Genomic DNA, 57,671 nt, shown 5'->3' with positions numbered 1-57,671 from the left:
CGACAGCCCCGAATCCCGCAGCAGGCCTTTGGCTTGCTGGATGCGCACCTTCGTCAAATAATCGGTGAACGTCACTTTCATTTCCCGTTTGAACAGCTGGCTCAGATAGTTCGCGTTCATGAAGAACCGTTTCGAGATGCTTTGGATGGAAATGTCGGTGCGGTACTGCTCGTGGATATATTTGACGATTTCCTTGAGATTGGCGTGCTCGGTCTTGTTCTCCTCCCGAATCGGAGAGGAACCGCCGGCATCGCGCAGCAGCTCGGCCAGGCTCCCGATCATCGCGTCGAAGCTGCGATAGAGATGGAAGAGCTGCTCCTTGCTGAAAATATAATCGTCCTCCGGCGAATTCGTCCGTCCGTTGGAGGCGTGGAAGTAGACGATGTTGTAAATTTTGAGCGCATGCTGGATGCGCAGGCAGCCTTTGTTCGCCGGCAGCAGCATGTCTCCCAGCAACGTTAGCAGCAGGACGGCGTTCTTCTTCGCGATGGCCAGCTCCACGCCGCGGACGAGCGCATTCGCCTTCTCGTCTCCCGAAGCGCCGTCTTCGCGTTCTTCGAAGCAGTCGTTGCGGCCGTAAATGAAGAAATCCCACGCCCTCGCGGTCGCTTGCTCGATCGTACGGATCATCGCGCTCATCTCTCGTTCCGAGCGGACGATGCCGATGCCGAGGATGCCCTCGGGAACCGATGTCCCCAGGAAGTCCGTCAGCCCGCCGCCGTCCGGCGCTTGCGCGAAGTACCCGCAGCGCGCGCCTCCCAGATGGAAACCGATCGTCCTCGTTCCTGCGGGGAACGTCAGCCGCCCTTTGCCGACGGCAACGACGACATGAACCGTCTCCGCGAGCAGCCCCGCATCGGCCAAGATCTGCTGAAAGGCGGCCCGCGACGTCGCGGTCGGCTGGTCGTCCATCAGTTCGAGCAGGTGGCTTTCGCGCTTTTGCTTGATTTCGCCGATGGTTTTGGCCGCGGTCCGCAGCAGCGTCTCGATCTCGTAGTCGTCGAACGGCTTCAGGCAATAACCGAGCACGCCGTAATTCAGCGACTTCTGGACATAGGCGAATTCGGCGTAGCCGCTGATGACGACGATTTGAATATCCGGGTCCAGCGTCTTGATATTCTTGATGAGCTCAAGGCCCGACATGCCCGGCATGCGGATATCGGTGAACACGATATGCGGCTTCAACTCCTCGACCAGTTGAAGCGCTTTCGTGCCGTTGCCCGCTTTACCCGCGACGCTGAAGCCCGACTTGCTCCAGTCCACGCCGGCCTCCAAGCTTTTGATCACCAAGTTCTCGTCATCCACTAGCAGCACTTTGTACATCGCCGTTCCCTCCAGGTAGTCGAATGTCGCCAGGCATTTTGAGCGTAATCGCGGTTCCCGAGCCGGCTTCGCTCTCGAACGTCAATCCGTATCCCGAACCGTACGTCAGCCGCAGCCGATTGTTCACGTTCTGCAGTCCGATGCTGCCGCCCCGGGATAGGTCGTGGCCGGCCTGGCTCAGCGAGGACGGCTTCTCGAGCAGCTGATGCTGAATGTCCCGCAGCAGATCGGCCTCCACGCCGATGCCGTCGTCCTCGATCCGAATGACGAGCGCGGACTCGTGGTCATGGGCGACGCGGCCGCTGATCGTCAGCAGGCCCTTGGTCGTCTTCGGCTCCAGGCCGTGGAAGATGGCGTTCTCCACGAGCGGCTGCAGAATCATCTTCATGACCGGCGCCCGGAGCGCTTCCTCCGTGAAATCGTACCGGACGTCGAATCTTCCCTCGAATCGGATCAATTGCAGGAATACGTAGGATTTGACCGCGTTCAATTCCTGGTCGAGCGTGACGTAGCCGGAGCCCTTGATGCTGTAGTGGAACAGCTTGCCGAGCGCCTTGGTCATAGCCACGATCTGAGGGGCTTCGACCTCGAGCGCGACGCCTTTGATCGATTCCAGCGTGTTGTACAGGAAATGGGGATTGATCTGGCTGCGCAAATACGCGCTGGCGGCCTTCTCCTTCTCGATCTCCGCTTCGAGCAGGTGAGTGGTTGTCTCGACGAGCTTATGGGTCAGGGCATCGATCTCGCCCAGCATCCCGTTCAGCTTCTCGGCGACGACCTCCATCTCGACGTTGCCTTCAAGCTGCAGCGTCATTTTGAGATCCTTGATCCGGCCGGATTTGATGCCGTTAATGAACTTCACGAGAATTTGGATCGGGTACAGGATGTTGTTGATGATCACGGAGAACGGAATCGCCATCAAGACCAGCGCAAGAATCACGATCAGAATGCTGCGGGTTCGAACGGCGCTGAGCTCCGCCAGCAGCGCTTCCTCGGGCACGAAGCTGAGCATGGAAGCCTGGATGGGCTCTAGCTTCTGAATCTGGATTGCTCCTTTGACACCGCCGACGTAATCCGTCCGCTTCTGCTCGCCGTGCGGATCGCTGCTCATCGCGCGAAAGCTTCTTTCGATATCGGGCGAATGGGTGTCCGGGAATACTTTGCCGTAACGGTCGATCAGGAAGAAGCCGACGCCCGGCTCGGCGTTCGTCTTGTCGATGTCGAAGAACATGGCATCCACGTTGGCGATGACCGCGATATAGCCGATCTGGCTGCCGCCTTCGACGCCGCCGATATCGATCGCGTAGATATTCTGGGCGAACACCATGCTGTTCTGCAGATTGCTGCTGTAGCTGAATTTCTCCAAGCCGCTGACGAAGGAGGATTTGCTGCCAAGGATGCCGGCTTCCAGGCCCTGCACGTAGGAGATGCCGCCGTTCAGGCTGTACTTCGTGCCGTTTGCCCCGATCAGGACGATGTCCTCGATGCCTTTGCGGCCGGCTTTGAGCGAGATGATCTTGCGGTCCAGCTCCTTGCTCATCTCGTACGAGAGACTCGAATCGTTCTGGACCAGAAATTTTTGGACATAAGGGTCGAAGCCGAGATTCAGCATGATCTGGCCGATCTCGTCCGTCTTCTGCGAGAGGGAGAGCTGGAATTTGCGGATCGTCTCTTCCGAATATTGGTTGTTGTTGTGAATGACGATGCGGGAGGTCTGGGCGTAGAGCGAGTAGATGATGATGAGCATAATGACGAGCATGCCGCCGACTGCGATCATAATCTGAGTTTTAATGCGCAATTTCTTCAGCAGGATCATGCGGCAACACCTCTCTAGCGGGCAGGAATTATAACGGTTCGGTGCGTTCAAGTCTATGTAGGGTGATTATATCATCTTTCTTTTCGGTTGGATCGCTTCTGCGCGCAGTCCTAATCTGCGTCCATGTTTTCCTAACGGGGAGACATACTTTGGGCGCCGCAAATTCCCTATACTCACACTTGTAAAGCGATTACCGACTATAGGGGGAATGGAATGTGAATAAGAAAAGCAGAGCATTCGCAACCGTTTTGATGTCCACGATGCTGACGGTCACGGCATTGGCGGGCTGCGGCTCGTCGAACGACAAGGACAATGCGCCGGCAAACGGAGCAGCCAATTCGAACGCGACGAATAACGCGGCAGGCACGAACGATGCATCCGCGAACGATGCATCCGCGAATGACGCCGGTACCGGGAACGCGACGACCGCCAAGCTGTCGGGCAAAGTCACCTTCTGGTCGATGTGGAGCAATTCCGAGCCGCAGGCGAAAGTCATCGACGAGGCCGTGGCGGATTTCGAAGCCGTCAATCCGGACGTGGACGTGGAGGTGAAATATAACGGACGCGACATTAACAAGCTGATCAAGCCGGCGCTCGAGAGCGGCGAGTCGATCGATATTTTCGAACAGGATCCCGGCTCGGCGTTGTCCAACCTGAAGGACCATGTGCTTAAGCTCGACGACCTGCTCGAGCAGTCGGCAATCGGCAGCGACGGCAAGACGGTGAAGGAATCGATCATTCCGTCCCTGCTCGACTGGGTCAAGTCGCTCGCCGTGCCTGCGGGGTTGGACGACGGATACTATGCGATTCCGCAACAACCGTACGCCGTACTGTTCTTCTATAATAAGGAAATATTCGCCAAAGCAGGCATCACGTCAGCGCCGAAAACATGGGATGAATTCCTCGCGGACTGCGAGCTGCTGAAACAGTCCGGCGTCGAGCCGATCACGTTCGACGACGCGTACCGCGACCTCTTCATGGGCGGCTACTTCGGCAGCGCGATGGGCAGCGATTGGACGGACGGCCTCGTCAAGGATAAGACGGGCGACCTGTGGAAGGATCCGATCGTGACGCAATTCGCGAACGACATGAAGACGCTGCAGGACAAAGGCTATCTCTCCAAGAAAATCGCGGGCAACAAATATCCGGCAGGACAACAGGATCTGGCGCTCGGCAAAGCGGCGATGTACCTGAACGGCACGTGGCTGCCGAACGAGATCGCGGCGACGGCCGGTCCGGACTTCCAATGGGGCTCGTTCCAATTCCCCGACGTTCCGAACGGCAACGGCAAAGGCGGCGTGCAAGGATTGTCCTTCGGCGCGCAAGGCTTGTTGATCAACAAGGACAGCAAGAACATCCCTGCGGCGTTCGAACTGATGAAATACCTGGTTGGCGCGAAAGCGCAGGAAGGCATGGCGACCAAAGCCGTCGCGATCCCGGCAACCGTCGGCACGGCTTGGCCGGCACAACTCGCCGATGCGGAGACGGCGTTCCAGAACGCGAAGACGAACATGCCTTGGGGCTTCGGTATCGACAACGGCGGCGACTTCTCGACGGGGACGGTCATTCCGGTGTTCATGGATCTCGTGACCGGCAAGCTCGCTCCGGACGCCTACGTGAACAAAATGGCGGCGGAAGCGAAGAAATTCTATTCCGGCAAATAACGGATTCGGTTCGGGCGCGGCGGCTAGGACGAGCGCCGCGCCCGACAATCCGATTCGCGTCGTCGCAACGTCTTGGAATCGTACCCGGAGGTGTCGCCATGAGAATGAACAAATCGATTATCGCGCTATTTCTATTGCCGGCCGTCATCATCTATCTCGTTATTTTTCTATATCCGACTTTACGAACGCTGGCGATGAGCTTCTACGACATTCCTTCGCTCTCGAGCAAAATAGGCGAATGGAAATACGTCGGCCTGGTCAACTATCGCGACTTAATGCATAGCTCTTATTTCGTGTCTTCAATGAAGAACGTGCTCGGCATCTGGGCAATCGGCGGCGTGCTCATCTTCGCCTTTGCTTTTCTGTATGCGGTCATCCTCTCTTCGCGCATCCGCGGCACCCATTTCTGGCGCGCGGTCATTTTCCTGCCGAATACGGTGTCGGCCGTCGTCTTGTCGGTGGTCTGGCTGCAATATATTTTCAACTCCAGTTTCGGGTTGCTGACGACGCTTTTCAAACGTCTCGGCTTGACGGCATTGGCTGATATCCAGTGGACGGACAATCAGCATATTTACTTCTCGATGATCATCGCTTTCAGTTTCGGATCGATCGGCTATTTCATGCTTATTCTGAATGCCGGGATTAACCGGATTCCGGGCGATTATTACGAAGCCGCGACGCTCGAAGGCGCGAATCCGTGGATCAAATTCAGTCGAATTACGCTGCCGTTGCTGCGAGACGTGTTCCGTACGACGCTCGTGCTTTGGACCATCACGGCATTCAACTTCTTCGTCTGGTCGGCGACGTTCGGGCTGGACGATCCGCATACGGTGACGCCGGCGTTCTATATGTACCAGAAGGTGTTCGGCAGAGGCGACAACGTGTTCGTGGAGGATTCGTTCAACGTCGGATCGGGCGCAAGCGTCGGCATACTCATTACGCTCGCGACGCTCGTCGCTTCGGCTCTCATCAGCCGCCTGTTCCCGAAGGAAAAACTAGAATACTGAGGAGGTTGCATCATGCGAAGCGATACAGCGAAGAAGACGGGAAGCATGCTGCCGGCCTACATTCCGCTCTATGCGTGGCTGATCTTCTCGGTCATCTTGTTCGGATGGGTCATTCTGGCCTCGCTCAGCACGACGAGGGATATCTTCACGAATAAGCTGCTCGGCAGCGGCATTCACTGGTCGAACTACGCCGATCTTTTCGAAAATCAAGGGATGGGCCGATACTTCGCCAACAGCGTGGTGTATACGGTCGTGTCCTGCATCGGCATCATCGGGATCTCGGCGCCGGCGGCTTACATCATTGGCCGCGTCCGGTTCAGAGGCCGCGCTCTGGCCAGCGCGATGTTCATGTCGGCGCTCGCCATACCGAGCATTCTCATCACGATTCCGTTGTTCTCCGTGTTCGTGACGCTCAAGCTGACGGGTTCCATCGTGACCCTCATCATCGTTTATATTTGCACGAACGTGCCGTTCGGCGTGTTCTTCCTGACCGGCTTTTTCTCCTCCATCCCGATGGAGTTCGAAGAGTCGGCGTCGATGGACGGGGCCGGACCGATCCGGACGTTCGTCTCGATCATCCTGCCGGTGGCGCAGCCGGGCATCATTACAATGACGATCTTCAACTTCCTGGGGATATGGAACGAGTATTTTTATGCGCTTATCTTCGCGAATGACGCGCACTCGCGCACCTTGGCTTTGTCGCTGCAATCGATCGTTTACGGCTTCGCCAACACGGGCAATTACGGCGGCATCTTCGCGGCGTGCATGGTCGTGTTCCTGCCGAGCTTCATCGTGTACATGCTCGTGTCCAAGCGGATTATCGCGGGATTGACCGTCGGCGCGGTCAAGGGATAAGAGAAGAGGAGAGGAAACAGTCTATGAAAGTCACGATAGAGACATTGATGATCGAAGGAGCCGAATTGGAAGGCGAGAATCCGCTGCCGATGTTCCGGAATCGCAATCCGCACCGCGAAGCCGCGGACAACGGAAGCCTGACGGCCGAACGGATGAAGGGGATGGGCGAGAATGCCGGCGAGCGGTTCCTGCCGTATCGGATGCAGGATCGCTACTCGAGACGAAGGAGCATGATCGCGCTCAAGACGATCGTGCTGGAGAACGACGTGCTGCGTGCGGTCTTTCTTCCGGATTACGGCGGGAGGCTGTATTCCCTCAGGGACAAGCGGGCAGACAGGGAGATTCTCTATAAGAATCCCGTGCTCCAGCCGGCGAATCTGGCTATTCTGAATGCGTGGTTCTCCGGCGGGATCGAATGGAACATCGGCCATATCGGGCATACGTTCACGACGTGCTCGCCCGTTCATGCCGCCGCGATGACGGATGCCGAGGGGAACGAGTTTCTTCGCATCTACGAATACGAGCGCTGCAAGAATCTGTGCTGGCATATCGATTTCCATCTGCCGCCGGGTGCCGAGCAATTGCAAATCTACGTGCGGATCGTCAACGATAACGACCGGCCGGTTCCGATGTATTGGTGGACGAACATGGCCGTGGAGGAAACCGAGCGCGCCCGCGTGTTCGCTTCGACCGGCGACGTCATTTACATCGACCCCGCGAACCAAGGCTACGGCTTCGACCGGCTGCCCGTGCTGCCTTCCGTGCCCGGCGTCGATGTCTCTTATCCGCAGGGATTCCCGTACTCCAGCGAGTATTTCTTCCAAACGCCCGCACCCGAACGATCTCCATGGGAAGCGGTAGCCTACGAGGATGGCAGATTGTTCTATGAACGGTCCACTTCCAGACTCCGGTACCGCAAAATGTTCTGCTGGGGCAGTCATGCGGGAGGCAGACGCTGGTGCGACTTCCTGGCGAAGCCGGGCGAAGGCGACTATATCGAAGTGCAGGGCGGCATGGCGCCGACCCAGCTCCACGATATCGAGATGCCGGCGCATGCCGTCTGGGACTTCACGCAGCTCATCGGCATGAGCGACATGGAGACGGGGCAGGCGTACCAGGACAGCTGGGAGCAGGCCAACGCCTATATTGGCAGCCACATCGACGACAAGCTTAGCGACGAGCAGGTGTACGCCGTTCACGAACGGCTGCAGTCTTATTCGGCAACGGCCCCGAAGGCATCCTTGCATGCGGGGTCCGGATGGGGAGCGCTGGAACGGCTGCGGCGGGAGCATTTGGAAGGCCGGACGATGCCGGAAGGATTCGCGTTCTCCGAATCTACGCTCGGATCGGCTCAAACTCCGTGGCTGACGCTGCTGCGCGAAGGTTATCTGCCGGCGCATCCGGTCGATGAACCGCCGCCGTCCTGGATGGTGCAGGAGGAATGGCAGCGTCTGCTCGAAGCGAGTTTGCGGGAAGCGGGTACGGACGCAGGCGAGAATGCGGGTGGCGATCGGAGAACGTGGACCGCGCTGCTGCATCATGGGGTCATGCTCTTCGAGCAGGGCAGGGAGGACGAGGCGATCGCCGCTTGGGATGCCTCGCTGTACGCGCAGCCTTCCGCGTGGGCGTACCGGAATCTGGCGGAGGCCATGCGATTGCGGGAAGAACGGGACATTGCGCTGCTGTATATGGAGAAGGCCTACGGGATTTCGAACGGCTTTCCTGACAGGGCGTTCGCCGAGGAATACTTGAAGCTGCTGATTCAGGCCAAACAGTTCGAACGGGCCTGGCGCGTGTACGAATCGCTGCCGGCGGCATTCGCCGAGAGCGACCGCATTCGGATCATCGTGGGCGCGGTCGCCTTGGAGATGCACAACGACGCCTACATGGAGCGGCTGTTCGATACGGAGTTCGCCGTCATCCGCGAAGGCGAAGTGCTCATAATCGAGCTGTGGTATGGCTACAACGCCAAGAAGCTGGCTCGTGAAAGGAAGGTCGAGCTCACGCCGCAGCTGATCGAAGAAGCTGCCGAGCGATTCCCGCCGCCGAGAGCGATCGATTTCAGGATGATCGGCGGGTAAGAGGGGATTGCATGGCGATAAAAGCAAGCAAACGAAGTCCGGGCGCGAAGCGCTCGGGCTGTTTGCCATGGAGGGTGCTCGAACCCGCCGCACGGAAAGGGAAGAACTTTTGCTAGTTTTGACACGTTATTCCGCCGCGAAATAGGGTACACTAGTAAAATCAAAAACTAGCAAACTAGCAATACGCTCTAAAGGAAGTGAACGCAAGCAATGCCGGATTTGAATCTATCGGTCCCGGTCCGAACCGGGAGGCGAAGAACGACCCGGAGGCCATGGCTGCTAACGATGATGCTGCTGTCCTTGGCCGGGCTGTTCGTGCTTAACTCGCCCGCGAGGGAGCGTTTCTGGCCGGGCGATGAGACTCGGGATAACGTGCCGGCGCCGCCGGTGACGTCGCTGCATCCGGTAGTGGCCGCGAAGATGATGGAGTTGATCAAGCTGACGTCGAAGGCGGGCATCACGATTCTGATCACCGACGGCTTCCGCAGCAGCCTCGAGCAGGACGTCCTCTACGAGCAGGGACGGACGACCAAAGGGCAGGTCGTCACGAACGTGAAGGGCGGCGCCTCGTACCACAACTACGGTCTGGCGATCGATTTTGCGCTGCGTACCCCGAAAGGGGACGTGATCTGGGATATGAAGTACGACGGGAACCATAACGGCAAGGCGGACTGGCTGGAGGTTGCGGGCATGGCCAAGACGCTTGGCTTCGCCTGGGGCGGGGACTGGAAGAGCTTCAAGGACTATCCGCATTTGCAGATGGATTTCGGCTATTCGATCCGCGAGCTCCAACAGGGTAAGCAGCCGCCGAATGATGCAAGTCCGAAATAGGATGAACCCTTGAAATCCGTCGTCATCGCGGCGGGTTTCGCTGTGAACTGGGCAATTATGTAAATGACAAAAATTTCCTTTCATATTCCCGATTGACATACTGGGGTATAGCCGTATATAGTAAATTCATTGCTAAATAGAGAAGATAGGATAGGGAGGCAGAATCATCATGAAAATCAAACAACGCGCCGGTTTCGCGCTGGCACTCATTCTTGCGGTCGTACTCGTATTGTCCGCATGCGGCAAAAAAGAAGAAAATGCCAACAACGCGGCAGGTAACGCGGGCAATGCGCCGGCGAACAACGCGGCTGCGGGCGGAGACGCTTCGGTCGATTCGCTCAAAGGCAAGAAAATCGCCCTCATCATGCAATTCAACCAAGGCACGTTCTCGGCGCAATACGTCGACGGCGTGAAGAAACAAATCGAGAAATTCGGCGGTAAAGTAACGGTGCTGGCGTCGGACAACGATTTGAATAAAATGGTCACCAATCTCGACACGGCGGTCAACCAGAAGTACGACGGCATTCTGATCGACCACGGCAGCGCGGACGCGCTCACGAACGGCGTGAACAAAGCGCTCGCGGCTAAAATTCCGGTCGTGGCCTTCGACTCCGGCCTGTCCGTGGAAGGCGTCACGAGCCTGGCGCAGAACGATCAGCTGCTTGCCGAGAAGTCGCTAGAAGCGCTTGGCAAGGATGCCGGCGGCAAAGGCAACATCGTCAAGGTTTGGGTTGCGGGCTTCCCGCCGATGGAAACGCGTCAAATCACGTACGCGGACTTCCTGAAGAACAATCCGGATATTAAGGAAATCTCCCAATTCGGCGACGCGAATCAAGCGCAGCTCGACGCGCAGACGCGCATGGAAGCGGTGCTGAAGCAGTATCCGGAGAAAGGCAGCATCACGGCGGTATGGGCGGCTTGGGATGAATTCGCCAAAGGCGTAACGAACGCGATCAAACAAGCGGGACGTACGGAAATCAAAGTCTACGGCATCGACCTGAGCGACGAGGATCTGGCGATCATTCAAGATCCGACAAGCCCATGGGTAGCGTCCGCAGGCGCGGATCCTTCCTCGATCGGTCAAGTTCAAGTGCGTTACCTGTACCAAAAGCTGCACGGCGACACAACGGACGCAACGGTTCAAATCGAGCCGGTCTTCGTAAGCCGCGACGCGCTGCCGAAGGACAAGAAAATCACGACGGCGGAACTTGGCGAGTATGTAAAAGGCTGGGGTACGAGCGAGCAAGGCAACACGGACTACCTCAAAGCGCTGGAGCAATCCGTAGGCAAATAAGCAAACAAAGCAAGAACGAACGGCGCGGAGAAACCCGCGCCGTTTCCTATGTTTAGCGGTTGATATGGTTAGCCGGGTCGGCTAATGTTACACTGTATAAGTTGTTTAGCCCGTTAATCTTTTAAGATGCTCAACCAAGCAGCTGCTTAGTCATCCTAGCAGCTGAGGTTTTGTCGTTTATGAGTCTAGAAGCGTTAGCCGACTGTTGTGAAAAAGAGCGACCAAAGGTCGATATGGAGTCGGAAAAGCGTAAGCGTTCGCCTTTGTAGTCTAATTTCTACCTATAATCACTTAGCTGATCGAAGAAATTAGAACTACAACAGCGATTGGAGACCCATATCGACCGCAGGGAGCGACCTTTTCACCAAATTTATTCCAGCGAAGCGCGAAAGGGGAATCTTGATGGGACAGTCCGAACAGCCGCGTCTGCTGCAAATGAGCGGGATCGGCAAGTCGTTCGCGGGCGTAGCAGCGCTGAAGAACGTGGATTTCGAGCTGCGCGGCGGCGAGATTCACGCCTTGCTCGGCGCGAACGGCGCAGGCAAGAGCACGCTCATGAAAATTTTGTCCGGCGCGTACGAAGGCGACGAGGGAACGGTCGCGATCGACGGCGAGACGCTGCTCGTCCGATCGCCGGCAGACGCGAAGAAGAACGGCATCCACTGCGTCTATCAGGAAGTGGACACGTCGCTCGTGCAGCATCTGAGCGTGGCGGAGAATATCATGCTGGATCGCCTGGCTTCCTCGGCAAGCAGCGCGTGGATCGCATGGAGCAAGCTGAACGAAGAAGCGTCGCAGGTGCTGGGCAGGCTCGGCCTGCAGATTGACGTGCACCGCCCCGTCTCCGACCTGACGCTGGCCGAGAAGCAGCTGGTGCTGATCGCGCGGTTGTTCGCCCAGGAAGCGAAGTTCGTGATCCTGGACGAGCCGACGGCCCCGCTCAGCCTGGAGGAAGCGGATCGCCTGTTCGGCCTCATGGACGGTCTGAAGAAGGCAGGTATCGGCATCGTCTTCATCTCGCACCGGCTGCCGGAAGTCTTCCGCGTCAGCGACCGGATCACGGTCATGCGCGACGGGGGCGTCGTCATGAACGAGTCCGCGGACGCCACGAATGCCGGCGAGGTCATTCGGGCCATGCTCGGCAAGAGCTTCGAGGAGGAGTATCCGAAGCTGCCGGCCGTCATCGGCGGCCCGCTGCTGGAGACGAAGGGACTCGCTGCCGGACGGCGGGTCCGCGGCGTCGATCTGACCGTGAGCAGCGGCGAGATCGTGGCCGTCGTCGGGCTCGTCGGCGCAGGCAAGACGGAGCTGTCGCGTCTGCTCTTCGGCGCGGATGTCGCGGAGAGCGGGACGATTACGCTCGGCGGCAAGGGCATCCTTCCGCGTTCGCCGGCCGAAGCGGTGGAAGCGGGCATCGTGCTCGTTCCCGAAGAGCGCCGCAAGGAAGGCATTCTCGTGCGGGAGTCGGTGCTGCATAATTTGAGCCTTCCGATTCTGAAGTCGCTCAGCCGGCTCGGTTTTGTATCCGGCGCCAAGGAGAGACGGCTAGCCGCGGACACCATCGCGCGCCTCGGCATTAAGACGCATCGCGCCGATACGGCGACCGCTTTTCTCAGCGGCGGCAACCAACAGAAGGTCGCCATCGGCAAGTGGACGAGCACGGACGCGAAGGTGTTCGTGTTCGACGAACCGACGAAGGGCGTCGACGTCGGCGCGAAGCGCGATATTTTCCGGATCATCGGCGAGCTGGCGCAGCAAGGCAAGGGGATTCTGTATTTGACCTGCGAATTCGCGGAAGCGCTGGGCCTCGCGGATCGGATTCTCGTGCTGTGCGACGGGGAGATCGTCCGCTCGTTCGACCGAGGCGAGGCGACGCAGGAGGATTTGCTTTATTATGCGAGTGCGGGTAAGGAGGAATTGGCGTGAACAATCGGCTGCTGCAATTCTCGTTTAAATACGGGGCGATCCTATTCATCGGCATCGTTCTGCTGTTCTTTTCGCTCTACAATGAATATTTCCTGACGTACAACAACCTGGCGGATATCCTGCGCTCCATCTCCATCGTGACGTTCGTCGCGATCGGCGTGACGATCTCGCTGACGGTGGACGGCTTCGATCTATCCGTCGGCTCGACCGTCTCGCTGGCTACGGTGCTGTCGGCGACGATGATGGTATGGTACCAAATGCCGCTGGCGGTCGTCATTATCGTGCCGCTCGCGTTCGGCGCCATCGTGGGACTCATTAATGCTTTTCTGATCGTCAAGGTCCGGATACCGGATCTGCTGGCTACGCTTGCCGTCATGTACATCGTGAGCGGCGTGCATAAGACGTACACGAAAGGCTATTCCATCTACAGCAACATGCAGATGCAGGACGGCACCAAGGCGCCAGGAGCCATCTCCAAGGACTTCCTGTGGATCGGCCAAGGCAAGCTGCTCGGCGTACCGTTTCCGGTTATCCTGATGGTTATCGCGGTCATTGCGGCGCATCTGTTCTTCAAATACACGCGTCTCGGCAGACAGATGATCATGATGGGCGGCAACGAAGAAGCGGCCCGTTTGTCCGGCCTTCGCGTCAAGCGGGTGCGCACGATCGCGTACGTCGCGTCCGGCGTGCTTGCGGCCATCGGCGGTATCCTGTTCACGGCCCGCGTCGGCAACGGGCAAGTCGATGCCGGCGCGCCGATGCTCATGGAGGCCGTCGCGGCGGTGTTCGTCGGCTACTCCGTCTTCGGGGCGGGGCGTCCGAACATCATCGGCACGTTCATCGGGGCGATCCTGATCGGCGTGCTCGTCAACGGCATGACGATGATGAACGTCGAGTATTACACGACGGATATCATCAAAGGCGCGGTGCTCGTGCTTGCGCTGGCGGTGACGTTCATTCATTTGAACCGCAGGAAGAATTGAATGCAACAGTAGAGAAGCAGTCCGGATGTTAGATCCGGGCTGCTTTTTTTGTCGGACTAACGTTTGCAGTGGCTGGAAGAAAAATGGATTTCACTCTATAATGCTAGAGTGGTTGGAGGATGGCGACGGAGTGTTATGAAACTGGCGAGCAGCATGCAGAGGAGGGACGAACGATGAGCTTCTTTATTATCATTACTGCAGTAGTCTTGCTTATTATCATCAACAACCAATACATGATGGTGAAGCATCTGCGAGGAATCGAGAAGACGCTTCAGGAGATCAAGGAGCAAGGGGAGCGGCGGTAACTAAATCATCCCGTCGTGGGTTCGCGTGGTCGCCGTTCATCGTGATCCGGCTGCCTTGGTCCTGCCCGATTCAGACAACGCATGCAACTTTCGGCAGGCATTCTCGTCTAGCAAGCAAGGGGGCGAGACACAATGAATCATTGGCGAATGAAATCCGCAATCCTGGCGTCGGCGGCTGCCGTCATGCTGCTGGCCGGATGCGGCGAGCAGTCTTCAAACACGGGAGCCGTTCAAACCGGCACGGGGAATAGCCAAACGAACCAAACCAACCAAACGAACCAAGCGAACGCGCCGGCCAAGGAGCCTGCAGGTTCGGCTTCGAACGGCGGCGTCGTGCTGCCGAAGATCGAATTGCCCAAGCAATCCAATGCGGCTGCGGACATGATCGGATTGTTCGTGTACCAAGGCCGAATCTATACGCAGACGGATACGAAGCTCGCGGCGAAGGATGCCAAGGCGCTGCTCGGCGAGAAGGTCGGCCGGACGATCGGCAATATCGATGAGTGGAGCAGCCAGGACGCCTATGCGACGGAGCTGGCCTCGTCCATCGGGGAAGCGGATATTTATGCCGTGAAAGGCTATGACCCGGCGTTCAGGCTGATGTCGTACATGGAGCAGGACGGGGACGTCTGGACGGAGCTGTACGAATGTTTGAACGGCTTCACGGTGAACAGCGGCAAGGATCTCTTGGAACGCCTCCGATTGGATGGGAATCTGCAGTCCGCGCAATGGGAGACTTTCAACAGCTGGAACGAGTCGAAGCAGCAATTGCAGCCGCTTGCGCAGACCGATACGCTCACGGCATTCCTGGATGCCATGAACGACGCGAAGCCGATCGCATTCGACACCCTTTACAAGCAGGGGATCTACGACGACCCAAATCAGAAGTTCGTCTCGCTCACGTTGAAGGACCGTAGCGTCACGCGCCTGCGCCTATTCAAGGACGGGTATGTGAAGTACTCGGGCGCGCCGGTGTTCTTCCGGGTGGACGATGCCGCGTTTCAAGCGATGTGGCAAGCGATGGCCTGACGATCGCGGTATAGCCGCATTGACTTGCCTGGATAATCGAGCGTAGACGGAGCCTGCCGTAAGCCTGTTTTCGATTAGGCGATCGCGACATTCGCGACATGTAACCTGCAACATTCCGCCAAATGGTAGATTCTGGCCAAGCCTGCGCTATAATCGGGTTGTTAGCATCATCGATTATCCGAGGAGGAATGAACAGGTATGTTGAACGTTAAGCTAGGAATGCGGATTCCGCCCAAAATCGGCGCGGAGGGGATGGCCCAAACGGCGCAGTTGGCCGTGGACGCCGGGCTGGAGGTCTTGGATCTGCCGCGGCTCACGCCGGAATGGAAGGCGGCCCTGGGCGTGGCCGGTCTCGGCATCGGCTCGATCGACGCGCGGCATACGGCGCAGCTGCTGAGCCGCGACGAAGCGCGCCGCGCGGATGCGGTGGAAGCGACGAAGCGTGAAATGTCCGATATTGCGGCACTGGGAGGCCGCGTGCTGTTCATGTGTCTCGTGCCGGAGGATCACACGTTGCCGCGCAGCGAGGGCTTCGCGATCTGGAAGGATTCCTTCCCGGAAATCGTCAAGCATGCGGAACAGCAGGGCATCTATATCGCCATCGAGGGCTGGCCTGGACCGGCGCCGCATTATCCGACGCTCGGCTGCACGCCGGAGATGTGGCGGGCCATGTTCAACGCGATTCCGTCCAAGCATTTCGGCTTGAACTACGATCCTTCCCACTTGGTTCGTCTGGGCATCGATTATATTCGGGCGCTCGGCGAATTCGGCGAACGCATCAACCACTGCCACGGCAAGGACACGGAGATTCTTCACGACGAGCTGTACGAATGCGGCGTGCTGGAGTCGACCTTCGGCGCGAAATTCGGTTTCTCCGAGGGCTCCTGGCGTTACACGATCCCGGGCCACGGCGAAGTCGACTGGGGCAAGGTTGCCGTTCGGCTGGATCGCCTCGGTTATTCCGGCGCGGTCAGCATCGAACTCGAAGACCACCGTTTCTGGGGATCGCTTGCGGCGGAGAAACAAGGGATCGAGAAGGCGGCGCAGCACTTGGCGAAGTATTTTCAATAAACGGCATTCCGGTCCGCAAGCGGCATTCCGATTCGAATCGATCCGCAAAGCCCCAAGCTTGGGCATAAACCGAGCTTGGGGCGTTTATTTGCTTGCGAAGCCTTCGATAGCGAGCCGCTCCTCAGCGCTGCTACCTCGAGAATAATTCGGAATGTTGAAATATTAGGGCTGCGACGAGAACGAAATGAGGGATAACCCGTTCCGAAAGTAAAAATACTACACCAAAACTAAAGATAGTAACATTATGCAACGCCTCCGGCTTCAGTAAGATGATAGTAAGATAATCGTAATGTCAAAGTAAAAACACTACCGATGGGAGGTACGGCTGTATGCTGAAACTGATGATCGTCGACGATGAGCTTTGGATTCGGGAAGGCTTGAGGTGGACCGTCGATTGGACGGCGCACGGGATCGAATGGATCGGCGAAGCCGAGGATGGCTTGGCGGCGCTGGAGCTGCTGGAGAAGAATGTCCCGGACATCGTGATCTCGGACATTCGGATGCCGTCCATGGACGGCATGGAGCTCATGGAAGAGGTGAAGCGACGCGGCATCGAAACGAAGGTGATCCTGATCAGCGGCTTCAGCGATTTCTTCTATGCTCAGAAAGCCGTTAAGCTGGGCGCGTTCGATTATATTCTGAAGCCGATCGAAGAGCAGGTGCTGCTCGACATCGTCGACCGCTGCGCCGCGGAAATTGTGCAGCAGCGGCAGGCATCCGACCGCATGGAAGCGTTGACGGATCTCGTGCGGGAAAGCGTCCCGCTCGCCAAGCAAAAGCATTTGGAGCTGTGTTTGTCCCGCCCAACGGCCGTGCATGAACTGCAGCCGGTATGGAAGGCGCTCGGCATCGATTTGGACCCTGAGCGGCTCGTCGTCCTGTCGGCCGTCGTCCATGATTGGGGCGAACGGGGCTTGAACGAGAGCGGCTGCGCGTTGTTGCGCTATGCGCTGGGCAATCTGATGGAGGAGATTTTTGCCGAAGAGGGTCTGCGCGCATTGGCCTGCCCGTTGAACGAACATGAGATGGCCGACGCGGCGCTTATGGTGTCCTGCCGGACAAGGCCGGACCGGCTATCTCCAGCGGGGGGCAGCGACCGGATATTCGCAGGCGCGGATCGAGCCGTCAAGCGGGCGCAGCAAGTGCTCGGCATCCGAATCAGCATCGGCGTGAGCAGCCCAGGAGAACGAAACCAACTTTTTTTCGCGTTTAAGGAAGCGCTTACATATAATGCGCATTATTTCATTCACGGCGCTTGCCGCGTGTACGGGCCGACAGCGGAGGGATACCCGTCTGTCCAATCGCCGTTCGCGGCCTCGGGCGCGAAACGAACGGAGCCGGATGAAGCCGCCCAAGCCGCGGCCAAAGCGGAGGTGCTCGACACGGCTTGGTCCAACCGGATGGTACATGCGATGATGCTGATGGACGAGAAGCGGCTATCCTCCCTGTTGGACGAACAGACGAAGCTGCTGCGCGAATGGGTCAAGCAAAGCTCGGCGCTTGCCGTGCGCACGGAGATGAACCTGTACATCGGCCTGCTGTTGACCAAATGGCAGGAGCTTTGCAAAGGCAGGGAGCATTTCAAGCCCCTCGCGGTGACGCATCAAATGAAGCTCCAGCTGTACCGCTGCCCGCTGCGGGAGTGGAAGCAGACCGTCATGAACGCCTTTCTGGTAAAGAATCCGAGCTGTATCGGGCTTGGGCAAAAGCGCAGCATCGATAAAGCGCTGCGATACATCCACGACAACTTCCACCTCGGTATCAGCCTCAACAACGTAGCCGAAACCATCTACTTGAATCCCTCGTATTTCAGCAGAATGTTCCATGAAGAGGTCGGAGAGCCGCTGAGCAAGTATCTGATCCGCATTCGCATCTCGAAGGCGAAGGAACTGCTCGAACAGACATCCCTCAAGATTTACGAAATCGCCGATCTGGTCGGCTACAAGGATTTTCGGCATTTCGTCAAAACCTTCAAGGATTGGGAAGGGATGACCCCGGCCCAATACCGCAATTACGGCGCGTAGCAGAGAGGGGCGACCATGCTGACGTTCTTACGAAAATCCAACCTTGCTTCGGTCGGAGTCAAGGTATTCGGCTTCTATGCAGCCAGCATTCTCATTATCGTGACCGTCATGGGCTATCTATCGTACGGCAAATCGGCGGAAATCATCGAAACCAAGGTCGGCGGCATGGCGCTTCAGAACGTGCATCAACTGAGCAAACGGATCGACACGATCCTGGCGGGCTACGAGGACCGGTCGATGCTGGTCTTGGGCAACAAGGAGATCCAGAAGCAGCTAAGCGGCAAGTTCCGCAGCCAGCTGGAGCGAATCGACACGAACAATGCCAACACGGCTTTTCTCGCGAATCTCGTGAATTCGCGGAACGACATGCAAAATATTTATTTGCTGGGCGAGCGAGGCGCTTCCTTCCGTTATTCGCCGCGGGACTCCTTCCCGGTCTTTAACCCGTACTCGGCCGACTTCTCCAATACGACCTGGTATGACCGCATCCGCAAGGCGGACGGCGGCATCGTCTACTTCGGCATCGGGCCTTCGCTTATCCGGGGCGCGGAACCGAACGCCAAGCCCGTCTTTTCCTTCGGCCGCGCGGAGAGAGACATCGACAGCGGCGGCGAGATTATCGGCGTGCTGCTGTACGAGGTGGAAGCGGTGGAAATTACGGATCTGTTGTCGGAGATCGACTACGACGGGTCGGGCATGAACGTCTTGGTCGACAATGACGGGGGGATCGTCGGCGACAAGGACGGCCTGCTGGGGGCGACCCGCCTCGGTCTGCCTTTATCGAACGCCCGCCAAGGCCTGTTCGGCCGCACGATCGACGGGGAGAAGAAGCTGGTCGTCTACGATCGGCTCGAGACGGCGGATTGGACGCTGGTCGGCATGCTGCGCGGCGCGAATCTGATGAAGGAAGCGCGCGATATCCGGTGGTACATGCTAATGCTCGGACTTGCGTGCTTCACGATCGGCATCTTGCTGGCGGTCTTTATCGCCGCTTCGGTCCACCGGCCGCTTCATCGGATGATCCGCGCCATGCGCAGAGCAAAGAACGGCGATTTCGACGTGCGCATCGCGGACAAGCGCGAGGATGAATTCGGTTATCTGTTCATTCATTTCAATGGCATGGTGTCGCGTATCAAAGAGCTGATCAACGAGCTTTACGTGCAGAAGCTGCTGGAGCAGGGGCTGCAGCTGAAGATGCTGGGCTCGCAGATCAACGCGCATTTTCTGTACAATACGCTCGATTCCGTGCATTGGATCGCCCGCATTAACAAGGTGGACGACATCAGCACGATGGTATTCGGCTTGTCCAAGTATTTGCGCCTCAGCTTGAGCGAGGGCAGGGACGAGGTCGACGTCGACCAAATCGTGCAATTGATCGACAGCTACATCATGATTCAGAAAGTCCGTTACCGCGATAAGTTTGCCATGCATCTGCATGTGGAGGAGACGCTGGGCGAGTACAAGGTACTGAAATCCATCTTCCAGCCGATCGTGGAGAACGCCATATATCACGGATTGGAGAAGAAGCCGGGCAAAGGAAGGCTCGACGTCTCGTTCCATCGGGAGGGCGGCTGCCTGAAATTCGTCGTCGTCGACGACGGGAATGGCATGCAGCCAGACAGGCTGAGCGAGCTGCGGCAGCTGCTGCAAAGCGAGGCGGCCATCGAGGGAAGCCATTTTGCGCTCCGCAACATCAACGCCCAAATCCAAATCGCCTACGGTGCGCAGTATGGCATCGAGATCGACAGCAGCTGCGGGCTAGGCACCCGCGTCGAACTGACGATTCCGCTGATCAAGGGAGGCTCTGCCAGGCAAATCAGCTAATTCCGCCGCGGTATGCCGGAGATTACGGATAGCGCGAGGCAAAGGAGGAGGACTGGAATGTTCAAGACGGTGTGGATGCGCAAGAAGGCGGCCGTGCCGCTGTTGGCCGTGCTCGCGGCGGCCGTGCCGCTGCTGCACGCCTGCGGCAATGGCGCCGATAACGGGGCCGGGGCGGGCAGCGCGGCCAAGGAAGCCGGCGATCCGGTGACGATCAGCTTCTGGTTCCCGTGGGGCGGAGACTTCGAGAAGGAATTCCGCGACAACGTGGTCGATCCCTTCGAGAAAAGCAACCCCGATATCAAAGTCCGGATGAGCTTCGTGGAGAATTCGGACAATTCGCAGGCGTCCGACAAGCTGCTGACGGCCATTGCGGGCGGCAAAGCGCCGGACGTCGCGATGTTCGACCGTTTCCTCGTGGGCGAGTGGGCCGCGATGGACGCGCTGGAGGACTTGTCCGCGGAGGCCGAGTCGGACGGGATGGCAGACCTCTATTATCCCAACGTATGGTCGGAGACGCAGTACGAGGGGAAGACGTACGCGCTGCCTTGGAACGTGGACAGCCGCGCCATGTACTACAACAAATCCATGATGAAGGCAGCCGGCCTCGATCCCGATAAGCCGCCGAGAACGATCGCCGAGCTGGACGACATGGCGGAACGGATGTTCAAGCGCAACGGAAAGGGAGAATACGAGCAAGTGGGTTTCATCCCTTGGCAGTCGCAAGGTTTCTTGTATACGTACGGCTGGAATTTCGGCGGGGAGTGGGAGCGGGACGGGAAGCTGACGCTCGATGATCCGGCGATTCTGCAGGCGCTGCAGTGGATGCAGGGGTACGCCAAGAAATACGACGCCGCGAAGCTGGAACGTTTCTCCGACGAACTGAGACAGGCCGGTACGAATCCGTTCGTGTCCGGCAGGGTCGGATTCGCCATGGAAGGCAATTGGCTGCTCAACGGGATAGGTTCGGCACGCTTCGAATGGGGCGTGACGCCGATGCCCACGACGGACGGAAGCTCATCCGGGTCCTGGTCGGGGGGGTGGTCGTTCGTGATGCCCAAGGGCGCCGAGCATAGCGAGCAGGCATGGCGGTTCATGAAATTCATCGCCGGCAAAGAGGGATCGCTGCTGTGGGCAGGCCGCGCGGCCGCGGCGAAGTACGATCTGACCAGCATTCCGGAGGTGAACGAGCGGCTCGGTTTGGACGAGAAGAAGAATTTGCGCGTATTCGTCAAGCTGCTGGAGCACGCCCATATTCGTCCGGTGACGCCGGTCGGCGGCTTCATGTGGGACGAGCTCTACCGCGTGCAGCGATTGGCCGTCAGCCTGCAGGGGGAACCCAAGGCGCTGCTGAGCGAGATGAAGAAGAAGGTCGACGCGGAGCTGGCCAAGGTGAAGGCGAGATCGCCCGGAGGCGGAGGCTGAGCCCGCAGCCTTGGATAAGGCATTCACAGCGCGTTGAATTCATGGCATGAAGGAATCATTGCATTATGGAATCATAGCATGAAGGAATCGCGGCAATACGGATTCATGGCGTTAATATTCGCTGCGTGAAATGGTTTTGAAATAGAGGCTGCCCCGACGTCGTGGATGGTGACGACGCCGGGGCGGCCTTTGCTTTGCGTATCCGGCCGCATGAAATCGGGTCAAAATACTACACCAAACCTCAAGGCGCTCGCATTACCCCTGTCCGGGAATCCCTCTAAACTAGAAGGAGGTTGACCGATTCCCAATCGACCATATCGAGGAGGCTTGAAGGTGAACAAAAGAAGAAAGAGCATGCAGGCGAGACCGGAGAGGATTAAGATCTTTGCGGCCGTGCTCGCGCTGAGCGTGGTATTGACGGGCTGCGGAGGGTCGAACGGGGGCGGCGAATCGGATACGGCGGGCTCGAGCGGTAATGCCGACGCCGATGCCGGAGCGAACGCGAACAAGCCAGGTACGGGCAACGCAGCGGCTACGGGCGACAAGAACGCGAACAATGCGGCAGGCGACGATGCCGCCGCAAGCAGCGGGGAGAAGATCACGCTTACGTTATGGGGATGGAGCGGCAAGTTCCAGACGGATTTCACGAAGATCGTGCTCGGCGAATTCGAGAAAGAACACCCCAACATCAAAGTGAAATACATGCCCGATCAGGGCGGCAACGACAAGCTGACCACGTTGATCGCCGGCGGCACCCCGCCGGACGTGGCGATTTTGGACCGCTTCTTGGCCGGCGCCTGGGCGGCCAAAGGTTCCCTGGAGAGCTTGACGCCTTTCCTCGAGATGGACAGCGACATCAGCGGCAACGATTACTACCCGGCCGTCTGGGCGGAGGGAAACTACAATAACGAAGCGTACGCGATGCCGTTCGGAACGGACAACCGCGGGATGTATTACAACAAGACGCTGATGAAGGAAGCGGGCCTCGATCCGAACAAGCCGCCGACGACTATCGACGAGCTGGACAGCATGGCGGAGAAGATCTTCAAGAAATCGACCAGTGGCGGCTACGAACAGGTCGGTTTTATTCCTTGGATGGCCCAGAGCTATCTGTACACGCAAAGCTGGAACTTCGGCGGCGAGTGGACGAAGGACGGGGAATTGACGCCGAACGATCCGCAAATCGTGAAAACGCTCGAATGGATGACGGGTTACGCCAAGAAATACGACATGGCCAAAATCAACAAATTCAACGACGTCATGGGCAAGACCGGCATCAACCCGTTCTGGACGGGCAAGGTCGGCTTCATGGTCGACGGCAACTGGATCCTGAACGATCTGAAGAGCAACGCCAAGGTCAAGCCGACCTTCGAATGGAGCGTCGCGCCGATGCCTTCGGAGGACGGCTACCCGCAGACGACATGGGCCGGCGGCTGGTCCTTCGCCATGCCTAAGGGAGGCAAGCATCCGCAAGAAGCATGGGAGCTGCTTAAATTCATTACCGGTTACAAAGGCACGCTGCTCTGGGCCAAACGCGCGGACGCGGGCAACGATATCACGGCCATGCCGAAGGTCAACGAGGAAATCAAAATCGCGGACAATCCGCAGCTCAAAGTATTCCTGGACATGATGCCGAACGCTCATTTCCGTCCGGTTACCCCGGCCGGCCAGAAGATGTGGGACGAGACGTTCCGCGTGCAGGACCTCGCGTTGAACGGCAAGGGCGAACCTAAGAAACTGTTGGACGAAGTCAAGAAGAACGTGGACAGCGAGCTGAAGAAACTGCAGGCCAAATAGCGAACGGATTCGGAAGGGGGCGGGAAGCCGCACCCCTTTCCCGCGCGCGGCGCGGCCGAAACGAAACGATAAAGAGGTGAAGGGCTTGAATCGGCAGCGGAACAAGGCATGGAAACGGAAGCGGGCAGCGCTGGTCGCGATAGCCTGCTTGGTCCTCCTCGCGACCTTTGGCGACAACCCTCAATCCTACGCCAGCGAGCGATTGCGGGATCGCGCCCAGAATCAAGGGAATCTGCAGACGGACGCGGAGCAGCTGTCCATGGACGCCATCCTGCAGCCGACCTATGGCAAGACGCTGGCCGCCTATGAGGAGCAGGGCTATAAACCGGCGGATCAGCCGGACGACGCGTGGAACGCGAATCGATATTCGGCGTTCGGAGGCGCGAAGCCGCAGGCGAAGACGGTGGACGGGCAGGCCGGAGCGATGGTCTGGGACAAGGCGACGACGTGGCTGGAATGGACCGTGGACGTGCCGGCGGACGGCCTCTACAATTTGAACGCCCGCTATTATCCGCTGGCAGGGAAGCGGCTGCCGATCCAGCGCGAGCTGCTGATCGACGGGAAGAGTCCTTTCCGCGAAGCGCAGCGCATTTATTTCTATCGCAATTGGCTCGATCAAGGCGAAGTGCTCCTGAACAATCAAGGCGACGAGGTGCGCCCGAAGCAGATCGAGCGGCCCGTATGGATCGAACAGCCGATCAGCGACGGAAACGGGCTGTATCCGGAGCCTTTCCAGTTTTATTTCACGGCGGGCAAGCATACGATCCGCATGAATTTTCTGACCGAAGCGATGGCGGTAGACCGGATCTCGCTGACGTCGCCGAAGCAGCCGCCAAGCTACGGGGAGGTGCAGCAAGCGTACCTGGCGCAAGGCTTGGAGCCTGTTCTGGACGTCAGCGTCAAGGTGCAGGCGGAGAATAATCCGACCAAATCCGATCCGACGATCCGCAGGGAATCCAACGGCGATCCGCTCACGGAGCCGGCGGGAGACGGCAGGATCCGGCTGAACGCCTTCGGCGATTGGCGCTGGAGGAAGGGCGGCCAGAAAGCCTCTTGGACGTTCGAGGTGCCGAAGGAAGGGTTGTACAAAATCGGATTGAAATTCGGGCAATGGTGGGGCGACGGACTGCCGTCCTATCGCCAAATTCTAATCGACGGCGAGGTTCCGAACAAGGAAATGGAGCTCTATCCGTTCAGCTACTCGCGGAACTGGCGAATCGAGACGCTGCATCGGGATAACCCCAAGACGGGAGAGGCCGAGCCGCTGTTGATGCATCTGACGGCGGGCGAACACACGATTACGATGGTCGCCGAGGTCGGCCCGTATCAAGGCATCGTCGAAGCGTTGACGGAGGATACGCAGAAGCTGTCCGATCTCTATAGGCGCATCATCATGGTCACGGGGCCGACGCCGGATCCGAACTTCGAATACGAGCTGGGGAAGAAGGTGCCGGAACTCGTCGAGGACTTGAAGGCCATCGCCGACAATCTCCTCGTGCAGATGGACGCGCTGACGTCGATATCCGAGAAGGTTCCGAGCACGGTAAGCAGCCTGCGCATGATGAACCATACCTTCGAACGGATGGTCAAGAATCCCGATTCGATTCCGCGGCAGCTCTCGGAGCTCAGCAACAGCCAAACCAGCCTGAGCACGCTTTTGACGGGCCTTCAGAACGTACCGCTCGTGCTGGATTACCTGCTGATCAGCGCGCCGGACACGGATTATCCGAGCGTGAAGTCGAATATCTGGCAGAAGTCCGTCAGCACGCTGAAGAACTTCGCCGCTTCGTTCACGAAGGATTACACGGGCGTGGGCAGCGTCTACGGCGACGGCAAGGGCGCGGCTGCGAAGGAAGAAGGACCGGTGCTCGAAGTATGGGTATCCCGGGGCAAAGAGTGGGCGGAGATCATGAAGGAGATGGCCGAGGAGGATTTTACGCCGAAGACGGGCATTCGCATCAACGTGAATACGCTGCCCGCCGGCCAGTTGAACTCGGGGTCCGTCAATACGCTGCTGCTGGCGGCGAGCTCCGGCAAGGCGCCGGACGTGGCGACGGGCGTCGACGCGCATCTGCCGGTCGAGTTCGCGATCCGGGATGCCACCGTCGACTTGTCGAAGTTCCCGGATTACGAGGAAGTAAGCAAACGATTTCTTCCGGGCGCGCTCATTCCGTTCCGTTACAACGGCGGCAACTTCGCGCTCCCGGAGACGCAGGATTTCAACGTGCTCGTCTACCGCAAGGATATCCTGAAGGAGCTCGGCGTCAGCGTGCCGCAAACCTGGGAGGATACGTACGCGATGCTGCCGGTCCTGCAGCAGAACGGGATGCAGATGTATTATCCGATCTCGTCCCTCGGATTCATGCCGTTCCTCTATCAGAACGGCGGCGAATTCTATCAAGCGGACGGCAAGAAGTCGGGCTTGGATTCGCCGGAAGCCTTTCAAGCGTTCACCGAATGGACGGAGCTGTACACGAACTATAAATTCCCGGTGTCGGCCAATTTCTTCAACCGGTTCCGCACCGGGGAGATGCCAATCGGAATCGCGGATTATCTGACCTACGTGCTGCTGTCGACCGCGGCGCCCGAATTGGTGGGACGCTGGGGCGTCGCGCCGTCGCCGGGCCATGAGAAGGCGGACGGCACCATCGACCGCACGAGCGGCGGGAACGTCCAGTCCGTCGCGATCTTCAAGCAGTCGCAGCATCAGGAGGAAGCCTGGGAGTTTCTGAAATGGTGGACCAGCACGGAGAGCCAAGTGCAGTTCGGCCAGGAGCTGGAGGCGCTGCTCGGCGTCGAGGCGCGCTGGAACACGGCCAACGTCGAAGCTTTCACGCAGCTGCCGTGGCCGGAAGACGACTTGAAGGCGCTGACGGATCAATGGAAGTTCTACAAAGAGCAGCCGTACGTGCTCGGCGGCTACTTCACGGCGCGCAACATCGATAACGCATGGAACCGCGTCGTTCTGGGCGGGACGAATATACGGGAATCTCTCGAGCAGGGAATCAAGGACATTAACAAAGAGCTCGCAGCCAAGCAAAAGGAATTCGGGTTCTCGCCGGATTAGCGGCCTTGGGAGGAGGAGCGGCATGGAAAGCAGCGTGGAAATAACGAATCCGCTTCGGGTGACGGCCGAGAAGCCGAAGCGGTTGAAATGGAAATTGACGCAGGCAGGGAAGAAGGCGGCGCTGGGGTATCTGTTCCTCAGCCCCTTCCTCATCCTCTTCATCGTGTTCACGGTCGTTCCGGTCATTCAGTCCGTGTATCTCAGCTTCACCTATTACAACATGCTCCAGCCGGCGAAATGGGTCGGCCTCTCGAATTACAGCGTCTTGTTCCTGGAAGACGATACCTTTATCAAGTCGATCAAGAACACGTTCGTGTTCGCGATTATCGCCGGCCCGCTAAGCTACTGCCTCTCGTTCATGCTGGCATGGGTGATCAACACGCTGCGGGCCAAGATGCTGTTCTCCCTGGCGTTCTACGTGCCTTCAATTACGAGCGGGATCGCGCTCTCCATCGTCTGGCTGTACATTTTCTCCGGGGACCGCTACGGCCTGTTGAACAATTGGATGCTGAGCTGGGGCATGATCAGCGAGCCGATCCTCTGGACGACCGATCCCGACAGGATCATGCCGGTCATCATTATCGTGTCCTTGTGGATGAGCATGGGAACGGGCTTTCTGGTCTTCCTCGCGGGGCTCCAGAACGTCTCGCCCGAGCTGTACGAGGCAGGCGCGATCGACGGCATCTCCAACCGGTTCCAGGAGCTGTGGTACATTACCGTGCCGCTGATGAAGCCGCAGCTGCTGTTCGGCGCGGTCAACTCCATCGTCGCCGCGTTCGGGGTGTTCGACATCGCCGTGGCCATCGCCGGTATGCCGAGCCCGAACTATGCAGGCCATACGATCATCTCGCATTTGTTCGATTATGCTTTCATTCGCTTCGAGCTTGGCTATGCCTCTTCCATCGCGGTGTTCCTGTTCTTCTTGACCTTCGGCCTCGGCCGGATCGTGATGAAGCTGCTGTCGTCCAAAGAACAATAGGGGGGCCGAAGGACGTGACGATGAAATACGCGAAATTTGTTGCCCGCTTCAACAGGGGATTGCTATACGCATTCATGATCGCGCTGGTCGGATTCACGGCGCTGCCGATCATCTACATGGTATCGACGGCCTTCAAGCCGTTGAACGAGTTGTTTCTGTATCCGCCGACCTTCTTCGTCCGCAAGCCGACGCTGCGCAGCTTCTTCGACTTGCTGACCGCCACGGACAGCTCGGTCGTCCCGTTCACGCGCTATATCTTCAACAGCGTGTTCGTCTCCGGCTCCATCGTGGCGGCCAGTCTGATCGTCTGCTGCCTCGGCGCGTTCGTGCTGTCCAAATTCAGGCCGCCGGGCGCGGGCTTCATCTTCGCGGTCATCCTGTCCGCGCTGATGTTCGCGCCGCAGGTGACGCAGATTCCGACCTATATGATCGTATCGAAGCTCGGTCTCGTCAATACCTATTGGGCGCTCATTCTGCCGAAGATCGCCGTCGCCTTCAACATCTTCCTGATGAAGCAGTTCTTCGATCAGATTCCGGACGCCTTGATCGAGGCGGCCCATATCGACGGCGCGTCGGAGTGGAAGATATTCTGGAAGGTCATCATGGCGGTGAGCAAGCCGGCGTGGGCGACTCTGATCATCTTCTCCTTCATCGGCAACTGGAACGATTACTTCTCGGCGCTCGTGTTCACGACCAGCGAGACGATGAAGACGCTGCCGCTGGCCATCCAGACGCTGGCCGGAGGTCCCGGCGTCGTCGCGCGGTCGGGCGCGCTCGCCGCGGGCACGCTGCTGGTCACGCTGCCGCCGATCTTGATTTTCATGCTGTTCCAACGGCTGGTCATGAATACGATGGTTCATTCCGGGATCAAATCTTAGGGGGCGGAGAGGATGCACAAACGAATAACGGCGGCCGTACTCGGCTGTCTGCTGCTGCTGTGCGGCGGGCTGCCCGCCTATGCGCTCCCGCAAATGTCCTATACGATCGATCCCATGTACGGGTACAAGATTCCGATTCCGCTGACCTATTCGGTCGACAAGGTCATCCTGGACATCGGCGATCAAGGCTTCAATAAACCGAGCGACCTGTTCATCGACGACAAGGGACTGCTGTACGTAGCGGACACCGACAACGACCGGATCGTGAAATTGAACGCGGACGGGAAGGTGCTGGGGAGCTACGGCAAGGAGCAGGGCGTCGATCTCGATAAACCGGGCGGGATCTTCGTCGATCAGCTCGGCGATATGTTCGTCGCGGATACGGGGAACGGACAGGTCGTCCACCTCTCCCCGGACGGCAAGGTCATCGAAGCTTTCGTCAAGCCGGAGTCGAGCCTGCTCAGCCCGGACATGGAATTCGCCCCGGACAAAGTCATCTTGGACCGGCGCGGCTACCTGTACGTGCTCAACAAGAACGATTACAGCGGGTTTATGATGCTCGATGCGCTGAACCGATTCCGGGGCTATATCGGGGCGAACCGCATTCCGTTCGATTGGAAGAAGCTGCTTATCCGGGTAATGGCAACTCCGGAGCAGCGGGAGCAGCTGAACAACGAGGTTCCGCCGCAGAACGCGAACCTGACGCTGGACGGGAAGGGCTTCATCTATACGCCTACCGTGCTGATCGACACGGATCAGATCAAGAAGTTCAACGCCATGGGCGAGAATATCTACAAGAAGGCCGCGTTCGGCCAGTCTTCCATCGACAGCGGCACGATGGAGCTGCCCTACTTCGTCGATCTGGCCGTCGATCAATACGGAGTCATCAATGCGCTGGACGCGATGTCGCGCAAGATCTACCAATACGATCAAGAGGGCAACCTGCTTGCCGTGTTCGGCGGCCAAGGCGACGTGAAGAGCCGGTTCGAATACCCCGTCAGCATCGTGACGGACAAGGCGGGGAAGATTTACGTGCTCGACCGGGACCGGAACAACATTCAGATTTTCCAGCCGACGCGGTTCGCGGACTTGGTCCATCAGGCGAGCCAGCTGCATTACAGCGGGCGCTACCAGGAGGCGTTGGTCCCCTGGAAGGAAGTGCTGTCGATCGACGAGAACTATCCGCTCGCGCACCGCGGCGTCGCGAAAGCGCTGATGAAGGAAGAGCAATGGAAGGCGGCGATGAAGGAATTCAAGCTTGGCGAGGATCAGGACGGCTATTCGAAGGCTTTCGCCGAATACCGGCATGATATCATGCGCAAGTATCTCGGCTGGCTGATCATCGGCGCGGTGCTGATCGTTTATGCGGTATACCTCCTGGTGAGAGGGATGATTCGCATCACGAACACCGTAATAAGGAGGTACGGCTATTGAATAAAGCGTTGGTTATGAAACGGACCGGGCTGCGTTCGGCGCGGCTCGCCGTGGCGATTCTCTTCCGTCCGTCGGAGAGCTTCGAGGAGCTGCAGCGAACGAAGAATTTGATGGCGGCCTTCGTGCTGATCGTGCTGACCCTATGCGTCCGAATCGCGACGATCTACATGACGAGCTTCCATATTACTTCGCTTCAGCCCGAGAATGCCGACCTGAATCTCGAAGTGATCCGCTTCGTGGTGCCGCTGGTCTCCGGCGTCATCGCCTGTTATCTGATTACGGCGATCATGGACGGCGAAGCCCACTTCAGCCAAATTCTGACGGCGATGTCCTACGCCTTGATACCGTATATCGTGTTTGCCATTCCGCTCGCCGCCGTCTCCAGAATCATGTCCAGGGGCGAGCTCGGGCTGTACAACAGCATCAATCTCATCGTGTGGCTGTGGGTCGCGCTGCTGATCTTCATCCAGCTTAAGGTGCTGAACGATTATACGTTCTCGAAATCGATCGGCGTCATGCTCTTGTCCATCTTCGCCTTCGTGATCTTCTGGGGAACGGTCGGCCTCGTCTTCGCGCTGACGAACCATGTGCTGCAATTCGTTCGCGAGGTCATCGTAGAGGCCCGCTATTTAATGGAGAAGTGAGGAGGGGAACCCGATGAGGACAAAAGCCAAACGTTGGCTCTACTACGCAACCGTCGGCTGCATCGTCGGCGCGCTCGTGATCCTGGCGCTGCCTTCCCTGCGGAGTGCCGTCGATCGGGCGCGGACGGAGCTGGATCCGGCGAAAGCGGCCGCTGCCGCGGCAGCGGAAGCCGATGCGGCGGCCGAAGACGAACCGTCGGACGGAGAACCGGCCCCCGAGCCGGGGGATTACGCGAAGATCGCGCAGACGGACCGCCTGGAGCTGCTGTTCCGCGCCTCCGATTCCGCGATCGCCGTCAAGGACAAGAGCAACGGGCATCTCTGGGAGTCGGCCGTGCCGCAGAAGGAAATCAGCGCCGAAGGGAACGAGCTGTGGACGGCCAGCAGTCAGTCGATCTTCCACTTAACGTTCACGGACCCCGATCTGCCGGCGCTGGAAACGCAAGAGACCAATTCCGCGCTGGAGCGGCCCGAGATGAAGACGACCCCGCTTGATAACGGCATCTCCGTGCACTACGAGCTGCCGCGGCTGAAGATGAGCTTCGATATGAGCTTCGAACTGAAGGGCGATGCTCTGGAAGTTACGGTGCCGGGGGAAAGCATCAAGGAATCCAAGAACAACTGGCTGATGGCGATCTCGCCGCTTCCGTTCTTCGGCGCGGCGACGGATCGCGATCAAGGCTATTCCGTCTATCCGGACGGCTCCGGCGCGTTGTCTGCGTTCAAGCGCATTCATCCTTCGTACCTGAATCCTTACCGCGCCAGCGTGTACGGTCCGGACACCATCGATTTCAACAGCATGACGCGGCAGATGAACGCCATGCTGCCGATCTTCGGCCAGAAGGTCGGGGACAACGCCTTCCTCGGGATGATTACCGAAGGCGAGTACGACGCGAACATTCTGTTCTCCCCGAGCGGGTATCTGATCGATTTGAACCGCGTCTCCTCGGAGCTGGTCTACCGGCGGGATTACGAGGCGGTCAAGAAGGACGGGAACTTAACCAAGAAGCCCGAGAAAGACTTGATCCGGGAAGACCATACGATTCGCTACGTGTTCCTGAGCGGCGAAGAAGCCGACTACAGCCATATGGCCTCGGCTTACCGGCATTATCTGATAGACGAACAAGGCGTGCAGCCGCGGATCCAGAAGGGCGATCCCATTCCGTTCGGGCTCGACATGCTGATGGGCATCAAGCAGGATCGGATCCTGTTCGACAAGTTCATCGCGACGACGACGTTCCCCGAAGCGCAGCAGATCATGGAGGACTTGGGCCGGCAAGGCGTCGGCACCATCTCCGCGAATTTGCTCGGCTGGACCGGCAAGGGCTATCTCGCCTATCCGTCGGGAAATGAGCCGTCCGAGAAGCTGGGCGGGCTCGGCGGACTGGAGAAGCTGAGCGCGTATGCCAAGAAACAGGGGATTCAGCTGTTTCTGCAGGACAATTTCGTCGACGCCTGGAAAGGCATCGACGGGTTTTCCACGCGTACCGACGTCGTCGTGGGAGCGAATCATTTTGCCGTCACCGACCGGTACAGCGAGTCCTTCAACTTGAGCGCGGGCAAGCAGAACAAGCAGTTCCAGTCCAAGGTGCTCGATCCACTGCGCAAGCTGTCGATCACGGGCATCAATTTCGACGGCATCGGGTACCAGGACTACTACGATTACAATTCCGATTACCCGGCGACCCGCGAAGGCACGGCCGCGCATTGGATGCAAATGATGGAGAAGTCCGTGAAGCAGTTCGGCGGCGCGGCTTCGATCGGCGGCAACGGCTACAGCCTGAAGAACTCCTCGCGCCTGTTCGGCATTCCGATGGAGGACAGCGGTTACTTCTTCACCGACGAGACGATCCCTTTCTACCAGATGGTCGTGCACGGCCTCATCCCGTATTCCGGCGATGCGCAGAACCTGTTCTACGACCCGCAGCTGCAATACCTCAAGATGGTGGAGTACGGCTATATGCCGTATTACCAATTCACGATGAACTACGCCGACGAGCTGAAGGACACCTATTACAACGACCTGTTCAGCTCCGATTACAAGAGTTGGTCGGCGCAGGCGATCCGGCAGTACAAGGAAATGAACGAGAAGCTAGCGCCGCTGTGGTCCCAGGCCATGACGTCGCACCGGAAGCTCCGGAAGGATCTGTACGAGGCTGCCTACGAGGACGGCACGCGCGTCATCGTCAATTATTCATCGGGCGAGCTTCAGGCGGGATCGCATGCCGTGCCGGGCAAAAACTTCATCGTCGTGCCGAAGGAGGGCTAACATGAGAGGGAGAAGGCTCGGTCTCGAAAAGAAGAAAATGCTGGCCGGTTATGCCTATATCGCGCCATGGGCGATCGGCTTCGCGTTGTTCATGCTCTATCCTTTGGCGTATTCCGTCTGGCTGAGCTTCCACGAGGTGGCGAACGTCGGCAATTTCGAGCTGAAATCGGTCGGCTGGGGCAACTTCAACAAGGCGTTCGTGCTGGACACGAAGTTCATCCCCCTGTTTATCTCGGTCATCCAGGATGCGCTGATCAATACGCCGCTTATCCTTGTCTTCTCGCTGTTCATCTCGATCCTGCTCAATCACAATATCCGGGGACGCGCGTTCTTCCGGGCGGCGTTCTTCCTGCCCGTGCTGATCGGCTCCGGACTCGCGATGCAGCAGTTGCTGTACGCCGGCGTCGGGAAGGACACGATGGTCAACGGCATCGGGGTACCGGATGAAGTCTTTCTCTACATGGGGCCAACGTTCTCCCAGATCGTCTTCGACATGCTGAGCCGCTTGACCGTCATCTTCTGGAAGACGGGCGTGCAGATCCTGCTCTTCCTGGCCGGTTTGCAAGGCATCTCCGTGTCGCTCTACGAGTCCGCGAGATGCGACGGCGCGACGGAGTGGGAGATGTTCTGGAAGATTACCCTGCCGCTCATGACGCCGATCATCCTGCTTAATCTCGTCTATACGTGCGTGGATTCGTTCACGGACATCAACAACCGGATGATGGTTTATATCAAAGACATCGCCTTTACTAATATCGAGATGGGCTATGCCTCCAGCATGGGCTGGATCTACTTCTTGTTTATATTCCTTCTGCTCGTGCTCGTATTTGTATCTACCCGGCGATTGGTCGTGTACACCGGCGAAAAATAAGAAGCAAGGAGGCGTGCGCATCGTGAAGTCGATACCGGCATCGAAGGCGAAGTCGAGCTTGTCCGATCTCGCGCAGGCGAGCGTCCGCGGCAAAGCGGCGGCCGCGATCCGCAGCAACACCGTCATCAACCGAATCGCGAGCAAAAGCCGCTGGGTCGGATTCATCTACCGGCTGTTCGTTTATCTCATCCTGATCGATCTGGCGTTCGTATTTCTGTACCCGTTCATTTACATGACGACCACCGCGCTCAAGCAGCCCGCGGATCTGATGGATTTCACGATCAAATGGATTCCGACGAGCCTTGCTTGGGAGAACTTCTATTACGGCATGCAGGGTCTTCAGTTCTGGACGCATTTCAACAATTCGGCGTTGATCGCGGTCGTCAGCGTGATCGGGCAGGTGCTATCCTGCTCGTTCATCGCCTACGGCTTCGCCCGCATCAAGTTCCCGGGGCGGGAACTGCTGTTCGTCCTCTGCATGTTCACGATGATCATTCCGCCGCAGACGATCATCGTGCCGCTGTTCATGCAGTACAAGGCGATGGGCTGGCTCGACAGCGTGCTGCCGCTCGTCATTCCGTCCTTCTTCGGCAACGGGCTGCGGGGCGCGCTGTTCATCTTCATCTTCCGGCAGCTGTTCCGCGGCTTGCCTTGGGAGCTGGAGGATGCCGCGCGGGTGGACGGCTGCGGCAGCTTCCGGGTGTACTGGAAGATCATCATGCCGCTGACGCCGCCGGCGATCGTCGTCACGACGCTGCTCTCGCTCGTCTGGCACTGGAACGACTTCTTCGAACCGTCCATCTATCTGACGAGCGAAGAGAAGTTCACGCTGCCGATGATGCTCCCGCGGCTCTTTCAATCGCTGGATACGCTGACGGGCAGCACGTTCGAGGTGTTCAGCCTGCCGGTGGTCATGGCCGCGACGTTCGTCTCGCTCTTCCCGATGCTGCTCGTCTATCTGTTCTTGCAGCGGTATTTCATTCAGGGCGTGGAGCGGTCGGGGCTGGTTGAGTAGGAGGGAAAAGCATGACCTGCGGTCGGTAGGGGTCTCCAAGATTATGCTTTCGAAGCTGGTTTTCTTACGAAAACCCTCAGCTGTTGTAGTTCTGATTTCTTTGATTATATAAGTGACTATAGGTAGAAATCAGACTACAAAGGCGAACGCTTAAGGATTTTCGGAGAAAATCCACTTCGGAAGCATAAACTGCTTTTCCGACTCCCTCTCGACCTGCGGTCACTTTTTCACCTCTATTCAGGGTGGCGGAAAGGAAAACCTAAACCAAATTCGGGAGGTAAGGACAATTATGAGCAAAGTACGGATCGGTTTCATCGGCACGGGCGGTATCGCGGGGCTGCACGCCCGGCAGCTGCAGGAACTGCCGGAAGCGGAAATCACGGCCATCGCGGATACGAGCGAGGCCAGCCGCGAGCGGTTCACGGAGCGTTTCGGCCTATCGGACATCGGCGTCTTCTCGGACCATCGGGAGATGCTGCTGCAGGCGGGGCTCGACGCCGTCATCATTTGTTCGCCGCACACGCTGCATTTTCAACAGGCCTACGACGTTCTCGACAGCGGACGCCATGTCCTGATCGAGAAGCCGATGACCTGCTCCTCCGCGGAGGCGGAGCTGCTGCTGCGGAAGGCCGAAGACGCGGGCAAATTGATGCAAGTGTCCTATCAGCGCCACTTTCAGCCCGAATTCCTGTACATTCGCAATGCGATCGCGAACGGCGAGATCGGCAAGCTGACGTCCGTCACCGCCTCGCTGTATCAGCAATGGCGGCAAGGGTCGCCGGGCTCCTGGCGGGCGAATCCGGCTCTGTCCGGCGGCGGCTTCCTGATGGATTCGGGCAGCCACATCATCGACGTGCTGCTCTGGACGACCGGCCTGACGCCCGTCGAAGTGAAGCCGCAGCTGCATATGCACGGCTCGACGGTGGAGATCGATACCTTCACGTCGATCCGATTTGCCGAGGGTCAGGTGGCGGGGCTGAATCTGGTCGGGTACTCGCCGTGCTGGCACGAGACTTTCGTGTTCTGCGGCGAGGAAGGCGGCATCTTCTACGACAACGGCGCCATCACGCTTCGCCGCTTGAAGCAGGAGCCGATCGTGCCGGAACTTCCGGAACAGGTGACCAACCAGGACAAGAGCTTCATCGACGCCATTCTCGGGCGGCATGAGGTGCTGGTGCCGGGCGAGTTCGCCTTGAAGGTCGTGAAGCTGTCGGAGATGATCTACCAGGCCGCCGGTTACGAGCCGAACGCGACGGTGACGGACGCCGGGGAGGAACAGCCGGCATGAATATGAAGCTGGGCATGCGTATTCCGCCCAAGATCGGGGCGGAGGGGATGGAGAAGACGGCGGCGCTCGCGGCAGCCGCAGGGCTGGACGTGCTGGACCTGCCGCGGCTGACGCCGGAATGGAAAGCGGCCTGCGAAGGAGCGGGACTCGGCATCGGGTCCGTGGACGTTCGGCACACGGCGCAGCTGCTAAGCCGCGACGAAGCCCGACGCGCGGATGCGGCGGAGGCCGCGAAGCGGGACATGTCGGAGATCGCGGCGCTGGGCGGCCGCGTGCTGTTCATGTGCCTCGTGCCGGAAGATCGCACGCTGCCACGAAGCGAGGGCTTCGCGATCTGGAAGGAGACTTTCCCGGAGATCGTCAAGCATGCGGAGCGGGAGGGCCTCTACATCGCCATCGAGGGCTGGCCGGGACCGGCACCGCATTATCCGACGCTCGGCTGCACGCCGGAGATGTGCCGGGCCATGTTCAACGCCATTCCGTCGAAGCATTTCGGCTTGAACTACGATCCTTCCCATCTGGTCCGTCTGGGCATCGATTATATTCGCGCGCTCGGCGAATTCGGCGAACGCATCAACCACTGCCATGGCAAGGACACGGAGATTCTCCATGACGAGTTGTATGAATGCGGCGTGCTGGAGTCGACCTTCGGCGCGAAATTCGGTTTCTCCGAGGGCTCCTGGCGTTACACGATCCCGGGCCACGGCGAAGTCGACTGGGGCAAGGTTGCCGTTCGGCTCGATCGTCTCGGATATTCCGGCGCGGTCAGCATCGAGCTCGAAGACCACCGCTTCTGGGGTTCGCTTGCGGCGGAGAAGCAGGGCATCGAGAAAGCGGCGCAGCACTTGGCAAAGTACTTTAAATAAACGTCATCCGAACAATCTCGCTTCACAGCATTCAATTCGATATTTCATACGCTTTCCAAATTCAAAACGCCTCAAACGCGGTCATGACCGCGTTTGAGGCGTTTATTTGCGTTTCGGTTCACCGGCTTGCCGGCGCAGGTCCCGTTGAAGCGCGGGCGAGCAGCGACGTCGGCAGCAACGTTTCGATGATCGGCAGGTCAGGGTTGTCCAGCCGGCCGAGCAGCCGTTCCACGGCACATTCCGCATAGAGCGTGAGATTGACGTTCATCGTGGTTGTCGGGGGCGTCGCGAGCCGTGACAGATAGCCGTTGTCGAAGCTGATGATCGAGGCATCTTCCGGCACGCGGCGTCCCATCTGCTGCAGCGCCGAATTCACCATGAACCCGAAGCCGTCGTTGACGCAGAACCAGGCCGTCGGCAGCGATGGCAGAGCCGTCAGCCGCCGGCGTACGGCGTCGTTCTCCTCCACGGCATCGGTGATCAGCCATTCCTCCCGCAGCGGAAGCCCAAGTTCGAACGCTGCGAGCCGTATCCCTTCAAGCCGCTCGTAGTAACTCGGCGAAAGCCGGGTATTGCCGATGAACCCGATATCGTGGTGACCGAAATCGACGAGATGCCGTACGGCTTCGAAGGCGCTGAACCGATTGTTGGTCAGGACGGCATCCGCCTGCAGCGCGGGATGATGATGATCAATCAGCACTGCCGGAATGCCGGTGTCCAGCACGGCTTGAATGTAAGGCGTCGTAATGTGGGAGAGAATGAGCACGCCGTCTACCGTGCGTTCTTGCAGGAATTCCGGCAGCGCGAGCGAGCTTGCCTGCTCAGGGCTGATGGATTGTATGATAAGGCCGCAGCCGTTGCGGTTCAGTTCTTTATCGACGCTCAAATAAATATCGCCGAAGAAGCTCTTCATCGAAAACGCGTAGTCCGAGGCAATGAGGGCAATGATACGTTTGGAAGCCGCGGGCTCGATGAAATCGGTTTGGCGCTTCGCGTAGGTATAACCCAATTCGGCTGCCGTCTGCACGATCAGCCGCCGTGTTTCTTTGCTCACGCCGGGTTTTCCGGTCAATGCTTGAGAAACGGAATTTTTGGAGAGATTAAGCTTGTCGGCCACGTCTTGCATCGTCACTTTCGTTTTCAAAACCGTTAACCTCCGTTGCCGATTTGTTTCGGAATTCGGGAGAAACAGGTCTCCCATACCCCATTGTTCCCTAATCGCAAGGGCTCTGTCAAGTGGAACAATACGGGGCGGAATGCGGGATGGAAATTAAACCCACTATAAAGTAACGTTACAAACGTTACTAATTGACATGATTTAAATAGGATTATGTCGTTACTTTAAATTATTGTCACTTGACTACGTTAATTACAAGGAGCATAATAGGTCTCGTTATCACGTTACGTGTTAGGTTTGGCTCAGTCCTCTTCGTACAGCTTTCTCATTACATTACAGCATGGAGGGTTATTTAAAGATGAAGAAAAGAAATTCGGCATTACTTATGGTCACGCTTTCAGCAGTGCTGCTCTCGGCCTGCTCGACCGGACAAGGTACGTCAACGAACAATGGCGGCAATACTGCCGCAGGCGGCGTGACGACGATTGAATTCTGGGCGGCGCCGAATCCGACGCAGCAGGCGTACTGGCAAGAGATGGCCAAGGCGTACGAAGCCACCAACGATAAAGTAAAGATCAACGTCAGCGCGATCAAAGAATCGCCGACATCGGAAGCCAGCATTCAAGCGGCCATCGCCGCGAAGAGCGCGCCGACGATGTCCGAGAATATTAACCGCGGTTTCGCGGCGCAGCTGTCGGACAGCCAGGCGCTCGTGCCGCTCGATACGCTAGCCGGCTTCTCCGACGTGATCAGCGGACGCGATATGTCGAAGACGATCGAACCGTGGAAGTTCGCGGACGGCCATCAATACGTGCTGCCGATCTACTCCAACCCGATGCTGTTCGGCTGGCGCCTGGATACATTGAAGGAACTCGGCTATGACGCGCCTCCGAAAACCTATAGCGAAGTGCTTGAAGTAACCAAGAAACTGAAAGCCAAATACGGCGACAAGAAATATCTTTGGGCCAAAGCCGACCTTGCCGATCCGACGGCATGGAAGCGCTGGTTCGACTTCTACATGCTTTACGACGCGGCTTCCGCGGGCAACAAGTTCATTGAAGGCAGCAGCTTCACGGGCGACGAGAAAGCCGGCGTCAACGTGCTGACGTTCGTGGACAACATCCGCAAGGAGAAGGGCATTCTGGCCCGCCAAGCGACGGATCCGTTCGAGAACGGCACCGGTATTTTCACGGACGTGGGTCCTTGGACGTTCACGACATGGGCCGAGAAATACCCGAATCTGAAGTATAACGAAACGTACGCGCTGAGCATGCCTCCGGTACCGGACGACATCGATCCGGCCCAAAGCAAAACGTTCGCCGACACGAAAGGTCTCGTCATCTACGCGTCCGCGACGAAAGCGCAGCAGCAAGCAGCCGTCGACTTCATCAAATGGGTATACAGCGACTCCGCCAACGATGCGAAATGGTTCAAGGATACGAACCTGCCGCCGGCGCGCGACGATCTCTCGACCAATGAAGCATTTAAGCCGATTCTGGATGCAAGCCCTCAGCTGAAGCCTTACGCGGAGAATGTGCCGAACGCCGTACCTCCAATGGACAACGCGAAATACAACGACCTGCAAACGATTATCGGCGTTGAAGCGTTCAACAAGGTGGTCAAAGGCCAAATCGCCCCTGCGGACGGATGGGCAGCGATGAAGGCAGCACTGGAAAAAGCCCTTAAATAAGGGAGGATTCCAAACATGGAACAACGCAACAATAAATTGGGCTGGCTCTTCACCAGCCCTTATCTGATCTACTCCGTCATCTTCTTCTTCATCCCGTTGATTTGGACGTTCTTCTTGTCCGTCACGGACTGGAACTTGATCAAACCGACGTTCAATTTCGTCGGCATCAGCAATTTCTCGGACGCGCTGCGATCGCCTAACGTGCATGCGGCCTTCTGGAACACGTACCGCTTCATGTTGATTTTCGTTCCGCTCGTTACCGTGCTCGCCATCGGCGTAGCCGTGTTGGTTCATGGATTGCATCGCTTCAAGGGCTTGTTCCTGATCGGGTTCTTCCTGCCGTACCTCAGCTCGGGCGTCGTATCGGCGCTGATCGTCAAAGGTCTGCTGTCTTACACCAGCCCGGTCAATACCGCGCTGCGCGGCATCGGCATTAATGTCGACTGGCTCGGAACGCCGTTCACGGCGCTCTTCATCGTCGGTCTCATTCTCGCTTGGAAATTCACGGGCTACTATGCCCTCATTATTACGTCAGGCCTCGAGAGCATCGACAAGGAAGTGTACGAAGCAGCCGCGATCGACGGCGTCAAAGACGGCCAGCGATTCTGGCGCATCACGCTTCCGCTGCTGTATCCTTCGCTGTACACGACGCTGATCTTGGCGTTCGGCGTGACGTTCGGCATCTTCACCGAGGTCTACCAACTGACCGGAGGCGGTCCGGGCAATGCCACGAACACGTGGCAGATGGAGATTTTCAAGCAGGCGTTCTCGAACCTGCAGAGCGGTTACGCTTCGGCGGTAGCGCTGCTCGCTTCGATCGCGACCTTCATCTCGATCTACATCATCCGCAAATTACTGGAAGTTTGGGGGAAGCGCAATGGTTGGGTCTAAACGGCACAGCGGCGCAAGACGGACCGTCCGTTACGCGCTTGCCATCGTGCTTCTTCTCATCATGGTGTATCCGTATCTGTATATGGTGCTCAGCTCCTTCGCGGATTGGGCGCAAATCGACAAGACGCTTATCCCGACGAAGTTCACGCTGCGTTCGTACGATTGGCTGTTTACGGGCGGGGATACCGGCATCACGCGGCCTTGGCTGCATGCGTTCATGAACAGCGTGATCGTGTCGATCAGTTCCACGGTGCTGATGATGCTCTTTGGCGTCATGGTGGCCTATGCGTTAGCCAAGTTAAATTTCTTCGGGCGCAAAGCAATCGACAACTTCGTGTTGTTCCACATGTTCTTCCCAGCGATAATTCTGCTCATTCCGACGTTTATCATCGTCCAAAAGGTCGGATTGTACGATACGTATTTCGGGCTTATTCTGCCGAAAGCGGTCAGCCTGTGGGCGATCTTCATGTATACGAACTTCTTCAAGGCGGTGCCTCAGGTGTTCATCGAAGCGGCCCGTCTGGACGGAGCGTCGGATCTGAAAATCATGTACCGCATCATGCTGCCGATGTCGAAGTCGATCACGACCGTCATCTTCCTGTTCCTGCTCATGGAGCGCTGGACGGAGCTGCTGTGGGACATGATCGCCGTCAAGAGCGATTCGATGCTGACGCTGAACGTGCTTCTCTCGCAGATGTTCGGACCGTACGGTTCGTTCCCGGGACCGTTGTATGCGGCATCGACGATTTTGACGCTGCCGATCATTGTCATGTTCGTCATCTTCAGCAAGAAGTTCAAAGAAGGCATGCAGTTTAACTTGAAATAAAGCAGTGCAGTTGAAGTAGAAATAAAGCAGCAGTTGAAGTTGAATTTCAGGCACTTGGGTGAGGAGAGAGAATCATGGCTTCAGGATTGGAACAAAGCAATCAGCCGCAGGCTTGCGGGGAACTGCTCGCGGCTTACCGCGCTTCCGGCGCGCGTGCCGAAGAGGCGGAACGCATCGCATTCGGCGGCCAAGCCGACAAGGACGTGTACAATATCGCCGCGCCGTTCGCTGACAACGGCGTAACGGTCATCCCGGGACGCGTGGAATCGCGCGACAGCGAGCATTCCGAGGTCGTGTTCTTCGCCGAGCAGGGCGGACAATGGCTGCCGCTCGCGGACGCGCCGGTGCTGGTGCTGCAGGATCCGTTCCATTGCCGAATCGGCGGGGAATTGATCGTGGGCGGCGTGGAGATCTATCCGCATCCCGCGAACGAAGGCGCCTTGATGTGGCGCACCGTGTTCTATCGCGGCCAAGACATCCGCAGCTTGAAGCCGTTCTTCAAAGGGCCCGACGGCATGAAAGACCTTCGTCTCGTCGAGCTGGCGGACGGCGCTATCGGCGTGTTCACGCGGCCGCAGGGCGAGAAGGGCGGCCGCGGCAAGATCGGCTTCACCCGCGTGAAATCGCTGGAAGACTTGTCGCTCGACGCGATCAACGACGCGCCGCTGCTGGAAGGCCAGTTCGCCGAAGGCGAGTGGGGCGGAGCCAACGAGGCGCATCTGCTCGAAGGCGGACGGGTCGGCGTACTCGGCCACGTCGCGAATTTCGACGAGGCGGGCGATCGGCACTATTACCCGATGGCGTTTATTTTCGACCCGTCGTCCGAGACGTTCACGTCCATGAAGCTGATTGCCGAACGCAGCAAGTTCCTGCCGGGCCCTTCGAAACGGCCGGATCTGCAGGACGTCGTCTTCAGCGGGGGCCTGGTTCGCCGGGAAGACGGAAGCGCCGTGCTGTACGCGGGCATCAGCGACGCGGACGCGCAGCGCATTGTAATCGACGACCCGTTTCAAGGACTTTAAGAGCAGGGCTAACGCCGCTGCAAAGTAGAGATAGAGCTTGGATTTGGAGCTGTAAAGTAGAGATAGAGCTTGGATTTGGATAGGAGTATACAACAGAGGAGTTAACGCTATGAATATTTACCGCTATGAACAGAATCCGCTGGTGACCCCGGCGGACGTGAAACCGCACCGCGACGATTTCGAAGTCATCGGCGCGTTCAACGCCGGCATCGCGGAGTATAATGGCGAAGTCATCATGCTGCTTCGCGTCGCCGAGCGTCCGATCAGCCCGGATCCCGAGGTCGTGCTGGCGCCGGTGTACAAAGTCGATACGCAAGAGCTGGAGCTGATTCCGGTCCGCAAGGACGACGAGCGCTACGATTTGTCGGATCCCCGCGTCATTATTCTGAAGGAGCACGCGCCGGCGTTTCAATATTTGACGTCGCTGTCGTACCTGCGCATCGCGCGCAGCAAGGACGGACGCAACTTCACGATCGACGAGAAGCCGTTCTTGTATCCTTCGGAATCGCTGGAGACCTTCGGCATCGAAGATCCGCGCATTACGCAAATCGGGGATACGTATTACATTTACTACTCCGCGGTGTCGCCCGTCGGCATCGGAGAGTCGTTGGTTTCGACGAAGGATTTCGTGAACGTGGAGCGCCACGGCATGATATTCGGCCCGGACAACAAGGACGTCCTGATCTTCCCGGAACGGGTCAACGGCAAGTACTACGCGCTGCATCGCCCGACGACGAAGAGCGTCGGCCGCCCGGAGATGTGGATCGCCGAGTCCGACAATTTGCTCTATTGGGGCAATCATAAGCATCTGATCGGCCTGCGCGACGGCATGTGGGACAGCGGCCGCCTGGGCGGCGGCGCGGTTCCGTTCCGCACGGAGCGCGGCTGGCTCGAGCTGTATCACGGCGCGACGCTCGATCACCGTTACTGCATGGGCGCGGTGCTGCTCGACCTGAACGATCCGTCGAAGGTCATCGCCCGTTCCGTCAAGCCGGTCATGGAGCCGGATGCCGACTATGAAGCGAACGGCTTCTTCGGCGGCGTGGTGTTCTCCTGCGGCGTCCTCGTGGACGGCGACCGAGTGCGCATGTATTACGGTGCCGCGGACACGTCGATGGCGTGCGCGGAGCTGAGCCTGCAAGAGATTTTGGACAGCCTGGAAGAGGTTTAATGTCATTCGCACGATTATAGAGCAGCTGCTTGAGACGCGGGACGTCTCGGGCAGCTGCTCTTTGCGTTGTTTTCCAGTCGATATCCGGTTGACAATAGAGTATCCTAGAGTTAGGATATAATTATACTAAAGTTAAGATAACTTAAATTAGGATATATGAAACACGAAACTCGAAGATCGAAAACTTAAACCATGAAAGGAAGGGAATAATAGATGAAGAACATTCGGATCTATCCACCGGACCAACAAGTGAGCGAGGTGTTCCCGGGGGGAAGCATTACCGTGCAGAAGCCGATCGGCTTCCCGCATCAGGATTCCGTCGTACGGCGCGTCGGTCCGCTGTTCTATTGGTCATGGGCGCATACGGAGAAGGAAGGCGGCATCGGGCTTCACCCGCACGAAGGGTTCGAGATCATGTCGTACGTCTTGAACGGGAAGCTGATTCACGGCGATACGCTGGGAACGGAGAGCAGCGTGGGCCAAGGCGGGTTACAGGTCATGCAGACCGGTTCCGGCGTCTCCCACAAGGAAAAGTTTTTCGGTCCCGACGGAGAGGCCTTTCAGATCTGGCTCGAGCCGCATTTGAGCGAAGCCCTGAAGCGCAAGCCGACCTATGCCGACTATCGGCACGAGGACTTCCCGCTGGCGTCGCCCGCGCCGGGCGTCAGCGTGAAGACGATCTTGAGCGATGGATCGCCGATCGGGCTCGTGACGGATGCGAAAATGTGGGATATCACGGTGGAACCGGGCCGCGTGCATGAGCAGGAAATTCCGCCGGGCTACACGTGGGCCGCTCTGGCGGTTAGGGGAGACGGCACATGGGAGACGCCGGATGAGGCTGGCGAGCCCGTATCGTTCCGGCATAAGGATTTCAGCGTGATCGACGCGAAGGACGGCGGCCGCCGCATCGTGCTCCGGGCGGGAAACGACCAGGCGCTTCGGATGGCCGTGATCGAATTGCCGGCGAAAGTCGACTATCCGCTTTACCGCAAGTAAATCGTAAGAACAGACAGGCGGTCTCTCCGGTTGAGGGGCTGCCTGTTTTTTTGGTGTTTCGTTTTTCTGTTTCGTTTTTGGTGTTTCGTTTTTCTGTTTCGTTTTTGGTGTTTCGTTTTTCTTTTCCTATTATCCCGCACGACGCTCCGTTTCATGAAAAGCGTTTTCATAACTCCGCGCCTTCACCGATCGAAACCTCTAATCATTGCGATAGAAAACCAATCGTTGTCTGCTAGTTCCCCTTTCCCCCTGTCCGTATAATTAGCGTACAGAGGTGATCGCATGCTCGAGAGACTGGCAAAATACCGTTCCCAGTACATTATGATCGCACCGGCCGTGATCTTATTGTTGTTGTTCAGCTACATTCCGATGGCCGGCATTCAAGTCGCGTTCAAGAACTTTCATATCGGCTACACGATCTGGAACGCCCCGTGGACCGGGCTTGAAAACTTCTCTTTCCTGAAGGACGACCAATTCTGGGTCGTGGTCAAAAATACGATCATCATCGCGGCGCTCAAATTCGTATTCGGCTTTCCGGCGCCGATTATTCTCGCCCTCCTCATCAACGAGGTGCGGCACAGCGGGTTCAAACGGTTCGTGCAGTCCGTCAGCTACCTGCCCCATTTCTTCTCCTGGATCGTCGTGGCGTACATTCTCCAATCGCTGCTGACGCTGGACGGCGGGCTGGTCAACCAATTCGTGACCAAGACGGGCGGCGACCCGATCTTCTTCCTGGGCTCGACGGAATGGTTCCGCCCGATGATCGTGGCGAGCGGCCTCTGGAAGGAGGTCGGCTGGAATACGATTCTGTACCTGGCCGCCATTACGACGATCGACCCGCAGCTGTACGAAGCGGCGAAGGTCGAAGGCGCGGGAAGGCTGGCGCAGATCCGCCACATCACGCTGCCCGGCATCATGCCGACGATCTCGATCGTGCTCATCCTGAGCATGCCGAGCCTGATCGCGGTCGGGATGGACCAGATCTATCCGCTTATGAATCCGGCCAACCAACCCGTCGCGGACGTGCTGGACACGTACATTTTGCGAAGCGGGCTGCAGCAGGGCTACTTCGGAATGGCGACGGCCGTCGGCCTGCTGTCCTCCGTCATCAGCTTGATCCTCGTGCTCATCACGAATCAGACGGCGCGCAAAATCAACGGGGAGGGGCTCTGGTAGGCTATGAAACGTTCGGCAGGCGACAAAACGAGTCAAATCGTCATCATCGTGCTTCTCTTACTGCTATGCTTTACGGTCATCTATCCGTTTCTTTACATGCTGGCCATTTCCTTGAACGAGGGGCGCGACGCGGCCAAAGGCGGCGTGTATCTGTGGCCGCGCAGCTTCACGCTCTATAATTTCCGGATCGTGCTCGGCAACGAGATCATCCAGCATTCGTACTGGGTGACGATCTCCCGGACGATTCTCGGCACGATCACGGGCCTGCTCGTCACGCTGCTGGCCGCGTTCGGGTTGTCTTACCGGGCGCTGCCGATGCGGGGAACGATTCTCGGCTACGTGCTGCTGACGATGCTGTTCAGCGGCGGACTGATTCCGTTCTATATCCAGCTTCACGATCTTCACCTGCTCAATTCCTTCTGGGTCTATATCGTGCCGAGCGCGTTCTCGGCCTGGAACATGTTCGTCATGATGAAGTTCATCGGGGGCATTCCCGAGGCGCTCATCGAATCGGCCGAAATGGACGGCGCCCATCCGTTCCGGGTGCTCTGGTCCATTATTCTGCCGCTGTCCAAACCGATGCTGGCCGCACTGGGCTTGTTCACCGGCGTCATGCACTGGAACGATTGGTTCGCCGGCGCGTTCTTCGTCTCCAACCAGAACTTGATTCCCGTGCAGACGTTCCTGCAGCAGCTGCTGTCCGCGCAGGACATCTCGGCGGTGCTCGGCTCCAACAACAACGTGGAAGCGCTGGCCCGGGGCTCGAGCTTGGCTAACGTCACCTTGATGTCCATCAAGATGGCGACGGTCATGGTGAGCGCGATTCCGATCCTATGCGTCTATCCGTTCCTGCAGCGCTACTTTGTCAAAGGCGTGCTGATCGGTTCCGTCAAGGGCTAGAAGCAAGCAGGCAATGAGGGAAATAGAAGAAACAAACCGCCCGACAGCAGGTGTACAGTAACACCATATATAATGGAGATACAGAAAGGGGAAGCAGCAGATGAATGCATTTACGACAAAGAAGAGCATGGCCATCGGCTTGGCAGCGCTTATGCTCGGCTTAACGGCATGCTCCAGCAATGGAAATAATAACGGCGGCAATGCGGGGCAGACGAATACGAATGCAGCCGCGGGCACGGCTTCGAACGCGGGCGATACGGCCGGCTCCAAGGACTTTAAGCTATGGCTCGGCTGGACCGCAACGATCAACAACGAGAGCATGGTGCAGAAATATTGGAAAGAGCATGAACCGGGCATCGAAGTGAAGCTGGAAGCGACGCAGGGAGATGCCATGACGGCGCTCAACCTGAAGCTGAACACCGGCGGCTTCGAGGATGCGGCCTTGTTCAATAGAAGCGATATCGTCAATTCCTCCATGATCCGCTCGAACAGCATTCTTCCGCTCGAGAAGTATTTCGATATGCCGGACAAATACCCCGGCTTGGCCTCCATTCCGAAGCTCTACCTGGACGCCATGAAGGACAAGGACGGCCATATCTGGTCAATTCCGACCTGGTTCGACCAGAATCCCGAAGACCCGTGGCCGGGCTGGGCATCTCTGGGCTGGTTCGTACGGAAGGATATTCTCGATAAGACCGGCATGAAGATCGATGATCTGAAGACGATCGCGGGCGTCGAGAACTACTTGAAGGCGGCGGCCAAACAGAAGGACGAATCCGGCAAGCCGTATATTCCGCTCAGCTTCCTGTCCGACGCGAACGACGAGAACGTCATCCTCAGCACGTTCGGGGTATCGACCTCGACGGCGGGCGGCGTCATTCCGGTCGAGAAGAAGGGCGACGGCTACGAGTTCATCTACGACAACCCGCAGTACAAAGCCGCTTATCAGTGGATGAATCAAATGTACCGCGAAGGTCTTATCGACGCCGAGGCCATCACGGACAAGGCGGAGCGTTACAAGGAGAAAACCAAATCCGGACGCATCGCGATGAACGCCGGCGGATTCTTCAACATGGACGCGCATATCTGGGAGATCCTCGACGGCCCGACGGAGCCGGCCTGGTTCTACGAGACGATCCCGTATCCGCAAGTGACGGGCGTCGACCATATCGGAGCCAACCAAATCGTCAATCCGTTCCCGGGCAACGATCTGTATATCAGCAAGGATACGAAGAACCTGAACGCCATTCTGGCCTTCACGGATTACATGCTGCAGCCGAAGCCGGAGCAGCAGCAGGTCGCGAACGAAGGTCCTGCCGGCGTGTACTGGAACTGGGTCGACAAGCCGCTTGGCTTGTGGAAATTCACGGACGAGAACTACCAGCAGCTGCATGATTCGGGGGATGCGGCCAAAATCGCGAGCACGAATCCGGGGCTGTACGGGATCTCCTCCTACAGCAACGAGTGGTATCCATGGTGGAACTATGCCGTTACCGATCCGAAGGGCCGGCAGAAAACGATCGATTTCACGCAAGCGATCGGCAAGATGGGCGGCGTCCGCGTCGCGCAGCCGTACGACATGGTGAAAGCGAAGCCGGGCGGCCTATGGGAGAAATATTTGCCCGAGCTGGAGAACGTTCGCAAGGAGTTCAAAGCGAAGCTGCTGATGGCCAAGGATGACAAGGCGTTCGAAGCGGCGTGGTCCGATTTCCAATCCGCGCTCGAGAAACGCGCTCACTGGAGCGAGCTCAAGCAGGAGTGGAACACGACCCTCCAAGAGCAATCCGCGGCCAAATCCTAAGCCGGATTGAAGCTATTGTTATGCTGGATCGAAGCGAAGCGTTCGAAATTGCATGCCAGCCTGACCAAGGGGAGCCGTCTATATGACGGCTTCCCTTTCGGCACGATTCGGAGCGGATGGCCTGCTTGCAGGCGATAGCTTCCTGTTAACCGCCCGGCAGGCGTATGATATACTCCGTTGTGAAAGGGGAGGGAGCCTTGCGACTGCACTGGAACAGATGGATATTGGGCTTCACCCGAAGACTGAGCCTCCGGAACAAGATCGTCGTGCTGTACGTGATGATCCTGCTGCTGCCCACGCTCGTGCTAAGCAGCGGTGCCGTGTACGGGGTGATCCGCAGTTTTCACCACAGCTACACGAACACGGCGGAAGAAGCCGTGCAGCAGACGGCGCAGATCGTCGACTTCAGCAAGAAGAGCTATGACCTGCTGGCCGTGCGGACGGCGACCGACGGCGAGCTGATCGCCAGGCTCGGCCGCGAATACGCGGACATGTCCGAAGTCGTGGATACGGTCAACTACGTGGATCGGACGTTCCTGATCACGAGCAAATATTTGCCGGGCATCGCGGATTTCCGCATTTACCATACGAACGAGACGCTCGTTCAGGACGGGCAGCTGCTGTGGCGCCCGGAAGCGCGAATGCTCTCGGGCATGGAAGAGCAGGCCTGGTACGAACAAGCGAAGCAATCGGAGAGCCCGCTCTACTGGAGCAGCGTCCCGGGCAATCCGGACCAAAGCGTCATTACGCGCAAAATCATCGACAATACCGGAAATCTGCTCGGCGTCGTCTATATTCTATTGAATTACGACGCGGTGTTCGGCGAATTGCTGGATCATCCGTTCAATGACGGCAGCCTGTATATCGTCGACGATGCCCATCGCATTCTGGCGGCGACCGACCGGGCGGATATCGGCAAGCGCTTGCAATTGCAGGATTGGCCTGATGGAAGCAGGGCAGGGACGGAAAGCGGGGCAGGGGCGGAAAACGAGGCAGGGACAACCAGCGCAGCCGGAACGGAAGCGCCCGCAGCGGCAGCGGCATCGAAGCAGAATGCCGGCCTGCTGGATCTGACGGGCACGAAGGAGATGCTGGTGACCCAGCCCTTGTCTTCCCACTGGACGCTCGTGGCGCTGATGCGCACGAAGCATCTCGACAATCAGAACCGGATGGTGCTCCTGCTGATCGTCGGCATCGTGACGCTCTTCCTGCTGCTCTCGCTGTCGCTGATGACGACGATCGTCCGCAATATCGTCCGGCGGATCCGCAAGCTCGGCAGCCGAATGGGCGGATTATCCCGCGGCGAGTTCGAAGCATCGGTCCGTTACAGCGAGAACGACGAGCTGGGCGAGCTGGAGAACCGGTTCAACTCGATGTCGGAGCAGCTCGGCAAGCTGGTCGAGGATATTACGAAAGCCGGCCTCGCGGAGAAGGAGCAGGCGTTCAAGGCGCTCCAGGCGCAGATCAATCCGCATTTTATCTACAATTCACTGGGCCTCCTGCGCTGGCGGGCGATGGATGTGGACGATCAGGAGCAGATCCGGATCATCGACGCGCTGACGACGTTTTACCGCATTACGCTGAACAATCAGATCAGTGCTATCCGCATTCGCGACGAGCTCGAGCATGTCAAAGCCTATCTGGATATATGCCAGTTCCGCTATCCGGGACGGGTGAAGGTCGAGTGGGAGATCGACGACGGGGCGCTGGATTATTATACGATCAAGACCGTGCTGCAGCCGATCGTCGAGAATTGCTATCTGCACGGCGCCATCACCCGCAAGCCGGGCGCGTTGATCCGCGTATCCGTCGCTCGGGAAGCGGAAGGCATGATCCGGATGTCCGTCTACGATAACGGGCAAGGAGTCACGGCGCAGGTGCTTGCGGCCATCGAGCAAGGCGTGCATGTCGGCAAAGGCAACGGATTCGGCACGCCAAACATCAAAGAACGGCTCGCGCTTTATTTCGGGAGCGGCGCTTCGTTGACGATCGACAGCGAGCCCGGCGCATGGACGCTCGTATCCATCGTATTCCCGGCTTGCGCCGTCGAGCCGATGATCAGGAGGGAAGCTTAACATGCTTAAAGTTCTCATCGTGGACGACGAGCCTTCCAATATTCAAGGCCTTGTCCGTTATATCGACTGGCAGACGCTCGGGTACGATAAACCGGTGACGATGGAATCCGGCGAAGAGGCGCTCGATGAGCTGCGCAGGGACCCCTTCGACGTGCTCATCTCCGATGTCTCGATGCCCGGCATGAACGGCATCGAGCTCGTGGCGGGGGCCAAGCGGCTGCATCCCCATATTCAGGTGCTCATGATCAGCGGATACAACGAATTCGAATTCGTGCAGGACGCGATTCATGTCGGGGCGCAGGCCTATGTGCTCAAGCCGCTGAAGATGGAGGAAGTATCGAGCCGCCTCGCCGCCTTCCGCGAGACGCTGGACAAGATGCGCAGCATCGTCGACCAGACGAGCGAGCTGGAGAAGAAAGTGTCGGAGAGCCAGAAGCTCGTCAAGGAACGGTTCGTAACCGATCTCATCGCTGAAATTCCGCAGACGGACGAGATGCTGGCCTCCTGGAACAACTTAATGGCCTTGCCGGCCGTGGCGGGAGGCTTCCAGCTCCTGGTGTTCGGTCTGGATCATTTCCTGTCGCCGGGCAAGGAGGCCAAAGACAGAATCCTTCTTGGAAGCGGATTCAAGCAAACCGTCGAGGTCGGCATGTCCGATACCGAGCCGATGTTCCTGGCCCAGATTACGCCGGACGAGATCGCCGTGCTGCATTTCGGCCGGACGCCGGAGGAACGCGCGAAGCTCGAGAAGCGGCTGCCGTTCATCCAGAACATGATGCGCGAGCAGTACGGCGCCACGGTGACCGTTGGCAGCGGCCGGACGGGCAGCGCTTGGGAAGACGTGCCCCTCTCCTATAAGGAGATCAAATTCATGATGGCGAGGGCGCGGCTCATCTCGGACGGACAGATCGTTCGGCACGATTACATCGACCGCAGCGAATTCCAAGCTTTTCGGCTGAGCGAAGAGTTCATACCGAACATCGTGAAGCTGATGGAAGCGGGGGATTCCGTTCAGGTCGGCGCGTGCATGAACCGGATTTTGGATGTGCTGCTGGCTCAGGAGCAGGCGTCCTTCTCCTACGTGCAGGCGTTCGGCATGAGTTTCCTAAGCGAGCTCGTTCGGAGCCTGAAATGGAAGGATGACGCCGACGGCGAGATGAATATCCTGATGTGGCGCCGCATGCTGGATTGCGGCAGCACGGGACAGATCATTCTGCTGCTGAACGATTACGTCGACCGGTACATGACGATCGAGAAGAAGGAGCGCATGAACCAGCAGCATAATCTCATCAAGCGCATTGCCGCCTTCATCGAGGAACGGCTCCAGGAGAATTGGACGGTCAAGCAGCTGGCGGAGGAATTTAGCCTGAACGCGAGCTACCTCAGCGTCCTGTTCAAGCGGGAGATGGGGAAGACGATCTCCGAATTCGTCCAGGAAACACGCATTCACCGGGCACGGCTGCTGCTGAAGGACCCGGGCATCAAGGTGTACGAGGTGGCGGACCAAGTCGGCATCCAGACCTCGGCGTATTTTACGTACTTGTTCAAGAAGCTCGTCGGCTGCACGCCGCAGGAATACAGGGACTATAACTGACATTCATTATCTGGAACGCCGAGGGCAGCTGCGAAGAAGGCAGAAGCCTTCTCTGAAGAACGCCCAGCCTCCTTCAAAGAGACTGGTCACGGTCTGCCTTAGACCTGACTGGTCTTTTTTGCGTGCTATCGTATGCGTAAACTGCGAGCAAGAATGTGCTCCGCTATGCGTATTTCGGACATTTCCGCATGTACAGGCGATTCATTAGCAATAGGTCCTGCATATGCGGGAAAAGTCACTACTGCTCCCCTCGGGCTGTTGATATACTGAGTCTGTTTTCAGGTATCTTCACGAATTGGGGGAGGGAGCACGACATGGAACTCGCAAAACCGATGAAGGCCAAGGCGGCGAAGCAGCGTCCGGGAGGCAATCGGAGAACGCTGCCGCATGCCTTGAAGGGCGTCGTGAAACATTGGCAGCTTACGCTGCTGCTGCTGCCGGTCCTGATCGCGATCATCGTATTCTGTTATTTTCCGATGATGTGGCTGGTGATCGCGTTCAAGGATTACAACCTTGGATTGGGCATTTGGGACAGTCCGTGGGTCGGGTGGAAGCATTTCCACATGATCTTCACGTATCCTGACATGCTGAGGCTCATTAAGAATACCCTGGTCATCAGTCTGCTGAATCTCGCGTTCGGCTTTCCGGCCGCGATTATTTTCGCGCTGCTCCTGAACGAAATCCGGCATTCCATCTTCAAACGGACGGTGCAGACGCTGACGTATCTGCCGTATTTTATCCCGTGGACGATCATGGCGGGCTTCATCAGCCTGCTGTTCTCCATCGACGGCCTCATTAACGGCTTGCTGGAGGACATGGGCTTCCAGGTCCGCAATTTCTTGACGAACAACACGAGCTTCATCGAGCTGGTCATCGGTTCGGGCATATGGAAGGGGATGGGCTGGAGCTCCATCATCTATCTGGCGGCGATCGCGGGCGTCAATCCCCAGCTGTACGAGGCCGCGCTCATCGACGGGGCAAGCCGTTACCAGCGGATCAGATCCATTACGATCCCGGCGATCATGCCGGTCATCGGCATCACGTTCATCCTGCAGGTCGGCGGTCTCATGTCGGCTAACTTCGATCAGCTCTACAACTTATACAATGCGCAGGTGTACAAGGTCGCCGACGTTATCGATACGTACGTCGTCCGCATGGGCGTCTCGCAGCTGCAATACAGCATCACGACGGCGATGGGGCTGTTCAAGGGCATCGTCGGGTTCGTGCTCATCATGCTGTCCAACTGGGTCATCCGCTTGACGAGCGACGGCGAAAATTCACTTTGGTAGAAGGGGGCGGGCGCTAGTGGCAGGCCGCAAATTTACTTGGTTCGATCTGTTGAATTACGTCTTCATGATTCTGTTGTGCTTCACGATGGTGTATCCGTTCCTGCATACCTTCTCGCTGTCGTTCAGCTCCCCGCTCGAGGCGGGCAAGGGCGGTTTCATGTTCTGGCCGCGGGGCTTCCAGTTCGACACGTACAAGGGCTTGCTTCAGGACGACGTGTTCTGGCGGAGCTACCTGAACATCGTCGTCGTGACCTTGATCGGCACCGTCGGCTGCTTGCTGCTGACGGCAGCCGGCTCGTACACGTTGTCGCTGCCGCACTATCCTTTCCGCAAGTTCGTTACGATGATGATCGTCTTCACGATGTTCTTCCAAGGCGGCATCATCCCGAGCTATCTCCTGGTCAAGCAGCTGGGCCTTATGGATACGTGGCTTCCGTTATGGGTTCCGGGGCTGGTGGCCGCATTCAACATCATCCTGCTCATTAACTTCTTCCGGCAAATCCCGAGCGAGCTGCGGGAGGCGGCGACGATCGACGGCGCTTCCGACATTTCCATCTTCCTGCGCATCGTCATTCCGCTCTCCAAGCCCGTGCTGGCCACGGTGGGCCTATTCCTGGCGGTCATGTTCTGGAACGACTGGTTCTCCCCCTATCTGTACGTCAACGATCCGAACAAATACACGCTGCCGCTCATCCTGAGAAAGTACGTCGCGAACAGCGAGATGGATTCGCTCTCCGGCTTCATCAAGAGCACCAACAACCGGATCCTGCCGGGTCAGGTCCGGGCGACGGTCATCCTGGTAGGCGTGCTGCCGACGCTGATCATCTATCCGTTCATTCAGAAGTACTTCGTCAAAGGCGTGACGCTCGGATCGCTCAAGGGATAGCGGGAATACGTGCGGCAACGAAAGCAGCAAGCGGCGGGATCGGGCTGTATGGGGCAGAGTTGAACGGCTGCCAGCCTCGTTAGGGGGATGTGCGCAAAGCGAAGAATTCGGACTATTTCCGTTACAATCGCGTTCGCTGGCGCTTTTGAGCACGTAAATGCAAAAAAGTCTATTATCGGCACGCAATTGCCCGTGGTACATTTCAGTCGTCAGGACCGCCTGATCAATCGAAGGGGAGGATTTACAAATGAATCGAGCCATGACGAAAACCAAAAGAAGCTTGATGCTCAGTTTCGCCATCTTGATGACCGCCGGCATGGTCGGCTGCTCCAGCAATTCGAACTCGGACAACAACGGGAACGCCGCAAGCGATAACGGAAGCAGCGGCAACGCCGCGACGACGAACGACTCGGGTACCAAGAATGAGGGCAACGATGCGGAACCGGCGCCGGCGGAGAAAACGTACGAGATTAAATATCACGGTTCGTTCCAATTGGACGGCATGAAGCCGGATTCGGACGTCGAACAGGAGATCGAGAAGAAATTCAACGTCAAGATCGATCTGGTCAACGCGAAAATGGACAAAATCAACCTGCTGGCCGCTTCCAACGATCTGCCGGACGTGATCCGCATCGCCGATCCGAAGGATGTCGCGACGCTCGCGAGCTCTGGCATGCTGCTCGAGCTGCCGGAAAGCCTGCTTCAGGAACAGGCGCCAGACATCATTAATTCCTTGAACCAAGTCGATACGGGCCTATGGGGTCTGTCCAAGGTGAACGGCAAGAACTATGCGATTCCGCAATATCTGACGGTCGTGCCGTGGGATTCCGCAGTGACCTTCCGCAAAGATATATTGGATGCGGCCGGCATCACCGACGTGCCGACGACGATCGATCAATATGACGCTGCTTTCAAAGCGATCAAAGCGGACGAGAAAGCCATCGCCGCCAAAGCAAGCCCGGGCGTGAAGAAGCTGTATATGTTCGGCGGCGCCGACATGCAGTTCGGCTGGAACGCATGGTCGTGGCTGTTCGGCGCATACGGCTCGATGCCGGGAACTTGGCAGCTCGACGCAAGCGGCAACGTAGCCCGCGGCGAGACGCTGCCGGGCACGAAGGACGCGCTGGCCAAACTCCGCGAATGGTATGCGGCCGGCTACATCGATCCGGCGTTCGTGACGGACAAAGGCGATCAATACGGCGCCAAGTACAATAACGGCACGTACGTCATGTCCACGCGCGGCTTGAACCAAATCAGCTCGCCGAACACGGACGATCTGCAGAAGAACATTCCGTCCGTGCAATACGTCAACGCGAAGTCCCCTGCGGGACCGAACGGCGACGCGGGCGTCTGGTCGTGGGGCAAGCGCCAGAACTTCGTCGGCATCTCCGCGAAGCTGAAGGACGATCCGGAGAAAGTGAAGAAGATCCTGTCCATGCTCAATTCGATCGCGACGGACGAGAACCTCTACAAATTGACGCACTGGGGCATCGAAGGCAAGTCGTATAATCTGACGGACGGCATTCCGGTACCGATTCAGCCTTACGACAACGATAAATCGCCGGAAACCGCCGCCCTCGGCGTCGGCTCGATGGATGGCCAAGGCGGGTCGTTGTTCGGACCGTTCGGCAATATCGATTTGGTCAAGAAGTACTTGGATCCGAAGCTGGTGGAAGCGACCAACCAGTTCTATACCGGCAAGCCGGACGTGATCTTCATGCTGCCGCTCCCATCGACGGCCACGACCGAACAGCGGATCATCGACAAGTGGAACGAGACGTTCACGAAGATCGTCATCGGCGAATCCCCGCTCACCGCTTACGACGACTTCCTGAAATGGTTCAAGGACAACGGCGGCGAACAGCTAACGAAAGAAGCGAACGATCTGTACGCGGCGAACTTCAAAAAATAAAGGCAGTTCCTTTCAGGAAGACCGATCAAAATCGGTCTTCCTTTGGCCGTTTTCCGCTATAATAAGCTTAATGAAGAGACAACCCAGCGCGGAAGGGGCATTTCTGTTGAAGAGGAACCGTCGCTTGCTGAACCATATTTATGCGAAACTGCTCATCATCCTGTTATGCATCGCCATCATTCCTTCCGTGCTGGCCAGCGTGCTGTCGTACAAGGTGTCGATCAACAACGCCAAGAACCAAAGCAAGGCGTACAGCGAGCAGCTGTTGACCGAAATGGTGAGCGCGAACGATACGACCTTCGAACAAATGCAGGCCTTCATTTACGAAATCATGATGAACTTCAACTATTACAGCAATGTGCTGTACAAGGTTCCTTATTCCGCCGCTTACTTGGATGTGCGCTCGGGCCTCGACCGCAAGAGGCAGGCCTACCAGAACCATATCAAGAACTTTACGCTCGTCGATCTCCGTTCCCAGCGCATGATCTCGTCCGTGGACGGCATTGCCGTCTATGACTTCGACGACTTCCGCGGCAGCGTGGACGCCAAGCTGATGGATATGATTTTCAAGCCCGATGCGAATGACGTGCCGAACGACCTGGTTCTGCGGCAGACAAGCAAGAACGAGAGCGTGCTGACCTATATTATGAAGTATGGCGAAGGCAATAAAGTAAGCGGTTACATTGCGGTCGACATCGATGCGGCCAAGTTGACCCGTCCGGATAAAACCGGTAAATACGGTTATCTGTTCGTCCATAACAGCCATGGCATGCTGCTGACGGGCGGGAATACGGATATCTACGATTCGGCGCACAGCGGCGGACTGACGGACCGTTACATCGTTATTTCGCAGCGATCCTCCGTCTCGGACCTGCAGTACGATTATGTCATTCCGAAGCGAAGCATTACGAAGAACAACCAGATTCTGCTGTGGAGCATTCTGTCGATCTGCCTCGCCCTGATCGTTCTTGGCGCGCTGGCCGCCTGGATGAGCTCGAACAACATTTATAACCCACTGCGCGAGCTGCTGCGTTATCTGCGCAATCTGTCGGGCGAACGAACGCAGGCGGAGCCGGCCAAGCGGCTGAACGAAATCAGCTATCTGGAGCAGCTGTTCACCCGGATGAATCATCAGAATCAAGCCTACATGAAGACGATTCGCATGAATCAGGGCATGTTCAAGCAGCGTCAGCTGGGCTGCCTCTTGACCGGCAACGTGAGCGGCTTCGAGCAGCTGGAAGTGCCGAACCAAGTACGGATGGCCTTCCCGCACGACAGCTTCATGTGCTTCGTGATCGAGCTGGAGGATGTCGCGGAATTCAAGCAGCGGTTTACGCCGCTCGAGCAGGAATTGATGTACTACTCCGTCGAGAACATCGCGGAGGAACTGTTCGGCAGCCGCGGCGTCGCCGTAGCCGGGCGTTTGGAGCCTTACCGCATCGCCGTGCTGCTCAACTACGAAGCATCGCTGCATGCCTTGCCGGAGCTGCCGATCGAGTGGTGCAAGCAGGCGCAGTCCGACCTGGAACGGTACCTGCACATCTACGTCAGCATCGGCATCAGCGACCGGGGGGCGGATCGGCATGCCATCAAAGGCTGCTACGAGCAGGCGCTGCACGCGGTCTCTTATAAGGCCTACTTTGGCAAGGGAAGCATCGTTCATTATCCGGTCGTGGCGCAGATGGATACGAACCGGGTGTTCGATGCGAACGCCGTTTCGTGGAGCGAGATCAAGGACCAGCTGAAAATCAATTTCCGGTTG

The 57,671-nt window shown here is 57.9% G+C and carries 43 protein-coding genes (2 of these 43 only partly in view); 40 read left to right on the top strand and 3 right to left on the bottom strand.

From position 1 onward, the window contains the following. Positions 1-1,323, bottom strand: the 5' portion of a protein-coding gene (locus AC0YNU_RS19205) for a response regulator transcription factor (protein WP_475759522.1). The gene continues 156 nt to the left of window position 1, outside the view; 1,323 of the gene's 1,479 nt are visible here — the first part of the coding sequence; the start codon lies at positions 1,321-1,323; the stop codon falls past the left edge of the window. Continuing rightward, the gene (locus AC0YNU_RS19200) at positions 1,298-3,139 is read right to left on the bottom strand and encodes a sensor histidine kinase (protein WP_475759520.1); all 1,842 of its coding nucleotides are present in this window, start codon (positions 3,137-3,139) and stop codon (positions 1,298-1,300) included. The genes AC0YNU_RS19205 and AC0YNU_RS19200 overlap by 26 nt, the downstream gene beginning before the upstream one ends. A 215-nt stretch (positions 3,140-3,354) precedes the next feature. Here AC0YNU_RS19200 and AC0YNU_RS19195 point away from each other — a divergent pair, with 215 nt between their 5' ends. The 25 genes from AC0YNU_RS19195 (at position 3,355) to AC0YNU_RS19075 (ending at position 36,563) form a co-directional block, all read left to right on the top strand. Beyond that, complete coding sequence (locus AC0YNU_RS19195; protein ID WP_475759518.1) at positions 3,355-4,803, top strand: ABC transporter substrate-binding protein; 1,449 nt, start codon at positions 3,355-3,357, stop codon at positions 4,801-4,803. Positions 4,804-4,901: 98 nt separating this feature from the next. Next, a complete protein-coding gene (locus AC0YNU_RS19190; RefSeq protein ID WP_475759516.1) occupies positions 4,902-5,810 on the top strand; it encodes a carbohydrate ABC transporter permease in 909 nt (302 codons plus the stop codon). A gap of 12 nt (positions 5,811-5,822) precedes the next feature. After that, positions 5,823-6,665 carry a carbohydrate ABC transporter permease gene (locus tag AC0YNU_RS19185; protein WP_475759513.1) on the top strand — a complete coding sequence of 281 codons (843 nt, stop codon included), beginning with the start codon at positions 5,823-5,825 and terminating at the stop codon, positions 6,663-6,665. A 23-nt stretch (positions 6,666-6,688) separates the two neighbouring features. After that, positions 6,689-8,746 (top strand): DUF5107 domain-containing protein, encoded by a 2,058-nt coding sequence (locus AC0YNU_RS19180; protein WP_475759511.1) that lies wholly within the window; start codon positions 6,689-6,691, stop codon positions 8,744-8,746. 210 nt (positions 8,747-8,956) lie between these two features. Further along, positions 8,957-9,577, top strand: coding sequence for a M15 family metallopeptidase (locus AC0YNU_RS19175; protein ID WP_475759509.1), 621 nt, complete (start codon positions 8,957-8,959; stop codon positions 9,575-9,577). A gap of 169 nt (positions 9,578-9,746) precedes the next feature. Further along, entirely contained in the window at positions 9,747-10,871 is a 1,125-nt protein-coding gene (locus AC0YNU_RS19170) for a sugar ABC transporter substrate-binding protein (protein ID WP_475759507.1), read from the top strand. Between the two features lie 402 nt (positions 10,872-11,273). Then, positions 11,274-12,797, top strand: coding sequence for a sugar ABC transporter ATP-binding protein (locus tag AC0YNU_RS19165; RefSeq protein WP_475759505.1), 1,524 nt, complete (start codon positions 11,274-11,276; stop codon positions 12,795-12,797). Then, complete coding sequence (locus tag AC0YNU_RS19160) at positions 12,794-13,780, top strand: ABC transporter permease (protein WP_475759503.1); 987 nt, start codon at positions 12,794-12,796, stop codon at positions 13,778-13,780. The genes AC0YNU_RS19165 and AC0YNU_RS19160 overlap by 4 nt, the downstream gene beginning before the upstream one ends. Before the next feature lie 173 nt (positions 13,781-13,953). Further along, a complete protein-coding gene (locus tag AC0YNU_RS19155) occupies positions 13,954-14,085 on the top strand; it encodes a hypothetical protein (RefSeq protein WP_475759501.1) in 132 nt (43 codons plus the stop codon). Positions 14,086-14,217: 132 nt separating this feature from the next. Then, positions 14,218-15,114, top strand: coding sequence for a hypothetical protein (locus tag AC0YNU_RS19150; RefSeq protein ID WP_475759498.1), 897 nt, complete (start codon positions 14,218-14,220; stop codon positions 15,112-15,114). A gap of 198 nt (positions 15,115-15,312) precedes the next feature. After that, positions 15,313-16,185 (top strand): sugar phosphate isomerase/epimerase family protein, encoded by an 873-nt coding sequence (locus tag AC0YNU_RS19145; RefSeq protein WP_475759496.1) that lies wholly within the window; start codon positions 15,313-15,315, stop codon positions 16,183-16,185. A gap of 329 nt (positions 16,186-16,514) precedes the next feature. Further along, a complete protein-coding gene (locus tag AC0YNU_RS19140; RefSeq protein WP_475759494.1) occupies positions 16,515-18,209 on the top strand; it encodes a response regulator transcription factor in 1,695 nt (564 codons plus the stop codon). A gap of 15 nt (positions 18,210-18,224) precedes the next feature. Next, complete coding sequence (locus AC0YNU_RS19135) at positions 18,225-20,033, top strand: cache domain-containing sensor histidine kinase (RefSeq protein WP_475759492.1); 1,809 nt, start codon at positions 18,225-18,227, stop codon at positions 20,031-20,033. Positions 20,034-20,090: 57 nt separating this feature from the next. Then, the gene (locus AC0YNU_RS19130; protein ID WP_475759491.1) at positions 20,091-21,455 is read left to right on the top strand and encodes an ABC transporter substrate-binding protein; all 1,365 of its coding nucleotides are present in this window, start codon (positions 20,091-20,093) and stop codon (positions 21,453-21,455) included. 333 nt (positions 21,456-21,788) lie between these two features. Then, complete coding sequence (locus AC0YNU_RS19125) at positions 21,789-23,252, top strand: ABC transporter substrate-binding protein (RefSeq protein ID WP_475759489.1); 1,464 nt, start codon at positions 21,789-21,791, stop codon at positions 23,250-23,252. 85 nt (positions 23,253-23,337) lie between these two features. Continuing rightward, positions 23,338-26,319 (top strand): extracellular solute-binding protein, encoded by a 2,982-nt coding sequence (locus AC0YNU_RS19120; RefSeq protein ID WP_475759487.1) that lies wholly within the window; start codon positions 23,338-23,340, stop codon positions 26,317-26,319. Positions 26,320-26,341: 22 nt separating this feature from the next. Further along, complete coding sequence (locus AC0YNU_RS19115) at positions 26,342-27,298, top strand: carbohydrate ABC transporter permease (RefSeq protein WP_475759485.1); 957 nt, start codon at positions 26,342-26,344, stop codon at positions 27,296-27,298. Positions 27,299-27,318: 20 nt separating this feature from the next. After that, the gene (locus tag AC0YNU_RS19110) at positions 27,319-28,176 is read left to right on the top strand and encodes a carbohydrate ABC transporter permease (RefSeq protein WP_475759567.1); all 858 of its coding nucleotides are present in this window, start codon (positions 27,319-27,321) and stop codon (positions 28,174-28,176) included. A 12-nt stretch (positions 28,177-28,188) separates the two neighbouring features. Further along, entirely contained in the window at positions 28,189-29,610 is a 1,422-nt protein-coding gene (locus AC0YNU_RS19105; RefSeq protein ID WP_475759484.1) for an SMP-30/gluconolactonase/LRE family protein, read from the top strand. Continuing rightward, complete coding sequence (locus tag AC0YNU_RS19100; protein ID WP_475759482.1) at positions 29,607-30,254, top strand: Yip1 family protein; 648 nt, start codon at positions 29,607-29,609, stop codon at positions 30,252-30,254. The genes AC0YNU_RS19105 and AC0YNU_RS19100 overlap by 4 nt, the downstream gene beginning before the upstream one ends. A 13-nt stretch (positions 30,255-30,267) precedes the next feature. Beyond that, positions 30,268-32,523 carry a DUF5696 domain-containing protein gene (locus tag AC0YNU_RS19095; protein WP_475759480.1) on the top strand — a complete coding sequence of 752 codons (2,256 nt, stop codon included), beginning with the start codon at positions 30,268-30,270 and terminating at the stop codon, positions 32,521-32,523. A 1-nt stretch (position 32,524) separates the two neighbouring features. Next, on the top strand, positions 32,525-33,394 hold the full coding sequence (locus AC0YNU_RS19090; RefSeq protein WP_475759478.1) for a carbohydrate ABC transporter permease: 870 nt from the start codon (positions 32,525-32,527) through the stop codon (positions 33,392-33,394). A gap of 22 nt (positions 33,395-33,416) precedes the next feature. Continuing rightward, complete coding sequence (locus AC0YNU_RS19085) at positions 33,417-34,409, top strand: carbohydrate ABC transporter permease (protein ID WP_475759476.1); 993 nt, start codon at positions 33,417-33,419, stop codon at positions 34,407-34,409. 289 nt (positions 34,410-34,698) lie between these two features. Then, positions 34,699-35,697 (top strand): Gfo/Idh/MocA family protein, encoded by a 999-nt coding sequence (locus tag AC0YNU_RS19080; RefSeq protein ID WP_475759474.1) that lies wholly within the window; start codon positions 34,699-34,701, stop codon positions 35,695-35,697. Then, the gene (locus AC0YNU_RS19075) at positions 35,694-36,563 is read left to right on the top strand and encodes a sugar phosphate isomerase/epimerase family protein (protein ID WP_475759472.1); all 870 of its coding nucleotides are present in this window, start codon (positions 35,694-35,696) and stop codon (positions 36,561-36,563) included. The genes AC0YNU_RS19080 and AC0YNU_RS19075 overlap by 4 nt, the downstream gene beginning before the upstream one ends. Positions 36,564-36,681: 118 nt before the next feature. On the opposite strand, the gene AC0YNU_RS19070 is transcribed toward AC0YNU_RS19075, so the two are convergent. After that, complete coding sequence (locus AC0YNU_RS19070) at positions 36,682-37,707, bottom strand: LacI family DNA-binding transcriptional regulator (RefSeq protein ID WP_475759470.1); 1,026 nt, start codon at positions 37,705-37,707, stop codon at positions 36,682-36,684. A gap of 331 nt (positions 37,708-38,038) precedes the next feature. On the opposite strand from AC0YNU_RS19070, the gene AC0YNU_RS19065 reads away from it, so the two are divergent. From AC0YNU_RS19065 to AC0YNU_RS18995, 15 genes are all read left to right on the top strand, one after another. Beyond that, complete coding sequence (locus tag AC0YNU_RS19065; protein ID WP_475759468.1) at positions 38,039-39,370, top strand: extracellular solute-binding protein; 1,332 nt, start codon at positions 38,039-38,041, stop codon at positions 39,368-39,370. Between the two features lie 15 nt (positions 39,371-39,385). Then, complete coding sequence (locus AC0YNU_RS19060) at positions 39,386-40,261, top strand: carbohydrate ABC transporter permease (RefSeq protein ID WP_475759466.1); 876 nt, start codon at positions 39,386-39,388, stop codon at positions 40,259-40,261. Beyond that, positions 40,248-41,087 (top strand): carbohydrate ABC transporter permease, encoded by an 840-nt coding sequence (locus AC0YNU_RS19055; protein ID WP_475759464.1) that lies wholly within the window; start codon positions 40,248-40,250, stop codon positions 41,085-41,087. The genes AC0YNU_RS19060 and AC0YNU_RS19055 overlap by 14 nt, the downstream gene beginning before the upstream one ends. Before the next feature lie 74 nt (positions 41,088-41,161). Beyond that, positions 41,162-42,109 carry an MTP-1 family protein gene (locus tag AC0YNU_RS19050; RefSeq protein ID WP_475759462.1) on the top strand — a complete coding sequence of 316 codons (948 nt, stop codon included), beginning with the start codon at positions 41,162-41,164 and terminating at the stop codon, positions 42,107-42,109. A 109-nt stretch (positions 42,110-42,218) separates the two neighbouring features. Continuing rightward, positions 42,219-43,280, top strand: a complete 1,062-nt coding sequence (locus tag AC0YNU_RS19045) for a BtaManbiosPhlase (protein ID WP_475759460.1) — start codon at positions 42,219-42,221, stop codon at positions 43,278-43,280. Positions 43,281-43,493: 213 nt separating this feature from the next. Continuing rightward, positions 43,494-44,276, top strand: coding sequence for a pirin family protein (locus AC0YNU_RS19040; RefSeq protein WP_475759458.1), 783 nt, complete (start codon positions 43,494-43,496; stop codon positions 44,274-44,276). Between the two features lie 282 nt (positions 44,277-44,558). After that, the gene (locus tag AC0YNU_RS19035) at positions 44,559-45,452 is read left to right on the top strand and encodes an ABC transporter permease (protein WP_475759456.1); all 894 of its coding nucleotides are present in this window, start codon (positions 44,559-44,561) and stop codon (positions 45,450-45,452) included. Between the two features lie 3 nt (positions 45,453-45,455). After that, positions 45,456-46,352, top strand: coding sequence for a carbohydrate ABC transporter permease (locus tag AC0YNU_RS19030; protein ID WP_475759454.1), 897 nt, complete (start codon positions 45,456-45,458; stop codon positions 46,350-46,352). A gap of 100 nt (positions 46,353-46,452) precedes the next feature. Continuing rightward, positions 46,453-48,153 carry a type 2 periplasmic-binding domain-containing protein gene (locus AC0YNU_RS19025; protein WP_475759451.1) on the top strand — a complete coding sequence of 567 codons (1,701 nt, stop codon included), beginning with the start codon at positions 46,453-46,455 and terminating at the stop codon, positions 48,151-48,153. A 197-nt stretch (positions 48,154-48,350) separates the two neighbouring features. Continuing rightward, entirely contained in the window at positions 48,351-50,228 is a 1,878-nt protein-coding gene (locus AC0YNU_RS19020) for a cache domain-containing sensor histidine kinase (RefSeq protein WP_475759448.1), read from the top strand. A gap of 1 nt (position 50,229) precedes the next feature. Then, positions 50,230-51,822: a response regulator gene (locus AC0YNU_RS19015; RefSeq protein ID WP_475759446.1), complete on the top strand. Its 1,593-nt coding sequence runs from the start codon at positions 50,230-50,232 to the stop codon at positions 51,820-51,822. A gap of 314 nt (positions 51,823-52,136) precedes the next feature. Continuing rightward, positions 52,137-53,111 (top strand): ABC transporter permease, encoded by a 975-nt coding sequence (locus AC0YNU_RS19010; RefSeq protein ID WP_475759445.1) that lies wholly within the window; start codon positions 52,137-52,139, stop codon positions 53,109-53,111. A 16-nt stretch (positions 53,112-53,127) separates the two neighbouring features. Continuing rightward, positions 53,128-53,997, top strand: coding sequence for a carbohydrate ABC transporter permease (locus tag AC0YNU_RS19005; RefSeq protein WP_475759442.1), 870 nt, complete (start codon positions 53,128-53,130; stop codon positions 53,995-53,997). Positions 53,998-54,244: 247 nt separating this feature from the next. Continuing rightward, entirely contained in the window at positions 54,245-55,909 is a 1,665-nt protein-coding gene (locus AC0YNU_RS19000) for a type 2 periplasmic-binding domain-containing protein (protein WP_475759440.1), read from the top strand. 124 nt (positions 55,910-56,033) lie between these two features. After that, positions 56,034-57,671, top strand: partial view of a helix-turn-helix domain-containing protein gene (locus tag AC0YNU_RS18995; protein ID WP_475759439.1) — the 5' portion only. 621 nt of this gene lie beyond the right edge of the window; the window shows 1,638 of its 2,259 coding nt (coding positions 1-1,638); the start codon lies at positions 56,034-56,036; the stop codon falls past the right edge of the window.

The organism is Paenibacillus sp. J31P316 (assembly GCF_056269105.1).
Note: the sequence above shows the minus strand (reverse complement) of the source record. Positions and strands in the feature narration are given on the sequence as shown.

Excerpts from the sequence above, each read along its gene's own strand:
- AC0YNU_RS19200 (WP_475759520.1), bottom strand. The coding sequence starts at position 3,139 with ATGATCCTGCTGAAGAAATTGCGCATTAAAACTCAGATTATGATCGCA.
- AC0YNU_RS19080 (WP_475759474.1), top strand. The coding sequence starts at position 34,699 with ATGAGCAAAGTACGGATCGGTTTCATCGGCACGGGCGGTATCGCGGGG.
- AC0YNU_RS19170 (WP_475759507.1), top strand. The coding sequence starts at position 9,747 with ATGAAAATCAAACAACGCGCCGGTTTCGCGCTGGCACTCATTCTTGCG.
- AC0YNU_RS19155 (WP_475759501.1), top strand. The coding sequence starts at position 13,954 with ATGAGCTTCTTTATTATCATTACTGCAGTAGTCTTGCTTATTATCATC.
- AC0YNU_RS19040 (WP_475759458.1), top strand. The coding sequence starts at position 43,494 with ATGAAGAACATTCGGATCTATCCACCGGACCAACAAGTGAGCGAGGTG.
- AC0YNU_RS19075 (WP_475759472.1), top strand. The coding sequence starts at position 35,694 with ATGAATATGAAGCTGGGCATGCGTATTCCGCCCAAGATCGGGGCGGAG.
- AC0YNU_RS19015 (WP_475759446.1), top strand. The coding sequence starts at position 50,230 with ATGCTTAAAGTTCTCATCGTGGACGACGAGCCTTCCAATATTCAAGGC.
- AC0YNU_RS19175 (WP_475759509.1), top strand. The coding sequence starts at position 8,957 with ATGCCGGATTTGAATCTATCGGTCCCGGTCCGAACCGGGAGGCGAAGA.
- AC0YNU_RS19180 (WP_475759511.1), top strand. The coding sequence starts at position 6,689 with ATGAAAGTCACGATAGAGACATTGATGATCGAAGGAGCCGAATTGGAA.
- AC0YNU_RS19025 (WP_475759451.1), top strand. The coding sequence starts at position 46,453 with ATGAATGCATTTACGACAAAGAAGAGCATGGCCATCGGCTTGGCAGCG.
- AC0YNU_RS19000 (WP_475759440.1), top strand. The coding sequence starts at position 54,245 with ATGAATCGAGCCATGACGAAAACCAAAAGAAGCTTGATGCTCAGTTTC.
- AC0YNU_RS19140 (WP_475759494.1), top strand. The coding sequence starts at position 16,515 with ATGCTGAAACTGATGATCGTCGACGATGAGCTTTGGATTCGGGAAGGC.
- AC0YNU_RS19150 (WP_475759498.1), top strand. The coding sequence starts at position 14,218 with ATGAATCATTGGCGAATGAAATCCGCAATCCTGGCGTCGGCGGCTGCC.
- AC0YNU_RS19165 (WP_475759505.1), top strand. The coding sequence starts at position 11,274 with ATGGGACAGTCCGAACAGCCGCGTCTGCTGCAAATGAGCGGGATCGGC.
- AC0YNU_RS19055 (WP_475759464.1), top strand. The coding sequence starts at position 40,248 with ATGGTTGGGTCTAAACGGCACAGCGGCGCAAGACGGACCGTCCGTTAC.
- AC0YNU_RS19060 (WP_475759466.1), top strand. The coding sequence starts at position 39,386 with ATGGAACAACGCAACAATAAATTGGGCTGGCTCTTCACCAGCCCTTAT.
- AC0YNU_RS19030 (WP_475759454.1), top strand. The coding sequence starts at position 45,456 with ATGAAACGTTCGGCAGGCGACAAAACGAGTCAAATCGTCATCATCGTG.
- AC0YNU_RS19090 (WP_475759478.1), top strand. The coding sequence starts at position 32,525 with ATGAGAGGGAGAAGGCTCGGTCTCGAAAAGAAGAAAATGCTGGCCGGT.
- AC0YNU_RS19130 (WP_475759491.1), top strand. The coding sequence starts at position 20,091 with ATGTTCAAGACGGTGTGGATGCGCAAGAAGGCGGCCGTGCCGCTGTTG.
- AC0YNU_RS19110 (WP_475759567.1), top strand. The coding sequence starts at position 27,319 with ATGAAATACGCGAAATTTGTTGCCCGCTTCAACAGGGGATTGCTATAC.
- AC0YNU_RS19035 (WP_475759456.1), top strand. The coding sequence starts at position 44,559 with ATGCTCGAGAGACTGGCAAAATACCGTTCCCAGTACATTATGATCGCA.
- AC0YNU_RS19190 (WP_475759516.1), top strand. The coding sequence starts at position 4,902 with ATGAGAATGAACAAATCGATTATCGCGCTATTTCTATTGCCGGCCGTC.
- AC0YNU_RS19105 (WP_475759484.1), top strand. The coding sequence starts at position 28,189 with ATGCACAAACGAATAACGGCGGCCGTACTCGGCTGTCTGCTGCTGCTG.
- AC0YNU_RS19135 (WP_475759492.1), top strand. The coding sequence starts at position 18,225 with ATGCTGACGTTCTTACGAAAATCCAACCTTGCTTCGGTCGGAGTCAAG.
- AC0YNU_RS19115 (WP_475759485.1), top strand. The coding sequence starts at position 26,342 with ATGGAAAGCAGCGTGGAAATAACGAATCCGCTTCGGGTGACGGCCGAG.
- AC0YNU_RS19145 (WP_475759496.1), top strand. The coding sequence starts at position 15,313 with ATGTTGAACGTTAAGCTAGGAATGCGGATTCCGCCCAAAATCGGCGCG.
- AC0YNU_RS19010 (WP_475759445.1), top strand. The coding sequence starts at position 52,137 with ATGGAACTCGCAAAACCGATGAAGGCCAAGGCGGCGAAGCAGCGTCCG.
- AC0YNU_RS19185 (WP_475759513.1), top strand. The coding sequence starts at position 5,823 with ATGCGAAGCGATACAGCGAAGAAGACGGGAAGCATGCTGCCGGCCTAC.
- AC0YNU_RS19095 (WP_475759480.1), top strand. The coding sequence starts at position 30,268 with ATGAGGACAAAAGCCAAACGTTGGCTCTACTACGCAACCGTCGGCTGC.
- AC0YNU_RS19050 (WP_475759462.1), top strand. The coding sequence starts at position 41,162 with ATGGCTTCAGGATTGGAACAAAGCAATCAGCCGCAGGCTTGCGGGGAA.
- AC0YNU_RS19065 (WP_475759468.1), top strand. The coding sequence starts at position 38,039 with ATGAAGAAAAGAAATTCGGCATTACTTATGGTCACGCTTTCAGCAGTG.
- AC0YNU_RS19045 (WP_475759460.1), top strand. The coding sequence starts at position 42,219 with ATGAATATTTACCGCTATGAACAGAATCCGCTGGTGACCCCGGCGGAC.